Genomic DNA, 55,124 nt, shown 5'->3' on the forward strand with positions numbered 1-55,124 from the left:
GGCGGCCAGGCTGCCGGCGATGGCCAGGATCGGCAGGATGTAGCCGAAGCGACCGATCAGCAGCGCCAGGCTTAGCATCAGGTTGTGGAAGGGCGTATTGGCGCTGAAGCCGCCGAAGGCCGAGCCGTTGTTGGCCGTGGCCGAGGTGTAGGCATAGAGCAGCTGGCTGAAGCCGTGGGGTCCGCTGGCCGCGATGCCCGCTACGCCCGCCGGCAAGCTGGCGGCGATGGCTCCCAGCACCAGCACGCCGAGTGGCATCACCAGCAGGGTGGCCACCAGCAGGCGCACCTCGGGGGCCTCCAGCTTCTTGCCCAGGTACTCCGGGGTGCGGCCGACCATGAGGCCAGCGATGAACACGGCGATCAGCACGTTCAGCAGCATGCCGTAGAGGCCGGCGCCGACACCGCCGAAGATCACCTCGCCGAGCATCATGTTGAACAGGGCGATCAGACCGGTCAGCGGCGCCAGGCTATCGTGCATGGCGTTCACCGAGCCGTTGGAGGCCGCGGTGGTGACGGTCGCCCAGAGTGCCGAAGCCGTGGCGCCGAAGCGGGTCTCCAGGCCTTCCAGAGAGGCGCCCTGGGTGATCGGCAGGCTGGCCAGCGTCGGGTTGGCATGGCCCTGGGCGCCGATGGCGACCACGGCGCCGAGCACCAGCAGGCCGAACATGGCGGCGAAGATGGCCCAGCTCTGCCGGCGGTCCATCACGTAGTGGCCGAAGCTGAATACCAGTGCGGCCGGGATCAGCAGGATGGCCGACAGCTCCAACAGATCGCTCAGCGCCGTGGGGTTCTCGAAGGGATGCGCGGAGTTGACGCCGAAGAAGCCGCCGCCGTTGGTGCCGAGTTGCTTGATGGCGATCTGGCTGGCGGCCGGGCCCAGGGGCAGTGTCTGGCTGGCTCCCTGCAGCGTGGTAGCGTCCACGTAGGCGGCGAAGGTCTGGGGTACGCCCTGCCAGATCAGCAGCAGCGCCAGGGGGATGCACAGCGGCAACAGCACATAGAAGGTCGCGCGGAACAGATCGACCCAGAAATTGCCGATCTCCTTCGCACTGCGCCGGGCGATGCCGCGGGATAGCGCGGCCAGCACGGCTACGCCTACGGCGGCGCTGACGAAGTTCTGCACGCCCAGGCCGACCATCTGGCTGAAGTAGCTCAGCGAAGCTTCGCCGCTGTAGGCCTGCCAGTTGGTGTTGGTGACGAAGCTGATGGCGGTGTTCAGCGCCAGGGTCCATTCGAGCCCGGGCAGGTGCTGCGGATTGAGCGGCAGTTCGCCCTGCAGCAGCAGGATGGCGAACAGCAGGATGATCCCCAGCAGGTTGAACAGAATCAGCGCCAGAGCGTAGGTGCGCCAGTCCTGGCCGCGGTCATCGGTGCCGGCGAGCTTGAGCGTCAGGCGCTCCAGCGGCGCACCGATGAAGGTCAGCCAGGTGCGCTCGCCTTCCAGCGCGCGGTAGAAGTAGCGCCCTAGAAAGGGTGCGGGAAGAAAGGTCAGGGCCAGGAAGGCCAGGATCAGGAACGCGGCTTGGCTGTCCATGCCGCCTCCCTAGGACCGGCCGGCGCGCAGCAGCGCCGCCAGCAGATAGACGAACAGGCCGACTGCCAACAGCAGGGCCAGGATATTCCAGGGATTCATTGCGCTCTCTCCTCAAACGGCAATTGCCGCGTGGAGAAATTGTCGTGAGGAGGGCTGTAAAGAAGCGAGGCGGGGTCAGGCGAAGGGGCGTAAAGAAAGCGTTAAATCGGCCCCGCCATCCAGGGATGGCGGGGCCTGGCGGTCATTGCTGCGGTGCGCTCTGTTGCTGCTGCTCCTGCTTGGCCTTCTTGTTGGCCTCGTGGTGACCGATGGCGCAGCCGGCAGCGGCACCGGCGACGCCGTGACCACCGGCGACATGGCCGGCGGCACCCCCGACCACGGCGCCCTTGACGCAGCCGGCGGCGAAGGTGGCTTGACTGGTGCCCAGCAGCAGGGCGGAGATGGCAAGGGCAGGCAGGAGCTTCATGGTGGCGACCTCTCGTGGGTGCGAAGTAATGTCCTGTAACAATTGACCCAGACAAGCCTCGCCAGTTCTCTTGCCCTATTCATTCGTGCAGACACGCAGAGCATATCGCGGCCATGGCGGTGCGCCGTAGCGACCGCTCCTACAAAAGCATCACCCCTTGTAGGAGCGGCCGCATCGGCGGACCGTATGGCCGCGATAAACGTGGCAATCGTAGCTGCATGGAGAGCGGATGAAAGTCGTGCTACTGATGCGTCCGCAGATGCAGCACCGCCCAATAGGCCGGTTTCGGCCGCTGCTGGCGGTCGAACAACAGGGGCTGGTCGTCCCCCGGCACGCCCGGCGGGTTGTTCAGATAGCTATGGTCGTCCGCCACGCCCCACCAGGTCACGGCGGTCACCTCAGGATGGCTCAGGACCATGGCCAGCAGATCCCGGTAGCGCGCTGCCTGAAGGTCCAGGCGCTGCTGCACGCTCAGCGTAGGGTGATAGTCGTGGTGCTGGTAGAGACTCATATCCAGTTCGGTGATCTGGTTCTCCAGTCCCAGCCGGGCGAAGGTGGTGAGCGACTGGTCGATGGCCGCCAGCGACGGCCAGTAGATGCTGATATGGGTCTGGTGGCCGATGCCCTGTACCGGCACCCCCTGGGCCTGCAAGCCCTTGACCACCCGCGCCAGGCAATCGCGTTTGGCGGGCTCCTGGGTATTGAATTCGTTGATGAACAGTCGTGCCTGGGGATCGGCGGCATGGGCGGCGCGAAAGGCTTCGGCGAGGTAGTCCGGGCCGACCACCTGCAGCCAGCGGTCGTTACGCAGGCACCCCGGCTGACTGGCGTCGATCACCTCGTTGACCACATCCCAGGCGTAGACGCGACCCCGGTAGTGCCCGACCACCGTGGCGATGTGCTGGCGCAGTCGCTGCAACACCCGCTCCCGCGAGGCCGGTTGGCCGCCATCCCCCTGCCAGAACCAGTCCGGCGTATGGCTGCCCCAGAGTAAGGTATGACCACGCACCGCCATACCATGGCGCTCGGCGAAGTTGACGATGGCATCTGCCGGCCCGAAGACGTAGTGGTCCTCCTGGGGGTGGATGCGCATGGGCTTCATGGCGTTCTCCGCCACGACACTGCTGAACTGCTGCGCCAGCAAGGCGCCATCGGGTCCCTGGAGCTGATCGGGCTCGATGGCGGCGCCGATCTTCAGGCGCGGCGCATAGGCCGCGGCCAAAGAGCGATTGGCGGGTTCCACCGGCTCCGCGGCCCCGACAGCTGCAGTGGCACTGCAAAGACCGAGCGACAACAGCGTTGCAACGAGTGAGCGTGGCATCTGCATGAAGCTCCGGAAGGGGCGTGGGAATATCGCTTCGGACGTGCGGAACATCCTCAGGAGTGAGGATGCTGCTGCTCTTCCTTGGCCTTGGTGGCCAGGTGGTGGCCGATTGCGCAACCGGCTACCGCACCCGCGATGGCATGGTGTCCGGCGACATGCCCGGCCACCCCGCCTGCCACGGCGCCCTTGATGCAACCCGCCGCCAGACTCGTCTGGCTGATGCCGAGCAGGAGGGCGGTCAGGGTGATGGCAGCAAGACGTTTCATGAAAGGGACCTCGGGCTGGATGGAGAGCCAAGGGTAAGGGGCGCTGGGTTAACTAGTGCTTAAGGCCGCGTGCCTTCGTCTCGCACCGTATTGAATGCGGCTGCCATTTCCCGCCGACTGCCAGGCTCCCGTAGCGTGGAAAACGGCGCAGCCTTTTCCACTGCTTGCCACCAACGCCTCTCTCGACCTCGCAGCAGGGTGGACAAGCTTCGCGTTGTCCACCCTGCTGCGAGGTCAAAAAAAACCGCCCCGAAGGGCGGTTTTTCAGTACCGAACGCTAGCGTCAGACTTCAACGGCGGCGATGCGGGCCTTCTCGGCGCTTTCACGGAATTCGGCGATCTGGTCGAAGCTCAGGTAGCGGTAGACGTCCGCGGCCATGCTGTCGATGCTCTTCGCATATTCCATGTACTCCTCGACGGTAGGCAGCTTGCCAAGGATCGAGGCCACCGCCGCCAGTTCCGCCGACGCCAGGTAGACGTTGGCACCGTCGCCCAGGCGGTTGGGGAAGTTACGGGTGGAGGTGGAGACCACGGTGGCGTTGGCGGCCACACGGGCCTGGTTGCCCATGCACAGCGAGCAGCCCGGCATTTCCATGCGCGCGCCGGCCTTGCCGTAGATGCCGTAGTAGCCTTCCTCGGTCAGCTGGTGCTGGTCCATCTTGGTCGGCGGCGACAGCCACAGGCGGGTCGGGATCGAACCCTTGACCTTGTCCAGCAGCTTGCCGGCGGCGCGGAAGTGACCGATGTTGGTCATGCAGGAGCCGATGAACACCTCGTCGATCTTGTCGCCGGCCACCTGGGACAGCAGGCGGGCGTCGTCCGGATCGTTCGGGGCGCACAGCACCGGCTCGGTGACTTCGGCCAGGTCGATCTCGATGACTTCGCTGTATTCGGCGTCGGCATCGGCGGACAGCAGTTCCGGGTTGGCGATCCAGGCTTCCATGGCGCGCGCGCGGCGCTCCAGGGTACGCGGATCACCGTAGCCTTCCTCGATCATCCAGCGCAGCAGGGTGATATTGGACTGCAGGTACTCGGTGATGGACTCGGGCGACAGCTTGATGGTGCAACCGGCGGCGGAACGCTCGGCGGAGGCATCGGACAGCTCGAACGCCTGCTCCACGGTCAGGTCTTCCAAGCCTTCGATCTCGAGGATGCGGCCGGAGAAGATGTTCTTCTTGCCCTTCTTCTCGACGGTCAGCAGACCCTTCTGGATGGCGTAGTAGGGGATGGCATGGACCAGGTCACGCAGGGTGATCCCGGGCTGCATCTTGCCCTTGAAGCGCACCAGTACCGACTCCGGCATGTCCAGCGGCATGACGCCGGTAGCCGCGGCGAAGGCCACCAGGCCCGAACCGGCCGGGAAGGAGATACCGATCGGGAAGCGGGTGTGGGAATCGCCGCCGGTGCCGACGGTGTCGGGCAGCAGCATGCGGTTCAGCCAGCTGTGGATGATGCCGTCGCCCGGACGCAGGGAGACGCCGCCACGGGTGCGGATGAAGTCCGGCAGGGTGTGGTGGGTCTTGACGTCGATCGGCTTGGGATAGGCCGCGGTGTGGCAGAAGGACTGCATCACCAGGTCGGCGGAGAAGCCCAGGCAGGCCAGGTCCTTCAGTTCGTCACGGGTCATCGGACCGGTGGTGTCCTGGGAGCCGACGGTGGTCATCTTCGGCTCGCAGTAGGTGCCGGGGCGTACGCCCGCCACACCGCAGGCCTTGCCGACCATCTTCTGTGCCAGGGTGTAGCCCTTGCTGCTCTCGGCCGGCTGGTCCGGCTTGTTGAACAGGTCGGACGGGCCCATGCCCAGTTCGGCACGCGCCTTCTCGGTCAGGCCACGGCCGACGATCAGCGGGATACGGCCACCGGCGCGGACTTCGTCCAGCAGCACGGGGGTCTTGAGTTCGAAGGTGGCGAGCACCTCGTCGCTGCCATGGCGGGTGACCTTGCCGGCCTTCGGATAGACGTCGATGACGTCACCCATTTCCAGGGCGGACACGTCGAATTCGATCGGCAGGGCGCCGGCGTCTTCCATGGTGTTGTAGAAGATCGGGGCAATCTTGGAGCCGAAGCAGAAACCACCGGCGCGCTTGTTGGGCACATAGGGGATGTCGTCGCCGAAGAACCACAGCACCGAGTTGGTGGCGGACTTACGGGACGAGCCGGTGCCGACCACGTCACCGACGTAGGCGACCGGGAAGCCCTTGGCGCGCACTTCCTCGATCTGCTTCAGCGGACCGATGCTGCCTTGCTGCTCGGGGACGATGCCGTCGCGGGCCATCTTCAGCATGGCCAGGGCATGCAGCGGGATGTCCGGGCGCGACCAGGCGTCGGGGGCGGGGGAGAGGTCGTCGGTGTTGGTCTCGCCGGGCACCTTGAACACGGTCAGGGTGTACTTCTCGGCGATCTCCGGACGCTTCTGGTACCACTCGCCTTCGGCCCAGGACTGCATCACGGCCTTGGCGTGGGCATTGCCCGCCTTGGCTTTCTCGGCCACGTCGTGGAAGGCGTCGAACATCAGCAGGGTGTGCTTGAGTTGCTCGGCGGCAACAGCGCCCAACTCGGCGTCGTCCAGTAGCTCGACCAGGGTAGCGATGTTGTAGCCGCCCTGCATGGTGCCCAGCAGTTCGGTGGCGCGCTGCTTGGAGATCAGCGGGGACTGGGCTTCGCCCTTGGCGATGGCGGAGAGGAAACCGGCCTTCACGTAGGCGGCTTCATCGACGCCCGGCGGTACGCGATTGGTAATGAGGTCGACGAGGAATTCTTCTTCGCCGGCGGGGGGATTCTTCAGCAGTTCGACCAGACCGGCCGTTTGCTCGGCGTTCAGCGGCTGGGGCACGATGCCCTGGGCGGCACGCTCTTCTACGTGTTTACGATAGGCTTCAAGCACAGGTTGACCCTCATCAGTGGTCCAATATTGCGTCCGGGGGCTGGTGCCCCGAAATGTATCCGGCAAGAGATGACAGGGGAGGCTGCAGGCAGGACCACCGTCGCGCCGGACGCATTCCGCTAGAAGCTGTTTTCAAAGTTTTACGCCGGTTGCCAGGAAGCTGACCGGACAGCTGGGCGGTTGATGAGGCCGCCGCTGACCGGACACCGGATACTTTGCTCGTGACGCTTTGAAAACAGCTTCGTATCGGACATTGCGCCTATAAGGCTGCCTAATTCTACGCCAACCTTCTGGCGAAGTTAAGCGCGGCGTTGTCGCATCCCCGGGATGCGGCCTTAGACCTTGGCCGCATCCAGGGGTTGTATGAGCTCTAGGCGCTCGACCTGTCTAGCGGCCGAGGTGGGCGAAGCGGCCGGTGAAGGGCTTGCCGATGGGGTAGGCGAGGTCGCCATGCTTGCTGGTGCCCAGGCCCAGGTCCACCAGGGACTCGGCCAGCTTGACCGCAGCGCTGACGCCCTCGATCACCGGAATGCCGATGGCCTCGCTCAGGGCTTCGCGCAGATCGGCCATGCCGCCGCAGCCGAGGACGATGGCGCCGGCACCTTCCTCGTCCCGCGCCCGCCGACCTTCGGCGGCGATGAGTTCGATCAGGCTGTCGTCCGCCGCTTCCAGGGCCAGCACCGGCAGGTCGATGCAGCGCACCGAGGTGCACAGCTCGGCGAAGCCGTAACGCTGCAGCAGATGCTCGGCGATGATGCGGGTGCGGGTGAGGGTGGTCACCACGGCGAAGCGGGTGGCCAGCAGGCTGGCGAGGTGGAAGCCGGCCTCGGCGATGCCCAGCACCGGCCCCTTGGCCATTTCCCGGGCAGCGAGCAGTCCCGGATCGCCGAAGCAGGCGATGACGTGGGCCGCGCAACCCGCCTCGACGCCCTTGCGCATCTCCTCGATCACCCCGACCGCGGCCACCGCCTCGTCGTAATGACTCTCGATGGAGACGGGGCCGGCGTCCGGGTTGCTCGCCAGGATGGCGGTGCCCGGGCGGGCCACCGCCTGGGCGGCACGACCGATCTTGGCGGTCATGGCGGCACTGGTGTTGGGGTTGATGACCTGGATCTGCATGGCGTGCCTCAACTGCGTTTGAAGATGCTACGGAAGTCCGGCTCGGCCGCGGCGGGCCGGTCGATATGAAGGGATTCGCGGATCAGCCGCAGGTGCTGCGCCATCCAGTCGCTGGCGGCCGTGCCTTCGCCTCGCGCGAGCAGATCCAGCAGATCGCCGTGCTGGCCGCAATCGCAGCCCAGGCTATGGCGTGAGCCATAGATGGCGATGAGCAGCGAGGAACGACTGGCGAGTTGGGCGACCTGCTCGGTGAGCACCTGATTGTCGGCCAGGGCGGCCAGTTCGACATGGAAGCGGGCGGACAGCTGGATCGCCAGGCTGTGGCGCCCGCTGTGCTGTGCCTCATGCTCTTCGACGCAGAGCTGACGCAGAGGTGCCAACTGAGCGGCATCGACACGGGCGGCGACCAGGGGCATCAGCGCCGGCTCGATCAGTTGGCGCGCGGCGAGGATGTCCTGGGCTTCCTTGGCGCTGGGCTGAGCCACCTGGGCGCCGCGGTTGGCGCGCAGGGTGACCAGGCGTTCCAGGGCCAGGCGCTGGAGCACCTTGCGGATGCCGGTGCGGCTGATGCCGAAGGTTTCCGCCAGGGTGTCTTCCGGTAACCGGGTGCCGGGCGCCAGGCGATGTTCGACGATGGCTTCGAGAATGTCCTGGTAGATCCGCTCGTCCCGCGGAGAGGCGGCAACGGCGAGTGGCGAGGGTACTGCACTCATGGGCGTGCTCCAGCGATTTACCTGAATTGTATACAGGATTTCGGTCGGCGACGATGAGCAAAGGCGCGAGTGGTTGTGCGCCAAGGTAGCGCTCTGCTGGTACCGAATGCCCCAGTTGAGTGCGATAGGCAACGGCTTTACAGGGGCGGGCTAGAGCGCTCTCTGCCGAATTTTCCGTGTTCGACCAGCCAGTTAGGCCGTTTTGACACCAACTGGCACGGTCTCTGCCTGGTGGATTGTATACAAAATCAAGCAGGCGCCGTATGCAGGTGCCTGCCCACCACGGAGGCGGCGATCCATGACCCAGCAGATTCCCCCGGGCTACAGCCCACGTCTGTACAACGAAGACCTCGGCCCGGTAGCGCAGAAATGGAGCTGGTACAACATCTTCGCCTTCTGGATGAGCGACGTGCACAGCGTCGGCGGCTACGTCTTCGCCGCCAGCCTGTTCGCCCTGGGCCTGGCCAGTTGGCAGGTGCTGATCGCCCTGCTGGTGGGTATCTGCATCATCCAGGTGATCGCCAATCTGGTCGCTCGCCCCAGTCAGCAGGCCGCCGTGCCCTATCCGGTGATCTGCCGGCTGGCCTTCGGTGTCTTCGGCGCGAACATCCCGGCGGTGATCCGCGGTCTTATCGCCGTAGCCTGGTACGGTATCCAGACCTACCTGGCGTCCAGTGCCCTGGTCATTGTGGTGCTCCGATTCTTCCCGGCCCTGGCCGTCTATGGCGATACCAGCTTCCTCGGGCTCTCCTATCTTGGCTGGATGGGCTTTCTCACCCTCTGGGTGCTGCAGGCCTGCGTGTTCTGGGCGGGCATGGAATCCATCCGCCGCTTCATCGACTGGGCGGGTCCCGCCGTATACGCGGTGATGTTCGTGCTCGCCGCCTGGATCGTCTGGCGCGCCGGCTGGAGCAACATCAGCTTCACCCTGGCGGAAAAGCAGCTGAGCGGTTGGGCTGCCTTCGGTCAGGTAATCATGGCCATCGCCCTGGTGGTGTCCTACTTCTCCGGCCCGACGCTCAATTTCGGTGACTTCAGCCGCTACTGCCGTTCCATGCAGGACGTCCGCCGTGGCAACTTCTGGGGCCTGCCGATCAACTTCCTGGCCTTCTCCCTGGTCACCGTGGTGATCGTCTCCGGCACCCTGCCGGTGTTCGGCGAGATGATCCACGATCCCATCGCCACCGTAGCGCGCATCGACAACACCACCGCGGTGCTGCTGGGCGCCTTCACCTTCGTCACCGCCACCATCGGCATCAACATCGTCGCCAACTTCGTCTCGCCAGCCTTCGACTTCGCCAACGTGGCGCCGAGCAAGATCAGCTGGCGCGCCGGCGGCATGATCGCCGCGGTAGCCTCGATCTTCATCACTCCTTGGAACCTGTTCAACAACCCCGAGGTGATCCACTACACCCTGGACGTGCTGGCGGCCTGCATTGGTCCGCTGTTCGGCATCCTGCTGGTGGACTACTACCTGCTGCGCAAGGGCCAGATCGACGTCGACGCCCTGTTCGATGACACCCCCAGCGGTGCCTACTGGTACAGCGGTGGCGTGAACTGGGTGGCGGTCCAGGCGTTGGTCGCCGCGGCGCTGATCGGGCTGTGCTTCACCTTCGTGCCCTGGTTCAAGCCGATCGCCAACTTCGCCTGGTTCACCGGCTGCTTCCTCGGCGGACTGTTCTTCTATGTCCTCAGCCGTCGCAGCGTCAGTTCGCTGCCGGCCCGAGGCGCCGCCGCGGTGTGATGGATCCGCTGGCGTTTCGGGCTAGACTAGGCGTTTTGCTCCAAGGCGCTTCACCCATGTCCGCTCCTGTCATCAAGACGCCCTGCGTCGGCCTGTGCTCGACGATGTTCGGCGATCACGTCTGCCGTGGCTGCAAGAGATTCCACCACGAGGTGGTGAACTGGAATCTCTATAGCGAAGAGGAGCGCCTGGCCGTCTGGGCGCGGCTGGAGCTCCTACTGGTGCAGGTGGTGTCGGCCAAGGTCGATGTCTTCGATGCCGAGTTGCTGCGCCAGCAACTGCAGCAACGCAGCATCCGCTTCCGACCCGATCAGTCGGAGTATTGCTGGGCCTATCAACTGTTGGCCCGTGGTGCGCGCCATATCCAGCAACTGGACGCCTATGGCATTCGCCTCCTGCCGGAATTTCGTGAACGACCCCTGGCCGAGTTGCGCGATGCCATCGACCGGGAATTCTTCCTGCTCTCCGAAGCCCATTACGACCGCTACATCGCTCCGCGCTTCCTGCTCGAAGGCGTCGACAGCCGCGTCTGAACGCCAGCAGGCAGGCGGCGCTGCCCAGGCGCGTGCCTTTCTCTATAATGCGCGGCTTTTGCATGGGATTACGCTGATGTCCTTGCCCGAGATGAACGACTTCCTCGGTTGCCGCACGCCGGACGCCTGGGTCGAGGCCGCGCTGCAGGACCTGCCGACGCTGCTGCAGGACCACGCCAACAACGAGAAGAAGGCCGCCGGCGCCGCCTTCCACTATTTATTCACCTATTCCAATCGCGCCGAGCTGTCCTGGAAGATGTCGCGCATCGCCCGCGAGGAACTACGGCATTTCGAACAGGTGCTGCAGATCATGAAGCGCCGGGGCATCGAGCATCGCAATGTCAGCTCGGCGCGCTATGCCGGCGCCCTGCGCAAGCTCTGCCGCAATCACGAGCCGCTGAAGCTGACCGACAGCCTGGTGATCGGCGCCTTCATCGAATGCCGTTCCTGCGAGCGCTTCGGCGCCGTGGCGCCTCATCTGGACGAAGAGTTGGGCAAGTTCTACAGCGGCCTGCTGGCCTCCGAGGCGCGCCACTTCCAGGACTATCTAAAGCTGGCCTATCTCTATGGCGAGCGGGACGACGTGGACGCCAAGATCGCTGAGGTGCGCGCCCTGGAGGTGGAGCTGATCACCTCCGGCGACCGCGAGATGAGGTTCCACAGCGGTATCCCGCAGGTGGCCTGAGCCGCCTTACTTGCAGGCCTTGGTCTCGCCGACGTAGGGATTGCCGCGGCCCATGATGCAGGCCAGGCGCTGGTTGCGCTGGCGCTCCCAGGCTTCCGGCGGGTACTGCTTGGTCCAGGCGGTGTAGAGCTGGCGATCCTGCTTGGACAGGCGCAGGCCGTAGCGGTCGCTCATATAGAAGTAGGTGCGGGCGACCATGCCGCGGATTTCCGGGCGTGGCATGGCGGTCTTGGCCTTGAAGTCCACCACCATCTGGCAGGCGCCGTACTGGGTCGGCTTCTGCGGCAGCCAGCCGAAGGCGAAGTTGCTGCGATCGCCATTGACCTCACCGACCACCGGCACCAGGTTGAACAGATCGGCCTCGGCCTTCTGGTACACCGGGTCGTGGGCGGTGCAGTTCTTGCGGCCGCCTTTCTGCCAGCACTGGCGCTGGTGGCCGATCACCCAGGCGGGGACGATGTGTTCCCATTCGATGCGACTGGCGCGCTGGGCGCTCTTGCGCGGGACGTAGCCGCAGCTCTTGAGGTCCACGGTCTTGCCGCTGTAGTGGCAACCGCAATAGAAGTCCACCCCCTGTTGGGCATAGACCTTGGCCGCGACCTGCTTGGCTTCGCTGAAGGTGCGGGGCGGTTGAGGCGTGGCCAGGGCGCTGAGGGACGCCAGGGTCAGGCTGAGCAGCAGGGCGGGGCGCAACGACATGGAGAATCCGTCCGAAAAAGCGCGGATACTACCGACCCGTACAGGGTCGCGGTGTGACTGGGTTCACTGGAATCCGTCGCGCCCTGATGCCGCCGCTGGCGCGGAACAGATACGATATCAATGACTTAGAGGTAAGGCATGGCAGCCTGGGACATCTTCTGCACGGTGGTGGACAACTATGGCGACGCGGGCATCACCTGGCGGCTGGCCCAGCAGTTGGTCGCCGAGCATGGACAGCAGGTGCGCCTGTGGATCGATGACCTCTATCCGCTGGCGCGCATCCAGCCGGGCGTGGACGGCACTGCCGAGCAGCAATGGCATCGGGGCGTCGAGGTGCGGCTCTGGCGCGCTGGCGAGATCGAGGCAGAGCCGGGCGACGTGGTGGTGGAAGCCTTCGCCTGCCAGGTTCCGGAAGACTTCGTAGCGGCCATGGCACGCCGCGCCGAGCGGCCGCTCTGGCTAAATCTCGAGTACCTCAGTGCCGAGGAGTGGATCGAAGGCTGCCATGCCTTGCCATCGCTCCAGCCCACTGGGCTGAACAAGTATTTTTTCTTCCCCGGCTTCACGGCCAAGGTGGGAGGACTGTTGCGGGAGCAGGGTCTGCTCGCCCAGCGGGATGAATTCCTTGCGACTGCCCAGGCACGTACCGACTTTCTCGCCAGCCTCGGGGTTAAGCGGCAGTCGGACGAGCGGCTGTTCTCGCTGTTCGCCTACGAGAACCCGGCGCTGATCGACTGGCTGGACGCCCTTAGCGCGAGCGCTCGGCCCACCTGCCTGCTGGTGCCCGAGGGGCGGGTACTGGCTAACGTCGCCGCCTGGCTGGGAGTCGACTGGCTCAAGGCCGGCGACAGCCATCGCCGCGGTGCCCTGCGGGTCCAGGTGCTGCCCTTCGTCTCCCAGCAGGACTACGACCGTCTGCTCTGGTGTTGCGACTTCAACGCCATTCGTGGCGAGGACTCCTTCGTCCGCGCGCAATGGGCCGGCCATCCGTTCGTCTGGCACATCTATCCGCAAGAAGAAGACGCCCATTTCGTCAAGCTCGAAGCCTTCCTCGCGCGCTACGTCGAGACGGCTGCGCCCGTGCTGGCCCAGGCGGTCACCGGTTTTTGGCTGGCCTGGAATGGTCGCGGCGACCTGGCTGCGGCCTGGTCGGTACTCGAGGCGCAGGTCGCGGATTGGCGGTTACTGGCGAGCGATTGGAGCGAGAGAATGGCTTCCCATAGCGATCTTGCCAGTAGCCTGGTGCTTTTCCATACAGATTGGCTATCATATGGCGCCTCGAAATCCCGTTCTTCCATCCATACGGATAACCGCATGAAAACCGCACAAGAGTTCCGTGCCGGCCAAGTGGCCATGATCGACAACGCTCCCTGGGTCATCCAGAAAGCTGAATACAACAAGTCCGGCCGTAACGCTGCAGTGGTCAAGATGAAGCTGAAGAGCCTGCTCTCCGGCAGCGCGACCGAAACCGTCTTCCGCGCCGATGACAAGCTCGAGCCGGTCATCCTGGATCGCAAGGAAGTTACCTATTCCTACTTCGCCGATCCGCTGTACGTCTTCGTCGACGCCGACTACAACCAGTACGAAGTCGAGAAAGACGACCTGGGCGAAGCCATCGCCTTCATCGAAGACGGCATGACCGACGTCTGCGAAGCGGTGTTCTACAATGATCGCGTCATCTCCGTCGAGCTGCCGACCACCATCGTGCGCCAGATCGCCTACACCGAGCCGGCCGTCCGCGGTGATACCTCGGGCAAGGTCATGAAGACCGCTCGCCTGAACAACGGCTATGAGCTGAAGGTTTCCGAGTTCTGCGATATCGGTGACCACATCGAGATCGATACCCGTACCAACGAGTACAAGTCGCGCGCCAAGGTCTAAGAACCTATTCAAAGTCTGCTGCGCGTCGGCCAAACGGCGTTGAAAATGGCTTCGGAATGCTCATTTACCACTCGTAAACTCCGCTTCCTCAGCCATTTTCGCCTTGTTTGGCTCTAGCTCGCGAGACTTTGAACAGGCTCTAAATCAGGCGTCTCGATGAAAAGCCCGGCTTGCCGGGCTTTTTGCTGTCTGGGTGTCTACCGGGCCCAACCGCTGTTGCAACCCTCCTTCGCTGCTGGATAGTGCCACCGTGGAATCGCTGTTTACCTTGTTGATCGATGTCGTCCTTGGGGCGCTGCTGGGTGTCGTGGGTGGGCTGTTCGGTATCGGCGGGGGCCTGATCGCCATTCCGGTGCTGGCGCTGTTGTTCGGCCTCGACCAGCAACTGGCCCAGGGCACCGCCCTGGTGATGGTGGTGCCTAACGTGCTGCTGTCGGTCTACAAGTACAACCAGCGCAATCGCATCGACTGGCAGCGCGCCGCGTTGCTGGCGGGTGCGGGCATGGTCTCGGCCCTGGTCGGTACGGCACTGGCGGTTTCCCTCGATGCCCGCTCCATGCGCCACGGCTTCGTCGGTTTCCTGCTCGTGCTGGTGCTCTACAACCTCTGGCAATTCTATCGGCGTGGCCAGCCGCCGCTGACCACACCGAGCCGTCTGGGGCTCGGCGTACTGGGGCTGGTGGCGGGGCTGGTCGGCGGGCTGTTCGGTGTGGGCGGGGCGGTGATCGCCACGCCGATCCTGGCGGGAGTGATGGGGCTGAGCCAGGTGGCGGCCCAGGGCATGTCGCTGGCCATGGCGTTGCCCACCACCGGCGTTACCCTGGCCAGCTACGCCTGGCACGGCGAAGTGGATTGGAGCGTCGGCATTCCCCTGGCCATTGGTGGCCTGCTCAGTGTGAGCTGGGGCGTGAAGCTGGCCCACCAGCTTCCCGAGCGGCTGCTGCGTTTGCTGTTCTGCGCTTTCCTGCTGCTGTGCGCAGTGCTGCTGGCGCTGCGCTGACTATTGCCGAAAGCCTTCGGCGATATGCTCGGCGAGGGTGTCGATGATCGGCGAGGCACTTCGCGGACTGCGCAGCAGTTCGATGGAGCAGGACGGCAGGTCGGGCATGCCGTCGGCTTCGCCGAGCCGCCGCAATTCGTTCGGCAGCAGGCTTTCCAGCTGCGCGGTGACTGCCAGACCCGCTTTGACGATGCCGAGCAGGGCGGCAAGGCTCGGGCTGCTGTAGGCCAGGCGATAGCCGCGCCCGCGGTTGTCCAGGGCGCGGCGTGCCCAGTCGCTGAGGAAGCAGGAGGTGTTGAACATCGCCAGCGGCAGCGGATCGCGCTGGTGCACGTCGAAGCCAGGCGCCTCCGCCCAGACGAAGCGCTCCCGACGCAGCGGCAGGCCGATCTCGTTGCCCGGCTCGCGGGTGACGATGGTCAGGTCCAGATCCTGGCGTTGCAACAGGCCCGCGCTGGGCTCGCAATGCACGTCCACCTGCACCAGCGGATAGGCCTTGGCGAAGCCCGCCAGGATGCCGGGGATGAATCTCATGACGTAGTCATCGGGCGTGCCGATACGCACCGTCCCCACCATGTGCGGCTCGCGCAGGGTGGTCATCACCTCACCGTGCAGCTTGAGGATGCGCCGCGCGTAGCCCAGCAGAATCTGGCCCTCCGCGGTCAGTCGCACCTGGCGCCCATCCCGTTCGAACAGCCGACGTTGCAATACGTCTTCTTCCAGCTTGCGCATCTGCATGCTGACCGCCGATTGGGTACGGCTGACGACCTCTGCCGCTCGGGTGAAACCGCCGTACTCGGCGATGGCGACGAAGGTGCGCAGTAGATCCGAGTCTATGCTGGGATAATTCATTTCATCATCCAGGCGAATGCATCGCATAAGAAAGATTCGTTGGATTGATGTTAAGCCGAATCGGAGACTTGAGCTATAGCCCTCACCGAGGAACAGTGCCATGGCTCAGCTCACCTCTCGTCGCGTTGCCGCTTTCAACACCAATCGTTCACTGACGCAGCGCGTCGCCAAGGCCTTCGCCTGGCTGGCGCGTGCATTGGAACTCTCGCGTCAGCGTCGCGCCCTCTACCGACTGGACGACGCCGCCCTCGGCGATCTGGGTCTGAGCCGCGCCGATGCCTGGCAGGAGGCCGACAAGCCGTTCTGGCAACAACCGCCAGAGGAAGGCCCGCGTCGATCCTGCTAGGGTGAGGAGGACCTCCTGATCAGGAACCTGGATGGACAGTCTTTCCCTACGCGAGGCGCGTCGGCTGGTCCTGCGTGCTCAAGGATTCGGCGCCCCGCCCAAGGGTGGAGTGGGGCCGGGCGCCTTGTATCGCCAGGCCACCCGCTTGGGCGTGCTGCAAATCGACTCGGTCAATGCGCTGGTGCGCTCCCACTATCTGCCGCTGTTCAGCCGCCTAGGTTGCTATGACTTCACCGACTTCGACGTCCTCGCCTGGGGCAAGGGGCGGGCCCGTAAGCTCTATGAATGCTGGGCCCATGAGGCCTCGCTGGTACCCGCCGAGGTCTGGACCGAGTTGCACTGGCGGCGGGAGCTAGCGCGGCAGGGCGTAGGGATCTATCGGCAGTTGGCCCGCTTCGCGGTCGAGCAGCCCCAGGTGGTGGCCGAGACGCTTGCAGCCGTGGTGCAGCGTGGCCCGCTGGGTGCTGGCAGCCTGGCGCAGCGCACCGACAAGGCCGGGCCCTGGTGGGACTGGAGTCCGACCAAGCTGGCGCTGGAATGGCTGTTTGCCGCGGGTGAGGTGACGGTGGCCGGTCGCCGCGGTTTCGAGCGGCTCTACGATCTGCCCGAGCGAGTCCTGCCAGCGGCGATCCTGGCGGCTCCGGTGCCGACACCGGCCGCGGCGCGGCGAGCACTGCTGCTGCGCAGCGCGCGGGCGCTGGGCGTGGCGAGCGAGGGGCAGTTGCGCGATTATTTTCGCCTCAGCCCCGCCGACGCTCGCCAAGGCATCGCCGAGTTGCGCGAGGAGGGCAGTCTGCAGCCGATCCAGGTACAAGGCTGGTCCAAGCTCGGCTACGTCGCGGAAAGCCCCAATCCAGGACGGCCGGTACACGCGGCGGCGCTGTTGTCGCCCTTCGACTCCCTGGTCTGGGAGCGCGAGCGTACCGAGCAACTGTTCGACTTCCGCTATCGGCTGGAACTCTACATGCCAGCGCCCAAGCGGGTCTACGGTTACTACGTGCTGCCCTTTCTCTACCGGGAGCGCTTGACGGCGCGGGTGGACCTGCGCGCCGAGCGGGCACAGTCGCGGCTGGCGGTGCACGCCGTGCATCTGGAGCCGGCGGGGCTGGACGAGGAGGGTCGGGAGGCCTTGGCAGGGCAGTTGCGTGCGCTGGCCGACTGGCTGGGTCTCGCCGACCTGCAGTTGCACGGGCCGGCGGAGGTCTTGCGAGCAGCGGTGGCGCGGCACTGAATCGCGCCGCGCCCTCTGCCTAGCGGCGAATGCCCTTGAGCGTCTCGGCGATCATGAAGGCCAGTTCCAGGGACTGGTCGGCGTTCAGGCGCGGGTCGCAATGGGTGTGGTAGCGATCGGACAGGGCGTCTTCGGTGACCGGGCGAGCGCCGCCGATGCACTCGGTGACGTTCTGGCCGGTCATCTCGATGTGAATGCCACCCGCGTAGGTCCCCTCCGCCTTGTGCACGCCGAAGAACTCCTTGACCTCGCCCAGCACGCTGGCGAAATCCCGGGTCTTGTAGCCGCTGGAGGCCTTGATGGTATTGCCGTGCATGGGGTCGGAACTCCACAGCACCTGGCGACCTTCGCGCTCCACGGTCTGGATCAGCCGCGGCAGATGGTCGCCGACCTTGCCCACGCCCATGCGCACGATCAGATTCAGGCGCCCCGGATCGTTCTCGGGGTTGAGGGTATCGATCAGGCGGATCAGGTCCTCGCTGGTGGTGGAAGGACCGACCTTGACGCCGATGGGGTTGTTGACCCCGCGCAGGAATTCCACGTGGGCACCGCCCGGCTGACGGGTGCGATCGCCGATCCAGAGCATGTGCGCGGAACAGTCGTACCAGTCGCCGGTCAGGCTGTCGCGGCGGACGAAGGCTTCTTCATAGTTGAGCAGCAGCGCCTCATGGGCGGTGAAGAAGTTGGTCTCCTTGACCTGGGGCGCAGTGTCCAGGCCGCAGGCACGCATGAACGCCAGGGTCTCGTCGATACGATCCGCCAGTTGGTGATAGCGGTCGGCCAGCGCCGAGTTGGCGATGAAGTCTAGGTTCCAGCGATGCACCTGGTGCAGGTCGGCGAAACCGCCCTGGGCGAAGGCGCGCAGCAGGTTGAGCGTCGCGGTCGACTGGTTGTAGGCCTGGATCAGGCGCTGGGGGTCGGGGATACGGCTGCCTTCGGTGAAGTCGATGCCGTTGACGATGTCGCCACGGTAGGCCGGCAGGGAGACGCCGTCCTGGACTTCCTCGCCCGAGGAGCGCGGCTTGGCGAACTGGCCCGCCATACGGCCGACCTTGACCACCGGGCAGCCGGCGGCGAAGGTCATGACCACCGCCATCTGCAAGAGCACCTTGAAGGTGTCGCGAATCTTGCCGGCAGAAAATTCGAAGAAGCTTTCCGCGCAATCGCCGCCCTGCAACAGGAAGGCCCGACCCTGGGTGACCTCGGCGAACTGCCGGCGCAATTCGCGGGCTTCACCGGCGAACACCAGCGGCGGATAGCCGGCCAGGGTGCGCTCCACTTCGGCGAGGCGGGCTTGATCGGGATATTCGGGTTGTTGCTGGATGGGCAGGCCTCTCCAGCTGTTAGGGCTCCAGGGCGCGGACATGGCTCTCTCTGCAAGGGGTCGACGAAGCCGGCCATGATAACCGAAGGAGCCGGTAGCGCTCGATAGACTATGGCCATGGCGGCTACCATGGCGGTCAATAGAGGAGGGTGTGATGGCGGCTACGGAAGTCTTGCTGGAAGAGGTCGTCGATGCCTATGGGCGGATCCGGGTAGTGGAGGTAGGGCCTTATCGCTTCCTGGAGTTCGGCGAGGAGGTGGAGCAGAGCTGTGTCTTCACCCGGGACCCGGCCTGGCTGGAATACGACTATAACCGGGCCATGCTGCTGGGGGCGCTCTGTCATGCCGCGCCGCGGCGGGCACTATTCCTCGGCCTGGGCGCCGGTACCCTGACCCAGGCCTGCCTCAAGTGGTTGCCGCTGGAGGCGGTGGAAGCCCTGGAACTCCGCCCGGAGGTCCCGCGCCTGGCGCGGCAGCACCTGGGGCTAGGCGACGATCCGCGGCTCGACATCCGTATCGGCGATGCCATGGAATTGCTCGAGGCGGCGGCCCCGGCGGATCTGCTCTTCGTCGATCTCTATACCGACGTGGGCCCCTCGAGTGCCCATCTGGCCTGGCGTTTCCTGGAAAACTGCCAGGCCAAGCTCCAGCCCGGTGGTTGGCTGGTCATCAACCAGTGGAGCACGAACGACGGCAAGCCCCTGGGGGCACCCTTGCTGCGCGGATTGTTCCGCCACCACTACTGGGAATGCCCGGTAGTCGAAGGCAATGTCATTCTGCTGGTGCCGGCCAGCCTGGAGCAGGAGCTGGACGAGGCTGGAGTGCGGGCGCGGGTGCGCGACCTGACGCCGCAGGCGGGTTTCGATCTCGAGCCTTACCTGGACAACCTGAGGGCGGCGACGTGAGCGGATATCGGCTAATGTCCTCTGGAAAAATGTCCAGGGTTCGGGTATTATTCGCCCCGGTCTTTTTGACCTTCCGTTCAGGAACTGCATTTTCCCGGTCCGCCGCCATGGCCACTCCGGTCGTGCGTTCGCCCGACGGCGAACAATCCTAGACGCTTCACCCCTTTTTCATCGCTATTTCGCAAAAAGCTCACACCTTGGCTGCCTGGGCGACTTCGGTCATTCGGATAAGCGCAGCTCTTGGCTTTGGGGTCTTTGCGAAGCACACGAGGCAAGACAATGACCCAGGACACCAGCGGTTTCGCTGCGCTCAATCTCAATCCCGCCATCCTCGCCGCCATCAAGGCCGTCGGCTACGAAGAGCCGTCGCCCATCCAGTCGCAGTCCATCCCGGTGATTCTCTCCGGCCACGACATGATCGGCCAGGCCCAGACCGGTACCGGCAAGACCGCAGCCTTCGCTCTGCCGCTGCTCTCTAAGCTCGACCCGTCCCGCCGCGAACCCCAGATTCTGGTGCTGGTTCCCACCCGGGAACTGGCCCTGCAGGTGGCGACCGCCTGCGAAACCTATTCCACCGAGATGCCCGGCGTTAAGGTCGTGGCCCTCTACGGCGGCGCGCCCATGGGTCCGCAGCTGAAGTCCCTGCGCATGGGCGCCCAGGTACTGGTCGCCACCCCCGGTCGTCTGTGCGACCACTTGCGTCGCGACGACAACCTGCTGGCCACCGTCCAGCACCTGGTGCTCGACGAAGCCGACGAGATGCTCAAGCTGGGCTTCATGGATGACCTCGAATTCATCTTCGAGGCCATGCCGGAGTCCCGCCAGACCGTGCTGTTCTCGGCTACCCTGCCGCCGTCGATCCGCGCCATCGCCGAGCGTCACCTGAAGGAGCCGCAACACGTCCGCATCGCGGCCAAGACCCAGACCGTCGCCCGCATCGAGCAGGCGCATCTGATGGTCCACGCCGACCAGAAGCCGGCGTCGGTGCTGCGCCTCCTGGAAGTGGAGAACTTCGACGCCCTGATCGCCTTCGTCCGCACCAAGCAGGCGACCCTGGACCTGGCCGAGCTGCTGGAGCGCCAGGGCTATCGCGTCAGCGCCCTGAACGGCGACATGCCCCAGGCCCAGCGCGAGAAGACCATCGAGTCCCTGAAGGACGGTTCGCTGGACATCGTGGTCGCCACCGACGTCGCTGCTCGCGGTCTGGACGTGGCCCGTATCACCCACGTGCTGAACGTGGACATGCCCTACGATCCCGAGTCCTACGTCCACCGTATCGGCCGTACCGGCCGCGCCGGTCGCGAAGGTCGCGCGCTGCTGCTGGTGACTCCGCGTGAGCGCCGCATGCTACAGGTCATCGAGCGCGTCACCGGTCAGCGCGTCGGCGAGATCCGCCTGCCCGACGCCGAAGCTGTGCTGGAAGCCCGTATCTCCCGCCTGGCCGATGGCGTGGGTTCGCTGCTGGCCGATGCCGATGCCACCCACGGCGCCCTGCGTCAGGAGCTGTGCGAGCGTCTGCAGTGCGATCCTTCGACCCTGGCCGCCGCCCTGTTGGCCAAGCTGACCACTGGCCGCGCCCTGGACATCGAGTCCGTGCGTCGCGAGCAGCCGCTGACCCCCGGTGCCGGCCGCAGCGACCGTCCGCGTACCGAGCGCGGCGAGCGTGGCGACCGTCCTGAGCGTGGCGAGCGTCCGGATCGCGGCGAGCGCCGCCCGATGCAGCCGCTGCCGGAAGGTCGCGTCCGCTGCCGTACCGCCCTGGGCGCGCGCGATGGCGTCGCCGCCAAGAACCTGCTCGGTGCCATCATCAATGAAGGCGGCATGGATCGCGAGGCCATCGGCCGCATCCAGATCCGTGACTCCTTCAGCCTGGTGGAGCTGCCCGAGGAAGGCCTGGAGCGTCTGCTGACCAAGCTCAAGGACACCCGCGTCGCCGGCAAGGCCCTGCGCCTGCGTCGTTATCGCGAGGACTGATCCCGCGGTGACACGAAAAAGCCCCGGATATCCGGGGCTTTTTTCTGCCTGCCAGAACGGCGGGGTAGGTCTAGAAGATCACCTTGTCGCGCAGTTTCTCGGCGGCCAGTTGCAGGGCCTGGATGACCCGCTCCTTGTCGTAGTTCTGGATGTTGTTGGTGTCCAGGTACATGGAGAAGCCAGGCAGTTCGTGTTCGACGTAGCTGGGGGAGGCACCCAGGTCGCGGCGGAAATCCACCACCTGGTAGATCTGCACCGGCTTGCTGAAGCCCTTGACCGTGATCTGGCTCTTGTCGCGGCACATGATGGTGTCCTTGATCAGCGAGTAGGTCTCGTGGCTGATCAGGATCTCGCCGGCATCGGCGGCGTTCTCTAGCCGGCTGGCCAGGTTCACCTCGCGGCCGATGATGGTGTAGTCCATGCGCGTGCTGGAGCCGAAGTTGCCCACCGTGCAGTAGCCGGTATTGAGGCCCATGCGGATTTCCAGCGGCTTGTTGATGCCCTGGCTGCGCCATTGCTGGCGCAGCACCTTCATGTGCTTGCGCATGGCGATGGCCATGGAGACCGCCGCCACCGCATCCTTCTTGGCGCCCTGGCTGTTGGCGTCGCCGAAGAACACCATGACGCAGTCGCCGACGAACTTGTCGATGGTGCCGCCGTACTTCACGGCGATCTTCGACATCTCGTTGAGGTAGTTGTTGAGCATGTCGGTGAGGGCTTCGGCCTCGAGTTCCTCGGACAGCTCGGTGAAGCCCTTGATGTCGGAGAAGAATACCGTGAGTTTCTTGCGCTGGGTGCCCAGGGCGATGTGCTGCTTGCCGGTGAAGATGGATTCCCACACCTGGGGCGACAGGTACTTGGCCAGGTTGTGCGCCAGGATCGCCGACTTTTCCTGCTCGCGCTTGAGGTCATCGTTGATCTGGATCAGGCGCTTGCGTTGCCGGTGCAGGAAGTAGGCGGTGCCCCAGAGGTGCAGCATGGTGCCCACCACGGCGGTGACGGCCACCAGCAGCGGACTGGTCAGGTCGACTCCCTGGAAGAAGGTGGCACTGCCCAGTGCCGCGGCGCTGGTGGCGAACAGCAGGCAGAGCCCGAGCAGGCGCGGACCGCCGCGCAGCATGCTGGTATAGCCGAGCATGATCAGCAGCATCAGGGTGGGCATCAGCGGGAACCGCAACACCACCGCGGCGAGGCCGACGTGGATGGCATCGATGGCAGCGAGCAGGATGTCGGTCTGGGGGCCGCGGTCGCGCCTCAGCTTGAGGCTGATGGTCTGGGCCAGGTGCGGGTAGAGCAGGGCGTAGGGAATCAGCCACAGACCGACGGCGTTGGCCTGGGTGTAATAGCCGGCGGAGATGCTGGCGGCGGCGATCAGATAGGCGAATACCCGGGCGTAATAGACGCCCAGGCTGTCACCGGAAGCAGCGAGGAACCGGTTGAGCGCAAACTTCATCTGACGGGTCCGTTTCGAGATAGGCGATAAGTCGGTGCAACTCCGTTCGCGACGATGAAAGCGGCCGGGTTTTGAGCTGTCGCAATTTTAGCCGAGAGGCTAGAGCACGGCCAAGGATGTCACCAAATCCCCTCGTATGACATCGAATTTCAAGGAGTCGCGGTGGGTTACACTGGGTCATTTCCCCAGGAGTGAACCCATGGATGCCCTCGAAGCCCTTTGCAATCGCGCGTCGGTCGGCCGCCTCACCGAGCCCGGACCTTCCGCCGCGCAGCTCGAACTGCTCCTGCGCGCCGCGGATCGCGCGCCGGATCACAAGCTGCTGCGCCCCTGGCGACTGCTCCTGGTAGCGGGTGAAGGGCGTGAACGCCTGGGTGAGCTCTATGCCGAGGCGCTGCTGCGGCGCGAGCCCGAGGCGGACGCCGCGGCCCTGGACAAGGCCCGGCGCATGCCGTTGCGGGCGCCCCTGGTGATCGCCGTGGTTGCCTCTCCCCAGGAACACCCCAAGGTGCCGCTGCAGGAGCAGGTCATCACCGCCGGCTGCGTCGCCCACGGGTTGGTCAATGCGGCCTTCGCCCTCGGCCTGGGCGCGGTCTGGCGCTCCGGCGAGTTCAGCTACGACCCCTGGGTATTGCAGGGGCTGGGCCTCGCCGCCAACGAACAACTGGTGGGCTACATCTATCTGGGCACGCCGGAGGTGGCGCCGCGGGTGCCGGCGCCCAGGGATCTGGGACGGCAGGTCAGCCATTGGCCAGCACCGGTCGCAGCGGCAGAGTGACGCTGGCGACGAAGCCACCGTCGGGGTGATTGGCCAGTTGCAGGTCGCCGCCGTGGCGTTGTACCGCCCGGCGGGCGATGGCCAGTCCCAGGCCGTAGCCGTTGGCTTGTTGGTGATCCGCGCGAAAGAAGGGTTCGCCAAGTCGGGGTAGATCGTCGGCCCTGACACCGGGACCGTGGTCGCGGACCTGGATGCGCACCTCGCCGGCCACGACCTCCGCCGAGATGACGATAGGCCGTGTCGGCGGGTTGAATCTCAGGGCGTTGCGCAACAGGTTGTCCAGCGCGCGTTCCAGGACGTCGGGCCAGCCGTCCAGCTGCAGGGCGGGAGGCACGTCCAGTTCGACCCTTTGCTGGGGCGCGGTGAGTTGGGCGTCCTCGACCAGGCCGCTGAGCAATGGGTGCAGCTCGACTTGCTCGGGCGGACCCGGATCGGCTTCCTGGCGGGCAAGGGCGAGGATCTCACCGATCAGGGTCTCCAGGCGATCGCACTCCAGGGTTAGGCGCGGCCACATGTTGCCCAGGTCGTGCGGGTCCGAGCGTTCGGCCAGGGCCAAGGCGATGCGCAGTCGGGCCAAGGGCGAGCGCAGTTCGTGGGAGACGTCGCGCAGCAGCTGACGCTGGCTGTCGATCAGCCGCTGCAGGTGCGCACCCATGCGGTTGAAGTCACTGGCCAGCACGCCCAGTTCGTCCTTGCGGCGGGCCAGGCGGGCGAGGGTGTCCTGTTGATAGGCGGTCTGGCCAAGATCATGGACGGCACGCCGCAGGTGATTGAGCGGGCGGGTCAGGCTGAGCGTCAGCAGCAGGCTGAACAGCGTCAGTACCAGGGTGGCGATGGCCAGGGTGCCGACCGGCCAGAACAGGCTCTCACGGCGCCAGGCGCCCAGTTCCGGTGTGGGCAGATGGTAGATGAACAGGTAGTTCTGGCCGCTGGGGCTGGTGTATTCGTCGGTCAGGCGTCGCCAGGGCAGCGGTCGGTTGGGATCGCGGGCACCCGGGCCGGGGCGCTGCAGGCGCTGGGGCTGGTCGGGATCCTGGTCGAAGAGGCGCGGTGGCAGGGTGCCGCGCACCAGGGGCGAGCCGTTCTCGCCCAGCACCAGCACATCGATGCCGTAGCGGCCCTTGCGCTGTTCGAGGAGTCCCTGGGCCGCGGCGGGGCCGTCGTTTTCATAGCGTTGCACCCATTGTTCGGGCAGGTCGCGCAAGCCTGGATGCTGCGCGAGGATCCAGGAGTCCTGGTCGGCCAGGTGGCCGAGCAGCATGGTCAGGCCGACCGCGGAGAGAATGGCCAGCCAGAAGGTGGCGAAGATGCGCCAGAAGAGAGAGCGAAAAACCATGCGGTCGCCTTGCACAAACGCCGCGCCGAGGACCATCGGCGCGGCGGACGGGGGTTACGAGGATTTGTGGTCTTGTTTCCACTGCTGGAATTCGGCCCACTCCTTGGCGCGATCCTCACGCTTCTTCTCCATTTCGTCGAAGCGCTTCTGCTGGTCGGGCTTGAGTAGGGCGCGAATGGCCTGGCGGGTCTTGTCGCGATTGCCGTCGAGTTGCTCCTGCAGGGCCTTGCGCTGGTCCTCGGGGAGCTTGTCCAGGTAGCTCTTGACGATCTCACGCTGCTGGTGGCGCTCCTCACCCATCAGCTTGCCCACCTGCTCGCGCTGATCGGGGGTGAGCTTGAGACCGCGCAGCGGGCCTTCGCCGCGGTGGCCGCCATCCATCGGCTTGGCCTGGGGCGGCGGGGTGACGGCGGTGCCGTCCGGGGTGGCGGCCAGGGTGAGGGTGGGCAACAGGGCCGCGAAGAGGACGGCGGGCATGAGTTTGCGCATCGAAAAATCTCCTTGGGATGGCCGGTTGCGGTACCGGATGAGCCCAAGTCTAGGAGGCGGGGAGTCAGTGGCGGTCAGCGGGCGTAAAGGCGGGGTAAAGGCTGGAGCACCAGCGCCCCTCGCCTAGACGCTGTAGTAGTAGCCGCGGCCACGCAGGGCTAGGATGCGCGGACGACCGTCGGCATGGCTGCCGAGTTTGCGTCTCAGGTTGCTGACGTGCATATCCAGGCTGCGATCATAGAGCGTCAGCTTGCGCCCCAGCGCAGCCTGGGCCAGCGCCTGCTTTTCCAGGGGCTCGCCCGGTTGGCGCAGCAGGGCTTCGAGGATGCGGCTCTCGGTCAGCGTGAGGGTGATCTCGGTCTCGCCGATGTTGGCTACGCCGCGTGCCAGGCTCAGCGACAGGTCGCCCAGTTGCAGGCGCGCGGCGGGCTGCGCCGGATGGCTGCGCCTGAGGATGGCCCTCAGGCGTGCGGTGAGTTCACGCGGATCGCAGGGCTTGGCCAAATAGTCGTCGGCGCCCAGCTCCAGACCGAGGATGCGGTCGAGCGGCTCGCCGCGGCCGGAGAGCATCAGCACCGGCAACTGTGGATGATCGCTGCGCAGTTGCTTGAGCAGTTCCAGGCCACTGCCGTCGGGCAGCATGACGTCGAGCACCACCACGTCGGGCGTCGCCTCGCGCAGGTGATTGCGCGCATCGACGCCGGCATGGCAGGCAGTGACCTCGAAGCCTTCCTGTTTTAGCCAGGCGCTGAGCAGGTCACAGAGTTCCTGGTCGTCGTCGATCAGCAGAATCTGGCTCATGGCGCTAGTCTCGCGGTTCGTCCATGGGTTGCAGATGGCGCGCCAGATAGAGGCCCTGGCCGAGCATGAAGACCAGGGTCATCGCCAGGCTGCCGAAGACCTTGAAGTCCACCCAGATGCTCTCGAAGGTGAAGGCGACGAAGAGATTCGCGCAGCCGCAGACGATGAAGAAGATGATCCAGGCGATGTTCAGGCGCGTCCAGATCGGCGCGGGCAGCTTGACCGCGTGGCCGAGCATGCGCTGGATCAGCGGCTTGTCACCGATGAAATGGCTGCCCAGGAAGGCCAGGGCGAACAGCCAGTTCACCACCGGCGCCTTCCATTTCAGGAAGGTTTCGCTGTGGAAGGCCAGGGTCATGCCGCCGAACACCAGGCAGGCCAGCAGCGTCAGCCATTGGCTCTTCTCCAGCCGACGCTGGGCCACATAGATGGCGCCATAGACCACCAGCGAGGCAAGGATGAGCACGGCGGTGGCACTGAAGATGCCGCCCAGGGTGAAGGCATGCCCGGCGAATTCCACCGGACGCGGGTCGAGCTTGTAGACGAGGAAGAACAACAGGAGGGGGATGAAGTCGATGAATTGTTTCATTACCGCAGCCGATAACCGTGCATCACGGCATAATACCCGATGAAGCCGGAGGAGAAAGCCCATGCGTGTCGACCTGCACTGTCATACCACCGCCTCCGACGGTGCCTTCGCGCCTGCCGAGGTGGTCAGGCGCGCCCATGAGCGCGGCGTGCAGCTGCTGGCGATCACCGATCACGACACGCTGGACGGCTACGCCGAGGCGCTGGACGTCGCCCAGGGCCTGGGTATCCGGCTCCTGCCGGGGATCGAGATGTCCTGCACCTGGGGTGGTGCGACGTTGCACGTGCTTGGCTACGGCTTCGCACCCGCAGCACCGGAACTGACCGCCGCACTCGACGCCCTGCACGAGGGCCGCTGGGAACGTGCCCGGGAAATCGATCGACGGCTGGCGGCCAAGGGCATGCCGGCTACCCTGGACGGCGCCCGCGCGGTGCAGATGGCCCTGGGCGACAGCCGCAACGCCCCGGCACGGCCGCACTTCGCCGAGCATCTGGTCCAGGCGGGCTACGTCGAAGACCGCAACGACGCCTTCCGCAAGTGGCTCGGCGGCGGCAAGCTCGGCGACGTCAAGCAGCACTGGCCGACGCTGGCCGAGACGCTGGACACGCTCAAGGCGGCCAAGGCCTGGATCAGCCTGGCCCATCCGCTGGCCTATGGCTTTACCCGCACCAAGTTGCGCAAGCTGATCGGCGACTTCGTCAGCGGTGGCGGTCATGCCATCGAGGTGGTCAATGGCGTGCAGCCGGCCGAGCAGGTGGGTACCCTGGCAATTCTGGCGCGGGAATTCGGTCTGATGGTGAGCGCAGGCAGCGACTTCCATGCGCCGGCCGACTGGTCGGAACTCGGTATGTACCGACCGGTGCCCGAGGATCTGCCGCCGCTCTGGGCGCGCTTCAGTCAACCGCTGTACCCTCAGGATCGGGAACCCCAATGAGCCAGTTCATCGAGATTCATCCGCAGAATCCCCAGCCGCGGCTGATTCGTCAGGCCGTGGATATCATCCAGTCCGGTGGCGTGATCGCCTATCCGACCGATTCGTCCTATGCGCTGGGCTGCCGGATCGGCGAGAAGAGCGCGGTGGAGCGCATCCGGCGCATCCGTCAGCTCGACGACAAGCACAATTTCACCCTGGTGTGTTGCGACCTCTCCGAATTGGGCATCTATGCCAAGGTGGATACCAGCGCCTTCCGCCTGCTCAAGGCCTACACCCCCGGCCCCTACACCTTCATTCTCAACGCCACCCGCGAGGTGCCGCGCATGCTGCTGCATCCCAAGCGGCGCACCATCGGCGTGCGGGTGCCGCAACATCCCATCACCCTGGCGCTGCTGGAGGCCCTGGGCGAGCCGCTGATGAGCGTGAGCCTGATCCTACCCGGGGACGACGAGGCGCTGGGCGATGCCTGGGAGATCCGCGAGCGTCTGGAGCACTTCGTCGACCTGGTGATCGAGGGTGGGCCGGGCGGCCTGCAGCCCTCCACTGTGATCAGCCTGGCGGACGACGAACCCGAGGTCATCCGCGTCGGGGCCGGTGATCCGACGCCCTTCATGATCGAGGCATGAGCGAGGCGCTCGACACGGAACTGCTCGAACCCGAGCAGCTCCGCCTGGCGCTGGTCTACGGCGAAGCCTTCACCGAGCTGCCGCAGGATCTCTACATCCCGCCGGACGCACTGGAGGTCTTTCTCGAAGCCTTCGAGGGGCCCCTCGACCTGCTGCTCTATCTGATTCGCAAGCAGAACATCGACATCCTCGACATCCCCGTGGCCGAGATCACCCGGCAGTACATGACCTACGTCGAGCTGATGAAGGCCGTGCACCTGGAATTGGCCGCCGAATATCTGCTGATGGCCGCCATGCTGGCGGAGATCAAGTCACGCATGCTGCTGCCGCGTCCGGAAGGTCTGGAGGCGGAAGAGGAAGACCCGCGCGCCGAACTGATCCGCCGCCTGCAGGAATACGAGCGCTTCAAGAAGGCGGCCGAGGATCTCGACGAGCTGCCGCGCGAGGGGCGCGATTTCGTGGTGCCGACCTTGCCAGCCCCCGAAGCCCGGGCGCGCAAGCTGTTGCCCGAGGTGGAGCTGGGCGAGTTGCTGCTGGCCATGGGTGAGGTACTGCGACGGGCGGACCTATTCGAGAGCCACCAGGTGACCCGCGAGATCCTCTCCACCCGCGAGCGGATGAGCCAGGTGCTGGAGCGACTCAAGGATGGCGCCTTCGTGCCCTTCGTCGCCCTGTTCACGCTGGAGGAAGGGCGACTCGGGGTGGTGGTGACCTTCATGGCCATCCTCGAACTGGTCAAGGAATCCCTGGTGGAGCTGGTGCAGAACGAGCCCTTCAGCCCCATCCACGTGCGTGCCCGGGTCAGCGGCAGCGACGCGGAAGAAGAGCTTCAGGCGTAGGCCAGGGCCGCGGTGGCCGCGGCGCTCTTGCGTTTGCTCACCCGGAGCTGGGCGCCCGTGCCGGCTGCCAGCAGGGCCGCGGCTTCGGCGACGCTGGGGCTGCCGGTGTGCTGCAGCACGGCGAGGCTGGGAGACTTTACATCGCCTTGCCCCGCCAGTTGCTCTGCCGGAAAGCCCAGTAGCGGTAGCTGCCAGCGCTGGGCGAGAGCCTGCACCGCGGGTGCGTTCAGCCGGCTGGCTACGGTGGCCAGTGCCGTCAAGGTGTCCAAGGCGCAGTCCGCTTCTTCGAGCACGGCCATGGCCAGCGTGGCGAGCTCATCCGTCGAGCAGCCCTGGCGACAGCCGACGCCGAGAACTCGGGTCATCGACCTCGAGCGCCTTGGCGACGGAACAGCCAGCTGCAGGCCAGGCCCAACAGCAGCCAGAACGGCAGGTTGCTCGCCAGCACGGCGAGCTGGAAGTGCCGTTGCAGGTCTGCTGGCGCCAGGCTGGCGTGCTCGACTGGCTGCGGGGCGCCAAGCAGATGCGGTAGCACCAGCAGGCCGAGGGCGGCGAGCTTGAAGCCGGGATGCCGGGCGAAAACCAGCAGGGCCAGGGCGCCCGCGGTGGCCGCGGCGGCACCGATCCACCAGGCCTGGCGTAGGGTCAGGTCGGCGGCGGCGGTGCCCGGCAGTTCCGGTGGCAGGCCCAGGCTGGGGGCGAGGCAGAAGGTGGCATAGCCGGCCAGGCCCCATAGCAGTCCCTGGCGCAGACGGGTTGGCGGCTTCAGGTTGAACAGCCCGGCCAGCACCAGGCCGAAGCCCACGGCCACCACCAGGTTGCCGCCGAAGGTCGACAGGGTGCGCGGCCAGCCGTCTTCCGGCGACCAGGCTTCGTCGCCGTGCTCGGGGTGCTCGGCCATGGCCGGGGCTTCGGTGTGGACCTCGTAGGTTTCTGCCTGGAGGATGAGCGGCGTCATCCAGAGGCTTTGCAGGACGCTCAGCAACAGGGCGGCGAGCAGCCCGGCGACGCCGGCGCTGAAGGCGATACGCTGGAACATGGCGAACTCCTTCAGTGGCAGGGGAAGCCTTCGCTGTGGCGGGTATCGTGGGCACCGTTGTGCAGCGCCTCGATGTGCGAGAAGCCGGCCAGGAACACCAGGCCCAGGCCGAGCAGGCAGGCGAGCAGGGTGGCGGTCAGGCGCTGGGTGTGGGTAGTGGTCTGGGGCAGGGTGGCGGCGGAGCGGGAGACGGTCATGGCAAGGCCTCGGAGTCGAAGCGGCAGGGACGCGCCTAGGCAGCGAGCCGCAGGCGGCCGCCGTCCAGCACGACCGCCCACCGCGGGTTGCTTGAAAGCGACAGGCCGGTCTCCGGACTCACGAGGGTCGCATACCTATGCAACTACCAGGATCGCCTTCCCCAGACTTGCCGGCCGGGTGGCATCGTGATCCTGCGCTCGTCTACCGTTGCGGGGGCAGTGCCGGACTTGGACCGGCTTCCCGTTTCACCGCGACCCATGGCGGAGTCGCGACACCTGAAGCAACAGTGAGCAGACCACGTGTCTTGTTCGCCGGTCAAGCCTGGCGCATTGACACCCCGGCGGGGCACTCGTAGCCTGTCGCGTTCCGAGGTGCTCTTGTCGGCAAGAGCTTGAAAGGGAACGCGGTGCGACACCGCGGCTGCCCCCGCAACTGTAAGCGGCATCTTCAGCCACTCCACAAGAGCCTGTCCATAATCTGCTGCGCGTCGGCCAAACTGCGTTGAAAACGCCTTCGGAATGCTCATTTACCACGCGTAAACTGCGCTTCCTTAGGCCTTTTCGCCTTGTTTGGCTCTAGCTCGCGAAATTATGAACAGGCTCTAAGGCCACTGCTCACGCGGGAAGGCCGGAGTCAGGCGCCGCGAGCCAGGAGACCTGCCTCGCCAGTTTTCCATACGCAACCGGGCGGGGTGATCCGGGCTGCCACCAGGGCCTCGCCAGTGCGAGCGTCCGGCATGCCTGCCCGTCTTCTTTCGCTTTTTCTCTAAGGGCAGCCCATGAAAACCCTGGCCAAGACCCCCGTCACCATCGTCACCGGCTTCCTCGGTGCCGGCAAGACCACCCTGCTGCGCCATATGCTCGACCACGCCGAAGGCCGTCGCATCGCGGTGATCGTCAACGAATTCGGCGAACTGGGCATCGATGGCGAGATCCTCCGCCAGTGCAGCATTGGCTGCACCGAAGAAGAAGCCCAGGGCCGTGTCTTCGAGCTGGCCAACGGCTGCCTATGCTGCACCGTGCAAGAAGAATTCTTTCCGGTGATGAAGGAGCTGGTGGCGCGCCGCGGCGATATCGACCATATCCTCATCGAAACCAGCGGTCTGGCCCTGCCCAAGCCCCTGGTGCAGGCCTTCCAGTGGCCGGAGATCCGCAACGCCTGCACCGTGGATGCGGTGATCACCGTGGTCGACAGCCCGGCGGTGGCGGCCGGCACCTTCGCCGCCCATCCCGAGCAGGTGGACGTCCAGCGCCGCCAGGACCCTAACCTCGACCACGAGTCGCCATTGCACGAACTGTTCGAAGACCAGTTGGCCAGTGCCGACTTGGTGATCCTCAACAAGGCCGACGGCCTGGACGCCGAGGCCCTGGCTCGCGTACGCGCCGAGGTGAGCGAAGAGCTGCCGCCGGCGGTCAAGGTAGTCGAAGCCAGTCGCGGCGTGTTGCCCTTGTCGGTGCTGCTGGGCCTGCAGGCCGAGTCCGAGGCCCATATCGACAGCCGTCCGACCCACCATGACCTCGAAGGTCATGAAGACCATGATCACGACGAATTCGACTCCTTCGGCGTCGAGCTTCCGGAAGTGGCCGAGGCGACCCTGCTGGCGGCGCTGACCGAGGTGGTCAAGACCCATGGCGTGCTGCGGGTGAAGGGTTTCGCCGCCATCGCCGGCAAGCCGCTGCGCCTGCTGGTACAGGGCGTGGGCACCCGTTTCGACAAGCACTTCGATCGCGCCTGGCAAGCGGGTGAGGCCCGCAGCACCCAGCTGGTGCTGATTGGCCAGGAGCTGGACCAGGCGGCCATCACCGCCCAGCTGCGCGCTGCGGTAGCCTGAAGCTAGATGCATCTGCTGCGTACCCAGCCGGGCGGCTTCGTCCCGGACGATGGCATTGCCCATCTGGCGCAGACGCCGGGTGACATCGTCGTGCTCTGCAGCGGCGATTCGCACCTGGCGCTGTTGGCCAAGGCGACCCGCAGCCTGGACGCCGGCTATCCCAGCCTGCGCCTGGCCAATCCCATGCAGTTGCAGAACCACGCCTCGGTGGACCTCTATGTCGAGGAGGTGCTGAGCCAGGCGCGGGTGGTGTTCATCTCCCTGCATGGCGGCCAGGGCTACTGGCGCTATGGCATGGAGCGGCTGGCGGAACTGGCGGCGCGGGGGTTGACCCTGGTCGCGGTGCCCGGCTGCGACCGCCCCGATCCGGAACTGCTGGCCTTGGGTAACGTGGCGCCCGAGCTGGCGGACCGGCTGTGGCGCTATCTGCGCCAGGGCGGCCTGGCCAATGCGCGGGATTTCCTGCACTGCCTGGCCGCCGAATGCCTGGGCGCGAACTATGCCTATGAGTCGCCACGGGAGTTGCCACGGGTCGCGGTCTATCAGGTGGAGGGGCTGGGCCTCGACGGCTGGCGCGCGAAGTGGCGGCCGGACTGGCCGACGGCGGCGCTGCTGTTCTATCGCACCCATCTGCAGGCGGCCAACACCGCCTTCGTCGATGTCTTCTGCGAGCAACTACAGGCCGAGGGCCTGAATCCGTTGCCCATCGCCGTCGCCAGTCTCAAGGAGCCGGCTTGTCTGGCCGAGGTGGAGCGGCTGCTGGACGAGACCAATGCCGCCCTGATCCTCAATACCACGGGTTTCGCCCAGTCCAGTCCGGAGCGACCGAATCTTGCGCCCTTCCGCCGCCCGGTGCCGGTGCTCCAGGCCATCTGCGCCCAGGACAACCGCGAGCGCTGGCTGGAGAATTCCCAGGGCCTGGGCGCTCGCGATCTGGCCATGCATATCGCTCTGCCGGAGCTGGACGGGCGCATCATCACCCGGCCAGTGAGCTTCAAGGGCCTGGCCTGGCGCTGCGAGCGCAGCCAGAGCGACGTGGTCAACTACCAGGCCGATGGCGAGCGCATGGCCTTCGTCGCGCGTCTGGCGCGCAACTGGATCGAGCTGGCGCGGCGTCCCGCGGCGGACAAGCGCATCGCCCTGATCCTGGCCAACTATCCGACCCGCGACGGCCGCATCGGCAACGGTGTCGGTCTCGATACGCCAGCGGCGGCGCTCAAGGTGCTGCAGGCATTGCAAGCGGCAGGCTATCCAGTGGCCAATCTGCCAGAGAGCGGCACCGCCCTGATCGAGCGGCTACTCGGTGGGGTGACCAATGACAGTGCTCTGCGCGATCTGCGCCCAGCCTTGCAGAGCCTGAGCCTGGACGACTACCAGGCCTTGTTCGAACGCCTGCCGCTTGCGCTCCAGCAGGCGGTGACCGAGCGTTGGGGCGCGCCCGCGGCCGATCCCATGCACCGTCGTGGTCGGCTGATGGTGGCCGGGGTGCGCTTCGGCCTGACCTTCGTCGGCATCCAACCTGCCCGTGGCTACGACATCGATCCGGCGGCGGTCTACCACGATCCTGCGCTGGTGCCGCCCCATGGCTACCTGGCCTTCTACTTCTGGTTGCGCGAGGTCTATGGCGCTCAGGCGGTGGTCCACCTGGGCAAGCACGGCAATCTGGAGTGGCTACCGGGCAAGGGCGTGGGAATGTCCGCAGAGTGTTGGCCAGACGCCATCCTCGGACCGCTGCCCAACGTCTATCCCTTCATCGTCAACGACCCAGGCGAGGGTGCCCAGGCCAAGCGGCGGACCCAGGCGGTGATCATCGACCACCTGATGCCGCCGCTGACCCGTGCCGAGAGCTACGGCCCACTGCGCGACCTGGAGCGCCTGGCCGACGAATACTACGACGCCAGCCTGCTGGACCTGCGCCGCGCCGCCGAACTGCGTGGCGAGATCCTGCAGCTGGTGCGCGAGACCGCCCTGGATCGCGAGCTGGGGCTGGTGATCACCGATGACCCCGACAGCTGGCTGCCGCAGCTGGACGCCTATCTGTGCGATCTCAAGGAATCCCAGATCCGCGATGGTCTGCACGTGTTCGGCGAGTCGCCGACCGGCCAGTTGCGTCGCGACACCCTGGTGGCCCTGCTGCGCATCCCGCGTGGCGATGCCCAGGGCGCCAATGCCAGCCTGTTGCGAGCGCTGGCCAAGGATCTGCAACTGGACTTCGATCCCCTGGCCGCCGACCTGGGCGAGCCCTGGCTGGGTGAGCGCCCGGATAGCTTGGCGGCGCTGTCCGCCGAACCCTGGCGCACCCTGGGCGATACCCGGGAGCGCCTGGAGTTGCTGGCTCTGGCGCTGGTTGCCGCGATGATCGATGCCGAGCCCCTGCCATTGGCGCTGGACGAACTGCCGGCGACGCGTCTGGTACTGGAACACCTGGTCACCCAGGTAGCCCCAGCCCTGGACGGCTGTGGTCCCGCCGAGATCGGCGGCCTGCTGGCGGCCCTGGATGGGCGCTTCGTTCCCGCCGGACCCAGCGGCGCGCCCAGTCGCGGCCGGCTGGACGTGCTGCCCACCGGGCGTAACTTCTTTTCCGTGGATGTGCGCAACCTACCGAGCATGACCGCCTGGCGCCTGGGTTGGCAGTCGGCCAATCTGCTGCTGGAACGCCATCTCCAGGAGGAGGGCGATCACCTGCGCCAACTGGGCCTGTCGGTCTGGGGCACCGCCACCATGAGGACCGGCGGCGATGACATTGCCCAGGCCATGGCGCTGCTAGGCGTGCGGCCCGTATGGCAGACCGGCAGCGCCCGGGTCGAGGACTTCGAGATTCTGCCGTTGTCGCTGCTGGACCGGCCGCGGGTGGATGTCACTCTGCGTATCTCCGGCTTCTTCCGCGATGCCTTCGGTGGTCTGGTGCGGTTGTTCGATGCCGCCGTCCAGGCGGTGGCCGCGCTGGACGAGCCGGATGACCTCAATCCCCTGGCCGCCCAGGTGCGCCGCGAGCGCGCCGCCCTGGAGGCCGCCGGTGCCGATGCCAATCTCGCCCGGCGCCAGGCCGGTTGGCGCATCTTCGGTGCTCAGCCCGGCGCCTACGGCGCCGGCGTCCAGGGCGCGGTGGAAGAGCGTCAGTGGCAGGATCGCAGCGAGCTGGCCACCGCCTACCTCAACTGGGGCGGCTACGCCTATGGCGCCGAGGATGAGGGCACCGCCGCGCGTGACGACTTCTCCCGCCGCCTCGGTCGTCTGCAGGCGGTGCTGCAGAACCAGGACAATCGCGAGCACGATCTGCTCGATTCCAACGACTACTACCAGTTTCAGGGCGGCATGCTGGCGGCAGCTGAGACGCTGAGCGGCGAGCGTCGCGCTAGCTACTTTGGCGACCATGCCCAGGCCGATTTGCCCAAGATCCGTACCCTGAAGGAAGAGCTGGGCCGCGTCGTCCGTTCGCGCGCCGCCAATCCCAAGTGGATCGCCGGCATGAAGCGCCATGGCTACAAAGGCGCCTTCGAGATGGCCGCTACCGTGGACTACCTGTTCGGCTTCGGTGCCACCACCGAGCTGGTGGAGGATCACCAGTACCGGCAACTGGCCGATGCCTATCTGCTGGATGCCGATACCCGTGACTTCGTCGAAAGACACAACCCCGAGGCGCTGCGCGACATGACCGAGCGCCTGCTGGAAGCTCAGCAGCGTGGCCTTTGGCAGGAACCGGGCGACTACCGTGAAGCCCTCGAACAACTGCTCATGGATATGGATGAAGCCTGAATGACCGCTCCCGTCTTTCCTCTGGCCGCCGTGGTCGGCGCGGACGCGCTGAAGCTGGCGTTGTGCTTGAACGCCATCGACCCGCGTATCGGCGGCGTGCTGATCGAGGGGCCGCGCGGCATGGCCAAATCCACCCTGGCCCGGGGCCTGGCCGACCTGCTCGGCGGCGGTTCTTTCGTCACCTTGCCGCTGGGGGCGAGTGAAGAACGCATCGTCGGCACCCTGGATCTGGACGCTGCCCTCGGTGAAGGCCGGGCGCGCTTCGCGCCGGGAGTCCTGGCGGCGGCCGACGGCGGGGTGCTCTATGTCGACGAGGTCAACCTCTTGCCGGATCACCTGGTGGACCTGCTGCTGGACGTCGCCGCCAGCGGCATCAACCGGGTGGAGCGCGACGGTATCTCCCATGAGCACGCTGCGCGCTTCCTGCTGGTCGGCACCATGAATCCGGAGGAGGGCGAGCTGCGTCCCCAGTTGCTCGACCGCTTTGGCTTCGCGCTGGCTTTGGACTCTCGCCCGGCACCGCACGAACGGGCCGAGATCCTGCGCCGGCGCCTGGCCTTCGATAACGATCCATCAACCTTCATTGCCCAATGGGAACCGGTACAGGCAAAACTGCGGCAGCGATGCGCCGCGGCCCGCGCGCAGTTGGCTGACATCCCGCTAGACGATGCAGCCTTGGAAGCCATCACTGCCGGCTGCCACCTGGCCGGTGTCGACGGCCTGCGTGCTGACCTGGTCTGGCTGCGTGCCGCTCGTGCCCATGCGGCCTGGCGCGGTGCCACAGCGATCGAAAGCACCGATATCACCGCCGTGGCCGAATTCGCCTTGCGCCATCGGCGTCGCGAGTTGGCGGATGATCCTGAAATAATACCACCCCTAAAGAACGATTCACCTTCCCTAACCCCGGAGCAAGATCCTGGCGATCAACAAGGACAAGGGGATGCCGAGCCTGCGGGAGGTGAGGGCGATGCCTGGGGCGCTCTGGCACCGGAGCCGACGGTGACCGGCCCTAGACGCCGGCTGGATGGGGCAAAAAAGCCCTAGGCATCCGATCTCCTCGCACCGCGGATCGTGATGCCCGAACCGGAGTGGGCAAGGCTGCGGATGGCCGCCAAGGGGCTCGTGCACCAGGTGCTGCAGGGGCCATTGCCTGGGTGCCGACGCTGCTGCGTGGTCGCCCGCAGCGGGTGGGTGATCTCGTACGCCAGCCGCGCAGCCGCCGTGCCGCCCAACTCTGGTTGGTGATCCTCGATCATTCCGCCTCTACCCGTCGTCATGGCGCGCTGGCCCAGGCCAAGGGCCTGCTGGCCGACTGGTTCGAGCAGGCCTATCGTCAGCGGGTCAGGGTGGCGGTGCTACAGACGGCAGGGGAGCGACCCGAGTGGTCCTTCCAGGGACAGCGTAGTGGCCGGGCGCTACAGGCCTGGCTGGATACCCTGGGCGCGGGGGGCGGGACGCCGTTACTGGCCGGGCTGGCGGAAGCCAGGGCTTGGCTCGAGCGGCGTCGCCGCCTCTATCCTGGGGAGGAAAGGCAGCTATTGCTGGTCACCGATGGTCGGCTGAGGGAGCTGACGGGACTGGTGGTGCCCACGTGCCGAACCCTGGTACTGGATATCGAGCTGGGACCGCTTCGGCTGGGTCGGGCTACGGAGCTCGCCCGACGTCTGGGGGCAGAGTACCGGCATCTGGATGAGGTGCCGGAGATCTAGTGGGACTTGGCAACGCTCAATCCGACCTGCGAATGGCGGGGCCGGGGAGATTAGGGTGAGCGCAGCCAAGCCCAATAACGGCATCACCAGACTGCAGGTGTAAAAAAGCCGACCGTCGCGAGACGGTCGGCTTTGGTTTCAGGGCCATCGCGGTCCGCCGATGCGGCCGCTCCTGCAAGGGGTGATGCTTTTGTAGGAGCGGCCCATGGCCGCGATACGGGACAGTGGCTCCTGCGACATCTGCTCGTTGGGTTGGACCTTGCTACGCCAAACCCAAGCTGTCCGTCGCGCTAGCAGCGGGGTGTCAATGCCCCGCCTTCATCGCCTTGACCAGGGTATCCACGTTGTAGCGGAACATGGCGGCGTAGGTGGGTGCCGGGCCGTCCGCCGGGGACAGGGACTCGACATACAGCTCACCACCTGGTTGAGCACCACTGGCCTTGGCGATCTGCTGGACCAGGCGCGGATCGTTGGAGTTCTCGAAGAAGTAGGCCGCCACGTGCTCCTGCTTGATCTGGCGGATCAGCTTGCCCACGTCCTGGGCCGAGGCCTCGGCTTCCGTCGACAGGCCCAGCGGCGAGATGAAGGTCACGCCATAGGCATCGGCGAAGTAGCCGAAGGCGTCGTGGGAGGTCAGCACCTTGCGGCGCGCCTGGGGAATCTGGCCGATCTGCTCGCGCGCGTAGCGGTCCAGCGCCTCCAGCTGGGCGATGTAGCGATCACCGTTGGCCTTGAACAAGGCGGCATCCGCCGGATCGACATCGGACAGCGCCTTGACCACGTTGCGGGTGTAGACGACCACGTTGAGCGGATTGTTCCAGACATGGGGGTCGAGACCGCCATGGTCGTGATCATGGTCGTCGTGGCCGTGCTCGTCTTCCTCTTCGGCCATCTCGCGGGTCTTGACCCCTTCGCTGAGCACCACCGGCGGTCGCGCCTGGCCGGAGGCCTTGATCAGCCGATCCATCCAGCCCTCCAGGTGCAGGCCGCTCATGAATACCACGTCGGCCTGCTTGAGCGCCTGAGCATCGGCGGGGGTGGGTTCGTAGGCGTGGGGATCGCCGTTGGGGCCGACCAGGGAGGTGACCTGCACGTGATCGCCGCCGACCTGCTTGACCACATCGGCGATCACGGTGAAGGTGGCCACCGCCTTGACTGGCGCGGCCTGGGCCTGACCGGCCAACACGAACAACAGGGCGGCGCCCAGCGAGAACAGGGATTTCATGACGACTCCTTTCAGTGAGAGAGATGAGGGCGCGGACGTAGTCGCCGATACAGGCCGAGACGACCGAACACCAGGGAGAAGAGGTAGCAAGCGCCGGCGGTGAGGACGATGGCCGGCCCCGAGGCGTAACCGAGGTGGTAGGACAGCACCAGACCGACCAGTCCACTCAGGCTGGCGATCAGGCTGGCTACCGCCATCAGCCCCGGCAGGCTGTGGGCCCAGAAGCGCGCGGCGGTGGCCGGGAGCATCATCAGGCCAACGGCCATCAGGGTCCCCAGGGCCTGAAAGCCGGCCACCAGATTGAGCACCACCAGCAGCAGGAACAGCAGGTGATAGAGCGAGCCGCGACCGCCCACGGCGCGCAGGAAGCCGGGATCGAAGCATTCCAGTGCCAGGGGCCGATAGATCACCGACAGGACCACCAACGACAGGCTGGCGATGCCGGCGACCAGGTACAGCGCCGTGGCGTCGATGGCCAGGATGGTGCCGAACAGCACGTGCAGCAGGTCCACGCTGGAGCCATGGGCCGAGACGATCAGGACGCCGGCGGCCAGGGAGATCAGGTAGAAGCTGGCGAAGCTGGCGTCCTCGCGCTGGCTGGTGAACCGGCTGACCAGTCCGGCAAGGCCGGCCACCAGCAGGCCGGCGAGCATGCCGCCGATGCCCATGGCCGGCAGCGACAGGCCCGCTACCATGAAGCCCAGTGCGGCGCCCGGCAAGACGGCATGGCTCATGGCGTCGCCCACCAGGCTCATGCGCCGCAGCATCAGCAGCACCCCCACCGGACCGGCGCCCAGGGCCAGGGCCAGGCAGGCGACCAGCGCGCGGCGCATGAAGCCGAATTCGACGAAGGGTTCGAGCAGCAGTTGATAGAGCGTCATGCGCGCTCACACACCGCCGCATTGGCGTCCCAGTGCTCGGCCAGATTGCGCGCCTTGGCCAGGTTGTCGGGGACCAGCACCTGGTGGGTCTCGCCCCAGGCGATGGCCTCGCGCGCCAGCAGCAGTGTTTCGGGGAAGTGCTCGCGGACCTGCTCCAGGTCGTGCAGCACGGCGATCACCGTGCGGCCCTGGCCATGCCAGCGGCGGACGATGGTCAGCAGGTCGGCGGTGGTACGAGCATCAATGGCGGTGAAGGGCTCGTCCAGCAGCAGCACGGGGGCGTCCTGCAGCAGCAGCCGAGCGAACAGCACGCGCTGGAATTGCCCGGACGAGAGCGTTCCCACCAGCCGTTCCTCCAGGCCTTCGAGGCCTACCGCCTGCAGTGCCTCCCGCGCTTCCTGGTATTGGGCGGCGGTGACGCCACGCCAGAGCCCCAGCCCACGCCAGGCACCCAGCACCACGGTTTCCAGCACGCTCAGGGGAAAGCTACGGTCGATCTCCGCCGCCTGGGGGAGATAGCCGAGGCGGCGCTGCGGTACGGCGCGATCGACCCGGCCACTGACCGGGCGCAGGGTGCCGGCGATGGCCTTGAGCAGCGTCGACTTGCCGGCGCCGTTTGGGCCGACGATGGCCGTCAGACTGCCGGCGGCGAAGCGACCGTTCAAATGATGGATAGCGGGATGGCGTTGGTAGGCCAGGGTCAGGTCCCGCAACTCTATGGCGGCGCTCACGGCAGGGCGACCGCCCAGCGCACGGCTAGCCACAGCGCTGCCAGGGGCAGGCAGGCCAGCAGCAGGCGGGTGGGAACGGAAAGCAGCAGTAGGGAGGAACGCTTGGCGGACATCGGGTAGGCCTTGGTTAGCTCGCAAAAGTTATAACATAACGTTTACATGCTGTCATCCGGCCAGTCGAGGTCGATGGCGTGGACTCGCCACCAGCGGAACGTTGCTGACTTGCCGGAAACCGGCAGGGCGGCGGGCGCCGCCCACCATCGTCAGGCCGCTTGGGTTTCCGCGACGCGCTGCTCCAACCGTTGCAGGAAATTGAGCAGCAGCACCTCTTCCTCCTTCAACCCCTTGCGCTTGCGCGGACGGGGCAGGGTGCAGAGATCGCCAGCGAGGAAGGCGTCCAGCACGCCGGGATGGATGTAGCACTTGCGGCAGACGGCCGGGGTATTGCCCAGGGTCCGCGACACCGCCTTGACCATGTCCACCAGCTCCTTCTTGGCTTCGGTCTGGGTTTCGCAGCGCAGCTCGCGTAGGGCCTCCAGGGCCAGGGCACTGCCGGCCCAGGTGCGGTAGTCCTTGGCGGTGAAGTCCGCGCCGGTCAGCTCATGCAGGTAGGCGTTGACGTCGGAAGAGGTCACCGTGTGCCGCTCGCCCTCGGCGTCCACGTACTGAAACAGATGCTGACCTGGCAGCTCCAGGCATTTCTTCACGGTCCGCGCCAGGCGCGGATCGCTGACCTTGACGTCATGCTCCACACCGCTCTTGCCGCGGAAATGGAAGGCGATGGTATTGCCGTGCACCTCGGCATGGCGGTTGCGCAAGGTGGTCAGTCCGTAGGACTTGTTGCTCTTGGCATACTGGGCATTGCCGACACGGATAAGGGTGGCATCCAACAGGCTGATCACCGTGGCCATGACCTTCTCGCGACACAGGCCGCGCCGATTGAGGTCCTCTTCCACCCGCTGGCGCAGCTTGGGCAGCGCCTGGCCGAAGGCGAGCATCCGCTCGTACTTGTCGGTATCGCGAATCTCGCGCCAGCGCGGATGGTAACGATACTGCTTGCGTCCCCGGGCATCGCGGCCGGTCGCTTGCAAATGGCCGTTCGGATCCGCGCAGATCCAGACGTCGGTATAGGCCGGCGGAATCGCCAGCTTGTTGATGCGCTCGACTTCCGCCTGATCGCGGATGCGTTCGCCGTCCGGCGTGAAATAGGCCCATTTACCGCGCAGCTTGCGCCGGCTGAGGCCGGGCTGGGCATCGTCGACGTAGTTGAGGTCCGGCGGCAGCGGTGTGCAGAGGGCGGTGCCGGTATCGTCACGCTCATCGGCGGGGATGGGCAGATCGGTCTGGGCGAGGCGTTGCACGATTTTTGCGGCTTTCGAGCGAGAGGTCATGACTGCACCGACGATTTCCTGGTCGAAACGGTGGACTCCAGGAGACAGGACCGGGTTCTCATGACCGCGCTCAAGCCGACCGACGCACAGTTACGCCTAGCCTTGCTGGCCAAGGCCCAGGCGCGTCGCCCGGGTACCACCTTCTGCCCATCGGAGGTGGCCCGCGAACTGGCGGCGGACTGGCGCCCGCTGATGGAGCCGCTGCGCCAGGTCGCCCGCGAGTTGGCGCGCGAGGGTCGGCTCAAGGTGACCCAGCAGGGTCGAGCCTTGAGCCCGGATGGCCCCTGGCAGGGCCCGATCCGATTAAGCTTGGTTTAAGCGGCGTTTCAGTTTCGATTAATGGCGCATCGCTACTCTGGACCCAGAACGAACCGCAACCAGAGAGAGAATCACCATGAACAAGCTGACCGCCTTTGCGACTGCCGCCCTCCTGCTCACCGGCGTGGGCGTGGCCCAGGCCCGCGACCTCGGCCCCGACGAAGCCCTGAAGCTGCGTGACAGCGGCAAGATAAAGAGCTTCGAGGTACTGAACCAGGCCGCCGTCGCCACGCATCCGGGTTCCACCACCCACGACACGGAACTGGAAGAGCAGTACGGCCGCTACATCTATCAACTGGAATTGCGTGACCCCAAAGGTGTGAAATGGGATCTGGAACTCGACGCCACCACTGGCGAAGTCCTGAAGAACGAGCGCGACAACTAGGTCTCGTGCTGGCTGGGCTGATCCTGCTCGGCGCCGCCCCCCTGGTCCAGGCCCGCGATCTGGACCAGGACGAGGCCCTCAAGCTGCGCAAGGAGGGGGTGATCCGGCCCCTGGAAACCCTGATGCAGCGCGTCAACGAACGCTATCCGAACGCCCGGCTGCTGGAGGCCGAGCTGGAAGAGGAAGATGGCCAGTACCGCTACGAGATCGAGATTCTCGTCGGCGACGGGGTCCGCGAACTGGAGATCAGTGCCATGGACGGTGCCATCATGAAGGACGAGGTAGACGACTAGATGCGCCTGTTGTTGGTAGAAGACGATGTAGCCCTGGCTGACGAGATCTCGGCCTTCCTGACCCGCCAGGGCTACGCCATCGACTGGCTCGCGGACGGCCGCGACGCCGCCTGGCAGGGCGCCCAGGAGCCCTATGACCTCATCGTGCTCGACCTCGGCCTGCCGGGGCGCCCAGGCCTCGAGGTGCTGGGCGAGTGGCGTGCCGCTGCCCTGGCGACGCCTGTGCTCATCCTCACTGCCCGCGACAGCTGGGCGGAACGCATCGAAGGACTCAAGGCGGGCGCCGACGACTACCTGACCAAGCCTTTCCATCCGGAGGAGCTGGGGCTACGCATCGCCGCCCTGTTGCGGCGGGTGCGCGGCCTGGCCAACCAGCCGTTGCTGCAGGCGGCCGGGCTGGCGCTGGACGAAGCGCGCCAGTGCGTGGTTCGCGGCGACGAGACCATCGTCCTCAGCGCCGCGGAGTTCCGCCTGCTGCGCTGCTTCCTGCTGCACCCGGGACAGATCCTGTCCAAGACCCGGCTGAACGATCACCTTTACGATGGTGAAAGCGAACGCGACTCCAACGTCATCGAGGTGCACATCAACCACTTGCGGCGCAAGCTCGGGCGGGACGTCATCGAGACCCGCCGCGGCCAGGGCTATCGCCTGGGCGGTGTCGATTGAGGTCCATCCAGACCCGCCTGCGGGTCGGCCTGGTGGTCGTCCTGCTGGTCGCCGGTCTGGTGTTGGTGCTGGGCGGCGCCTGGTTGGTGGACCACGCCCTGCGTCGCTACCTGGAAACCGGCCTGCGCAGTGAGACGGAAAATCTGCTCGCCGCGCTGGTGCGCGGACCCCATGGCCTGCAACTGGACGAAGGTCGGCTGGGCAGTCTCTATACCCGGCCCCTGTCGGGCCGCTATTTTCTGATCGAGATTCCCGCGCTGGACATCCGCTGGCGCTCGCGCTCCCTGTGGGATGCCCAACTCGAGGCGCCGCCTGCTGCCGGGCTCAGCGACGCCCTGGTCGAGGGACCCAGCGGTCAGCATCTGCTCACCTACCGCGCCGATTACCAGCGCTATGGGCAGCAGGTGAGGGTGACGGTAGCCGACGACTACAATCCGCTGCTGACGAGCCTCACTCGCATCCTCGGTTTGGGCGCCGCGCTGGGACTGGCGATCCTGGTGCTGCTGCTCCTGCTGCAGCGCCTGATCGTGCGCCGCGCGCTGCGGCCCTTGGAGCAGGTGCGCGAACAGATCGCCCAGTTGCACCAGGGCCGACGCTCGGCGCTGGACGCCACGGTGCCCGCCGAGCTCGCGCCGCTGGTGGCGGAGATGAACGCCCTGTTGCGCCACACCGAAGAGGGTCTGAAGCGCGCACGCCATGGTATAGGCAACCTGGGCCACGCCTTGAAGACGCCGCTGGCGGTGCTCACCAGTCTGGCCGAGCGACCCGAACTGCAAGCTCTGCCTGAGCAGCGCGACACCCTGCGCGAGCAACTGGCGCGCATCCGTGAACGGCTGGAGCGGGAACTGCGCCGGGCGCGGCTGGCCGGCGAGGCCCTGCCCGGGGCACACCTGGACGTAGCGGAGTTGCGCGAGCTCTGCGTCCTGCTCCAGCGCCTGCATGGCGAGCATTTGGTGTTCGATTGCCAGCTTCCCGAGGGCCTGCGCCTGCCATGGGACCGCGAGGATCTGCTGGAACTGTTCGGCACCTTGCTGGACAACGCCGGCAAGTGGGCCCATCGGCGGGTGCACCTGGAAATCGCCCAACGAGCCGAGGGCTATGTCATCCGCATCGAGGACGATGGACCGGGCGTGCCGGAAGGCGAGCGCCAAGCCATCCTGAGTCGAGGAACCCGCCTGGACGAAGGCGTCGCTGGCCACGGTCTCGGCCTGGGCATCGCTAGGGATATCGTCGACAGCTGCGGTGGCACCCTGGCGCTGGAGCCTTCGGCCCTGGGCGGGCTCGCCGTGGTTATCCAACTGCCTTCGCCACCGGGAGGCAGGCAACACCAGTCTGTCGTGTGACTTCTTGGTCAAGTTCGACCTTGCGCAGCCGATAACCGCACAGCTCTTGCTGCCAAGGAGAACCCATGAGCCTGAAATTGAAAGTCACCCTGTTGGCGATCCTGCCTGTCTGCCTCTTCACCATCGTCCTGGGTGGCTTGTCCTACTGGGTGCTGCACGAGCAGGCGGCCAAGGACGTCAGCGAAGCCCGCGAACGGCTGATGGCGCAGAGCCGCGGCGCTCTGCAGAACACCGTCGAAGCGGCCATGACCGTGGTCAAGCCGCTGTACGACAGCGCCGCCCCGGGCGATTCCGCGGCGCGCAAGGAAGCCATTCGCCTATTGTCGGCCATCGCCTACGGCAAGGATGGCTACATCTTCGGCTACGATTCCAACGTGGTCCGCCTGTTCAAAGGCAACGATCCGGCCGGTATCGGCAAGAGCTTCAAGGACAATCGCGATCCCAATGGCGTCTACCTGAACCAAGAACTGGTCCGGGTCGGCAAGGATGGCTCGCACTTCAGTCGCTACAGTTCGTCGCTACCAGGCAACAAGGACGTACTGGTGCCCAAGCTCGCCTACACCGACTATCTGCCCAAATGGGACCTGGTGATCGGCTCCGCGGTGAACCTGGACGGTGTGGAGGCCGAGGTCGCTGCCGTAGCCGATCAGGTCGCCCAGCGGACCCGCAGCCAGCTTTGGCTGATCCTCGGCGTCGCCGGGGTGCTGCTGGTGGTGATCGGCATCGCCGCGCAACTCTTCGCGGTTCGGACGCTGCGGCCGCTGGCCCAGATCCGGGCCAATCTCGACGACATCGCTGCCGGGGAGGGCGATCTGACTCGCCGTCTTCCCGTCACCGGTCGCGACGAGATCGGTGAACTTGCCGCCTCCTTCAACCGCTTCGTCGATCGTATCCAGGGCACCATCGTCCAGGTCGTCGACATCACCCGCCAACTCACCGGCCTGCTCGACGACGTCGCCCAGCAGGCCCAGCGCACCGATCGCGACATGCAGCGCCAGCGCAGCGAGACCGACCAGGTAGCGACCGCCATCAACGAGATGTCCGCCGCAGCCCAGGAAGTGGCGCGCAGTGCCCTGCAGGCCTCCGAGGCCACCCGCCAGACCGAGGCGCAGGGCCGCATGGCTCGCGAGGTGGTCGCCTCCAGCGTCACTCGCATCCATGACCTGGTCGAGGAGGTGCGCCAGAGCGGTGTCTCCCTGGACGGCCTGAAGCAGGACGTCGGCGCCATCGTCGGCGTGCTCGACGTGATCCGTGCCATCGCCGAGCAGACCAACCTGCTGGCGCTCAATGCCGCCATCGAAGCCGCCCGGGCGGGCGAGGCGGGACGCGGTTTCGCCGTGGTGGCCGACGAAGTCCGCGCCCTGGCCAGCCGCACCCAGCAGAGCACCCAGGAGATCCAGGGCATGATCGACCGCCTGCAGCAGGCGACCGGTCGCGCGGTAGGCGCCATGGAGCGTTCCAGTGGCATGGGCGAGGCCACCACCGCCCAGGCCGAGCAGGCCGGCGCGGCGCTGGCGTCGATCAGCGAACTGATCGCCACCATCAACGCCATGAACACCCAGATCGCCAGCGCCGCCGAGGAGCAGACGGCGGTGGCCGAGGAAATCAATCGCAGCGTCCACACCATCGCCGGGGCCGTCGACAGCATGGCCCAGGGCGCCCAACAGGGCGCCGCCAGTACTGCCGGCATGGTCGGCCTGGGCGAGCGTCTGGGCGGGCTGGTGCGACAGTTCCGTGTATGATCAGCGGCGCGCCGGGGTCTCCGGCGCGCCTCTTCGGGTCGAGTTGGGGGCGCTCATGGGAACCCAACGGCTTCCGAGGCTCTAAGCAAGGCCCGTCATCCTTGTTTGGAATCGCGAAAGCCAATGAAAAGTGCTCGGCTGGAAAACAAAACGTTCCTGATCCTGCTGGTGGTGGTCTCGCTCGCCTTCATCTGGATCCTCACCCCCTTCCTGGGGGCGGTCTTCTGGGGCGCCATCCTCGCCATCCTGTTCGCGCCGCTGCAGCGCTGGTTCGTCCGCCGCTTCAACAACAGGCGCAACCTGGGCGCGCTCTGCACGCTGTTCGTGATCCTACTCATCGTCATCCTGCCGGTGGTGTTCATCGCCGTCTCCCTGGTGCAGGAAGGCTCGCTGCTCTACCAACAGGTCAGCAGCGGTCAGCTTAACTTCGGCCAGTACTACCAGCAGATCTGGGGCGCCTTGCCGGATTCGGTGCGCAGCGTGCTGGAGCGTTTCGGCGCCGGTGACCTCGAGGGCATTCGCCAAAAGCTCTCCGAAGGCGCGATGCAGGGCAGCCAGTTCGTCGCCACCCAGGCTTTCAGCTTCGGTCAGGGAACCTTCCAGTTCCTGATCGGCTTCGGCGTGATGCTCTATCTGCTGTTCTTCCTGCTGCGCGACGGTTCGCAGCTGGTGGCGCTGATCCGCAAGGCCATTCCGCTGAGCGACATGCACAAGCGCAGCCTGATGGCCAAGTTCACCGCCGTGGTACGTGCCACGGTCAAGGGCAACATCATCGTCGCGGTGGTGCAGGGCGCTCTGGGCGGCTTCATCCTCGGCGTGCTGGGAGTCCAGGGCGCGGTGCTCTGGGGCACCCTGATGGCCTTCCTGTCGCTGCTGCCGGCGGTGGGTTCGGCGCTGATCTGGGTGCCGGTGGCAATCTACTTCCTGGCCACCGGTTCGGTCATCAAGGGCGTGATCCTGATCGTCTTCGCCGTGGTGGTGATCGGCCTGGTGGACAACCTGCTACGCCCCATCCTGGTCGGCAAGGACACCAAGATGCCCGACTACGTGGTGCTGATCTCCACCATCGGCGGCATGTCGCTGTTCGGCCTGAACGGCTTCGTCATCGGCCCGCTGATCGCCGCACTGTTCATGTCCACCTGGGATCTGTTCAGCCACCGCGACGACATCTAAAAACCTGCTTACGATCTGCTGCGCGTCGGCCAAACCGCGTTGAAATCGCCCTGGAAGGCCAGCCCCGTCGGAATGCTCATTTACTCTATGTAAACTCCGCTTCCTCAGGCGCTTTCGCCTTGTTTGGCTCTAGCTCGCGAGATCGTAAGCACGTTTTGCACATCGGGCAGGGCGCTTAGCCCTGGTCGGGCTCCGAGGGATAGCGGGTCGCCACCAGGCTTTCCTTGACCTTGCGCAGGTGCGGCTGGAAGTCCACGCCGCGCTTCAGGGTCACCCCGGTCGCCAGGATGTCCAGCACGGTGAGCTGGATAATCCGCGAAGTCATCGGCATGTAGATGTCGGTGTCTTCCGGCAGCGGGATGTCCAGGCTATGGGTGCAAACCTTGGCCAGCGGGGTGTTGCTGGCGGTGAGGCCGAGCACCGAGGCGCCGTTGTCCCGCGCCAGCTTGGCCACGTCCACCAGCTCGCGGGTGCGGCCGGTGTAGGAGATGATCACGAACAGTTCGCCGGTCCGCGCGATGGACGCGAGCATCCGTTGCATCAGCACGTCCGAGTGCGCCGAGACCGCCATGTTGAAGCGGAAGAACTTGTGCTGGGCATCCAGGGCCACCGGTGCCGAAGCGCCCAGGCCGAAGAAATGGATCTGCCGCGCCTGGATCATCAGGTCGACCGCGCGATCCACCGTGCGGGCGTCCAGCCGCTGGCGGGCGCTGTCCAGCGAGGCGATGGTGCTGCTGAAGATCTTCTCGGCATAGGCCTCGGGTTCGTCGTTGGCCTCCACCGCCTGGCTGACGTAGACGGCGCCGCTGGCGATGCTCTGGGCCAGCTGGATCTTCATCTCCGGATAGCCGCTCACCCCCAGCGACCGACAGAAGCGGTTCACCGTGGGTTCACTGACCTGGGCCGCCTGGGCCAGGGCCGCGATGGTGTAGCGGGTGGCCTGCCGGGGATTCTGCAGAATGACTTCAGCGACCTTGCGTTCGGCACGGTTGAGTTCGCCAACGCGCGTCTGGATGGTTTGCAGCAGGGTGCTGGCACGATCCATGAGAACTCCTAGTGGTTGTTGTGCCTCTATCCTAAGGCTATAAAAGGGTTGGGCCGATGCCGTCGGGCCGCATTTTTTTGATATTAAGACTACGCGAATCGCGCCGCGTCCCCTATGATGGGATCGGAATATCTCAAACTTTAAGTAAAAGAACGAATATTTATGGCTGGCGTCCGAGTTCTACCCTGTACCCTGGCAATCTTCGGCGCGTTGGGCGACCTGGCCCTGCGTAAACTTTTCCCTGCCTTGTATCAGCTGGATCGTGAAGGCCTGCTGCACGACGACACCCGGATCATGGCGCTGGCGCGCGATCAGGGCGACGGCGTCAAGCAGCTCGAGCACATCGAGGAACGGCTGCGCCACTATGTGCCGAAGGCGGACTGGGACGAAGCGGTCTTCGCGCGGATGCGGGCCCGACTGGGCTATCGCGCCATCGACTTCCGCAACCGCGAAGACTATACGGGACTCGCCGAGGATGTGGGTGATACCGAGACGCTGATCGCCTATTTTGCCACGCCAGCCCTGGTCTACAGTGCCATCTGCGAGAACCTGGCCGCCGTCGGTCTGTGCGAACGCACCCGGGTGGTGATGGAAAAGCCCATCGGCTACGACCTGGAGTCGTCCAAGGTGGTGAACGACGCCGTGGCGCGCTTCTTCCCGGAAGACCGCGTCTATCGCATCGACCACTATCTGGGCAAGGAGACGGTGCAGAACCTCATCGCGCTGCGCTTCGCCAACAGCCTGTTTGAGACCCAGTGGAACCAGAACTACATCTCCCACGTGGAGATCACCGTGGCCGAGAAGGTCGGCATCGAGGGGCGCTGGGGCTACTTCGACCAGGCCGGCCAGCTGCGCGACATGGTGCAGAACCACCTGCTGCAACTGCTCTGCCTGACCGCCATGGACCCGCCGGCGGACCTGTCGGCCGACAGCATCCGTGACGAGAAGGTCAAGGTGCTCAAGGCCCTGGAACCCATCACCGCCGACCAGCTCGCCAGCCGCGTGGTGCTCGGTCAGTACACCTCGGGCTACAGCGACGGCAAGCCGGTGCCGGGCTATCTCGAAGAGCCCAACTCCAACACCGAGAGCCGCACCGAGACCTTCGTCGCCATCCGCGCGGACATCCGCAACTGGCGCTGGTCCGGTGTGCCTTTCTATCTGCGTACCGGCAAGCGCATGCCGCAGAAGTTGTCGCAGATCGTCATTCACTTCAAGGAACCCCCGCACTACATCTTCGCCCCCGAGCAGCGCAGCCTGATCAGCAACCGCCTGATCATCCGCATCCAGCCGGACGAGGGCATCTCGCTGCAGGTGATGAGCAAGGACCAGGGTCTGCGCAAGGGCATGCAACTGCGCAGCGGTCCGCTGCAACTGAATTTCTCCGAGACCTTCAAACACCTGCGCACCCCGGACGCCTACGAGCGGTTGCTGCTGGAAGTCATGCAGGGCAACCAATCGCTGTTCGTCCGCAAGGACGAGATCGAGGCGGCCTGGAAATGGTGCGACCAGTTGCTGGCCGGCTGGTCGAAGATGGGCGACTCGCCCAAGTCCTATGCCGCGGGTAGCTGGGGTCCGCTGACCTCCATCGCGCTGATCGCACGAGACGGGAGATCCTGGTATGGCGACATCTGATCTGGGGCAGGGCGTGACCCTGCGCGAATTGCCCGACCGCGAGGCCCATGCCGCGGCGCTGGCCGAGGCGGTCAGCACCGCGTTGCGCGAGGCCCTGGCCGCGCGTGGCGAAGCCTTGCTGATCGTCTCCGGCGGCCGCAGTCCGGTGCCCTTCCTGGAGCGGCTGGCCAAGGCCGAGCTGGACTGGGCCAAGGTCGTGGTCACCCTGGCGGATGAACGCTGGGTCCCCATCGACGATCCGGACAGCAACGCCGGCCTGCTGCGCAAGCATCTCTTCCAGGGGCCTGCCGCAGCGGCGCAGTTCGTCGACCTGTACAGCCCGGCGAATACGCCGGAAGAGGGCCTGGCCCTCACCGAAGCGCGCTTGCGCGACGCCCTGGGGACGCCCGACGTCCTGGTGCTGGGCATGGGCGACGATGCCCATACCGCCTCGCTGTTCCCCGGCAGTCCCGGCCTGGAAGAGGCTCTGGACCCGGCCAGCGAGCGCCTGAGCTTCCCGGGGCTTGCGCCCTCGGCGCCGCAGCGTCGCGTCACCCTGAGTCGTGCCTACCTGAGCCGGGCGCGGCAGCAGATCCTCGCCATCCAGGGCGCAGGCAAGCGGCAGGTACTGGAAACCGCTCTGGCCGAGGGCGACGAGTTGGCCACTCCGATCAAGGCGTTCCTGCGCGAACCCCTGGTCGTCTATTGGTGCCCCTGACGAGGAGTTAGTTTGTGGACATGCAGAACAAGATCGCGACCCTAGATGCTCTGTGCGCGCGTGCCCGGATCCTGCCGGTGATCGTGATCAATGATCCTGCCGACGTGTTGCCGTTCGCCGACGCCATGGCGGCCGGCGGCCTCACCGCGCTGGAGATCACCCTCAGATCCGCTCACGGACTGGATGCGGTGCGTCTGCTGCGCCAGGAGCGGCCGAATCTAGACGTCGGCGTCGGCACCGTGCTCAACGTACGGATGTTCGATGCCGCGGTCGAGGCCGGCGCCCAGTTCATCGTCACCCCGGGTACCACCGAGGAAATTCTCCAGGCGGGGGTATCCGCGCCCATTCCGCTGCTGCCTGGGATCGCCACTCCGTCGGAGATCATGCAGGCCTATCGCCTGGGTTATCGCCGCTTCAAGCTGTTTCCGGCCAACGTCTATGGCGGCGTGGATGCGCTCAAGGCCTTCGCCGGTCCCTTCGCCGAACTCAAGTTCTGCCCCACCGGTGGCGTCAACCCCGGCAACGTGAAGAACTACTTCCAGCAATCAAACCTGCTCTGCGTGGGTGGCAGCTGGATGCTGCCCAACGACGTGGTGAAGGCCAAGGACTGGAACCGCGTCGAGCAGCTGTGCCGCGAGGCCCTGGCTGCGCTGGACTGAGGCTGCGGCCATCCGTCACCCGCTAGACGAGCTAGGCTGGCGGGAGGAGGGGCGCTATCATGCGCCCCTTGTTCTTTTCCTGGCGCCCGTTCCGTGGCGCCCTCGTCGTCCACTACACCGGGAGGTGCCAGATGACCCTCGATAGAAACCCCGATAAAGAATCCCTTGACGAAGCCGCACCCGCCCCGGCGGGCGAGAAGCTGCAGAAGGTCCTTTCACGCCTGGGCGTCGGCTCGCGCCGTGACGTCGAAGCCTGGATCGGCGAAGGCCGCATCAAGGTCAACGGGGTGGTCGCCACCCTGGGCCTGCGGGTGATGCCCAACGACGCCATCGCGGTCGACGGTCGCCTGCTCAAGCGCGACCAGGCCGAAGAAGTGGTGCGCCGCGTCCTGATCTACAACAAGCCCGAAGGCGAGATCTGCACCCGCGACGATCCCGAAGGCCGGCCGACTGTGTTCGATCGCCTGCCCAAGCCTAAGCAGGGGCGCTGGATCAACGTCGGTCGCCTGGACATCAATACCACTGGCCTGCTGCTGTTCACCACCGATGGCGAACTGGCCAACCGGCTGATGCACCCGTCCTACCAGATGGACCGCGAATACGCGGTACGGGTACGCGGTGAGGTGACCGAGGAGATGCTGCTGCGCCTGAAAAATGGCGTGATTCTCGAAGACGGTCCGGCACGCTTCACCGACGTCCAGCAGGCGCCGGAAGGCGACGGCTTCAACCACTGGTTCCATTGCGTGGTGATGGAAGGCCGTAATCGCGAAGTGCGTCGGCTGTGGGAATCCCAGGGCCTCCTGGTGAGTCGCCTGAAGCGAGTGCGCTTCGGTCCGGTGTTCATGACCAGCGATCTGCCGGTCGGGCGCTGGCGCGAAATGACCCAGTCGGAAGTGGACATCCTCGCCGCCGAGGTAGGGCTACCACCGGTGGCCCTGCCGGCCATGGACGGCAAGACCAAGGAAAAACTGGAGCGTCAGCAGCGCAAGACTGCCCGTCCCATCGATGCGGGCCGCGGCTCGCGTAACAAGACCGCCAAGGGTACCAAGACACAGGGTTCGGCCGTGGCCGAGCGTCCCAGCGAAGTCGGCCGCAAACCGGTGAGCAAGGGACGCACCTCCCCGGGTATCGCGCCGCGTCGCGGCCCGAGTGGCGGTGGTACCGGTAAGGGCGGCCGCCGCTAGAAGATGAGGACGCCTGCCCGGCAGGCGACCTTCAGGCCAGGCTGCACAGGCGATTGCGGCCGCCGGCCTTGGCCTGGTAGAGGGCGCTGTCGGCGCGCTGCAGCAGGCAGCGCGGCGATTCCACGTCGCGCAGCGTCGCCAGGCCAATGCTCAGGGTGACCGACAGCGGTATGGCGCCCTCGCGCGAGGCCTGGGTCTCGACCGCCGCTCTCAGACGCTCCGCCACCGTGTGGGCCGCCTCGTGGGAGGTGGCCGACAACAGCACGCAGAATTCCTCGCCGCCGAAGCGGAACACCATGTCCATGCTGCGCAGGCAACTGGCGATGGTCTGGGCGGTCTGTCGCAGCACATCGTCACCCACGCCGTGGCCGAAGCGATCGTTGATGCGCTTGAAGTGGTCCAGGTCGAGCATCAGCAGCGACAGCGGCTGTTGCGTCCGGCGGGCCAGTTCCAGTTCGCGTACCAGGGCGCGATCCAGAGCGTTGCGGTTGCCTACGCCAGTAAGGGCATCACGCAGTGCATTGTTCAGCGCCTCGCGGTAGAGCAGGGCGTTGCGCAGGGGAAACATCAGGCTGCCGAGCAGCAATTCCAGCGCCATGAGCTCGCTCTCTTGGAAGCGCTCGCTGCGGCACACGCTCAAATCACCCAGTGGAATGTCGCCCTGGCTCAGGTGATAGTGCACCTGGTGGCCGGTTGCCTGTCCCAGGCTGATGTCGATGCCCTCCCGCGCATGGCGATAGCACAGGCCGGGCAGGTCCACCAGCGCGCTGACTTCCTGCTGGAAGAGCTGCAGCACCCGCTCCAGATCCAGCGACGCCTGCAGTACCGCTGTTAGGCGCTGGCGTAGCGCGCCCAGAACCTCAGGATCGCTTTCGCGAGTGACGGACGCTGGGCTCGCATTACGCTGCTGGCGGGCGAGATCGAAATCGATGGTGTTGGATGAGGGCGGGACCATGCCGGATTCTCCTTGGCCGATGATCCCTCCACAGCGAGAACTGTGCCAACTCCGTTATGCCATATAAATCAACGGTTTGCGAAAGTGATGGCCAATCGCCGCTGGTAAGTTGACTCTCGAACAGCGAGACGGCAGGTCTTTCGTCGGATCCGCGACGACTTTCCGACGCCCGGTTCGTGGGTACTGTTTCAAGAGTTAACCAGTAACTCTGGGAACACCGCGCTAGACCTTCAGCACCAGCTTGCCGAAGTTCTCACCGGAGAACAGCTTCATCAGTGTCTGTGGGAAGGTATCCAGGCCTTCCACCACATGTTCACGGGACTTGAGCTGGCCGTCTGCCAGCCAGGTCGCCAGTTGTTGCTGGGCTTCGGCGTAGCGTGCGGCATGATCGAGCACGATGAAGCCTTCCATGCGCGCGCGATTGCTGAGCAGCGCCAGGTAGTTCTGCGGACCCTGGACCTTGTCGCTGTTGTATTGGCTGATGGCGCCACAGAGCACTACCCGGGCACGGAAGTTGATCTGGGCGAGCACTGCGTCCAGCGTCGAGCCGCCGACGTTGTCGAAGTAGATGTCGATGCCATTAGGACATTCCCGGCGCAGGGCCGCGGCCAGGTCCGGCTCGGCCTTGTAGTCGATGGCGGCATCGAAGCCCAGCTCTTCGATCAGGTAGCGGCATTTCTCGGCGCCGCCAGCGATACCCACCACATGGCAGGCCTGAAGCTTGCCGATCTGGCCGACCATGCTGCCGACCGCGCCAGCAGCGCCGGACACCACGAGGGTCTCGCCGGCCTTGGGCGCGCCCACTTCCAGCAGGCCGAAGTAGGCGGTCAGGCCGGTCATGCCCAGCACCGAGAGGTATTGCGGCAGGCTGGCCTTGTTGGGGTCCACCTTGTAGAAGCCCTGGGGCTCGCCCAGGTAGTAATCCTGGATGCCGAGCATGCCGTT

The 55,124-nt window shown here is 65.9% G+C and carries 54 protein-coding genes, 1 pseudogene and 2 riboswitches (2 of these 57 running past the window's edge); of the genes and pseudogenes, 29 read left to right on the plus strand and 26 right to left on the minus strand.

All coding sequences use genetic code 11. From position 1 onward, the window contains the following. From kdpA to QZ471_RS19485, 8 genes are all read right to left on the minus strand, one after another. Positions 1-1,536, minus strand: the 5' portion of a protein-coding gene (gene kdpA / locus QZ471_RS19450) for a potassium-transporting ATPase subunit KdpA (RefSeq protein WP_295466885.1). It extends 162 nt beyond the left edge of the window; the window shows 1,536 of its 1,698 coding nt (coding positions 1-1,536); its start codon is at positions 1,534-1,536; its stop codon lies off the left edge, out of view. Between the two features lie 9 nt (positions 1,537-1,545). After that, positions 1,546-1,635: a K(+)-transporting ATPase subunit F gene (kdpF, locus tag QZ471_RS19455; protein WP_065242538.1), complete on the minus strand. Its 90-nt coding sequence runs from the start codon at positions 1,633-1,635 to the stop codon at positions 1,546-1,548. Between the two features lie 142 nt (positions 1,636-1,777). After that, entirely contained in the window at positions 1,778-2,002 is a 225-nt protein-coding gene (locus tag QZ471_RS19460) for a hypothetical protein (RefSeq protein WP_295466888.1), read from the minus strand. 241 nt (positions 2,003-2,243) lie between these two features. Then, complete coding sequence (locus QZ471_RS19465; protein WP_295466890.1) at positions 2,244-3,323, minus strand: endo-1,4-beta-xylanase; 1,080 nt, start codon at positions 3,321-3,323, stop codon at positions 2,244-2,246. A 56-nt stretch (positions 3,324-3,379) separates the two neighbouring features. After that, the gene (locus tag QZ471_RS19470; RefSeq protein ID WP_295466892.1) at positions 3,380-3,592 is read right to left on the minus strand and encodes a hypothetical protein; all 213 of its coding nucleotides are present in this window, start codon (positions 3,590-3,592) and stop codon (positions 3,380-3,382) included. Between the two features lie 283 nt (positions 3,593-3,875). Then, complete coding sequence (gene acnB / locus QZ471_RS19475) at positions 3,876-6,476, minus strand: bifunctional aconitate hydratase 2/2-methylisocitrate dehydratase (protein WP_058778135.1); 2,601 nt, start codon at positions 6,474-6,476, stop codon at positions 3,876-3,878. A gap of 387 nt (positions 6,477-6,863) precedes the next feature. Continuing rightward, positions 6,864-7,595, minus strand: coding sequence for an aspartate/glutamate racemase family protein (locus QZ471_RS19480; RefSeq protein ID WP_295466894.1), 732 nt, complete (start codon positions 7,593-7,595; stop codon positions 6,864-6,866). 8 nt (positions 7,596-7,603) lie between these two features. Further along, on the minus strand, positions 7,604-8,308 hold the full coding sequence (locus QZ471_RS19485) for a GntR family transcriptional regulator (protein ID WP_295466896.1): 705 nt from the start codon (positions 8,306-8,308) through the stop codon (positions 7,604-7,606). 298 nt (positions 8,309-8,606) lie between these two features. Here QZ471_RS19485 and QZ471_RS19490 point away from each other — a divergent pair, with 298 nt between their 5' ends. From QZ471_RS19490 to miaE, 3 genes are all read left to right on the plus strand, one after another. After that, positions 8,607-10,052: an NCS1 family nucleobase:cation symporter-1 gene (locus tag QZ471_RS19490; protein ID WP_295466898.1), complete on the plus strand. Its 1,446-nt coding sequence runs from the start codon at positions 8,607-8,609 to the stop codon at positions 10,050-10,052. A gap of 56 nt (positions 10,053-10,108) precedes the next feature. Beyond that, on the plus strand, positions 10,109-10,585 hold the full coding sequence (locus QZ471_RS19495; RefSeq protein WP_295466899.1) for a DUF1289 domain-containing protein: 477 nt from the start codon (positions 10,109-10,111) through the stop codon (positions 10,583-10,585). A gap of 73 nt (positions 10,586-10,658) precedes the next feature. Then, positions 10,659-11,270 carry a tRNA isopentenyl-2-thiomethyl-A-37 hydroxylase MiaE gene (gene miaE / locus QZ471_RS19500; protein WP_295467296.1) on the plus strand — a complete coding sequence of 204 codons (612 nt, stop codon included), beginning with the start codon at positions 10,659-10,661 and terminating at the stop codon, positions 11,268-11,270. A 6-nt stretch (positions 11,271-11,276) separates the two neighbouring features. On the opposite strand, the gene QZ471_RS19505 is transcribed toward miaE, so the two are convergent. After that, entirely contained in the window at positions 11,277-11,969 is a 693-nt protein-coding gene (locus QZ471_RS19505) for an endonuclease I family protein (RefSeq protein ID WP_295466901.1), read from the minus strand. A 138-nt stretch (positions 11,970-12,107) separates the two neighbouring features. Here QZ471_RS19505 and earP point away from each other — a divergent pair. From earP to QZ471_RS19520, 3 genes and pseudogenes are all read left to right on the plus strand, one after another. Further along, a pseudogene (gene earP, locus QZ471_RS19510) lies at positions 12,108-13,235 on the plus strand (elongation factor P maturation arginine rhamnosyltransferase EarP); the annotation flags it as partial. Positions 13,236-13,283: 48 nt separating this feature from the next. Then, on the plus strand, positions 13,284-13,850 hold the full coding sequence (gene efp / locus QZ471_RS19515) for an elongation factor P (RefSeq protein WP_295467298.1): 567 nt from the start codon (positions 13,284-13,286) through the stop codon (positions 13,848-13,850). A gap of 259 nt (positions 13,851-14,109) precedes the next feature. Further along, positions 14,110-14,850 (plus strand): sulfite exporter TauE/SafE family protein, encoded by a 741-nt coding sequence (locus QZ471_RS19520; protein ID WP_295467300.1) that lies wholly within the window; start codon positions 14,110-14,112, stop codon positions 14,848-14,850. On the opposite strand, the gene QZ471_RS19525 is transcribed toward QZ471_RS19520, so the two are convergent. Further along, positions 14,851-15,702 (minus strand): LysR substrate-binding domain-containing protein, encoded by an 852-nt coding sequence (locus QZ471_RS19525; protein ID WP_295466903.1) that lies wholly within the window; start codon positions 15,700-15,702, stop codon positions 14,851-14,853. Positions 15,703-15,802: 100 nt separating this feature from the next. On the opposite strand from QZ471_RS19525, the gene QZ471_RS19530 reads away from it, so the two are divergent. Beyond that, the gene (locus QZ471_RS19530) at positions 15,803-16,048 is read left to right on the plus strand and encodes a DUF1127 domain-containing protein (RefSeq protein WP_295466905.1); all 246 of its coding nucleotides are present in this window, start codon (positions 15,803-15,805) and stop codon (positions 16,046-16,048) included. 31 nt (positions 16,049-16,079) lie between these two features. Next, the gene (locus tag QZ471_RS19535) at positions 16,080-17,279 is read left to right on the plus strand and encodes a crosslink repair DNA glycosylase YcaQ family protein (RefSeq protein ID WP_295466907.1); all 1,200 of its coding nucleotides are present in this window, start codon (positions 16,080-16,082) and stop codon (positions 17,277-17,279) included. Between the two features lie 19 nt (positions 17,280-17,298). Here the strand turns inward: QZ471_RS19535 and QZ471_RS19540 are convergent, their stop codons facing one another. After that, the gene (locus tag QZ471_RS19540; RefSeq protein ID WP_295466909.1) at positions 17,299-18,645 is read right to left on the minus strand and encodes a class II 3-deoxy-7-phosphoheptulonate synthase; all 1,347 of its coding nucleotides are present in this window, start codon (positions 18,643-18,645) and stop codon (positions 17,299-17,301) included. Between the two features lie 112 nt (positions 18,646-18,757). Here QZ471_RS19540 and QZ471_RS19545 point away from each other — a divergent pair, with 112 nt between their 5' ends. Both QZ471_RS19545 and QZ471_RS19550 read left to right on the plus strand, forming a co-directional pair. Continuing rightward, positions 18,758-19,507, plus strand: coding sequence for a spermidine synthase (locus QZ471_RS19545; protein WP_295466911.1), 750 nt, complete (start codon positions 18,758-18,760; stop codon positions 19,505-19,507). A 279-nt stretch (positions 19,508-19,786) separates the two neighbouring features. After that, positions 19,787-21,481 carry a DEAD/DEAH box helicase gene (locus QZ471_RS19550; RefSeq protein ID WP_295466913.1) on the plus strand — a complete coding sequence of 565 codons (1,695 nt, stop codon included), beginning with the start codon at positions 19,787-19,789 and terminating at the stop codon, positions 21,479-21,481. Positions 21,482-21,551: 70 nt separating this feature from the next. On the opposite strand, the gene QZ471_RS19555 is transcribed toward QZ471_RS19550, so the two are convergent. Then, positions 21,552-22,934: an adenylate/guanylate cyclase domain-containing protein gene (locus QZ471_RS19555; protein WP_295466915.1), complete on the minus strand. Its 1,383-nt coding sequence runs from the start codon at positions 22,932-22,934 to the stop codon at positions 21,552-21,554. A 199-nt stretch (positions 22,935-23,133) separates the two neighbouring features. On the opposite strand from QZ471_RS19555, the gene QZ471_RS19560 reads away from it, so the two are divergent. Continuing rightward, complete coding sequence (locus tag QZ471_RS19560) at positions 23,134-23,712, plus strand: nitroreductase family protein (RefSeq protein WP_295466917.1); 579 nt, start codon at positions 23,134-23,136, stop codon at positions 23,710-23,712. On the opposite strand, the gene QZ471_RS19565 is transcribed toward QZ471_RS19560, so the two are convergent. From QZ471_RS19565 to QZ471_RS19580, 4 genes are all read right to left on the minus strand, one after another. Then, complete coding sequence (locus QZ471_RS19565; protein WP_295466919.1) at positions 23,675-25,048, minus strand: HAMP domain-containing sensor histidine kinase; 1,374 nt, start codon at positions 25,046-25,048, stop codon at positions 23,675-23,677. The two genes, QZ471_RS19560 and QZ471_RS19565, sit on opposite strands and share 38 nt — an antisense overlap. Before the next feature lie 54 nt (positions 25,049-25,102). Continuing rightward, positions 25,103-25,537 (minus strand): Spy/CpxP family protein refolding chaperone, encoded by a 435-nt coding sequence (locus QZ471_RS19570; protein ID WP_295466921.1) that lies wholly within the window; start codon positions 25,535-25,537, stop codon positions 25,103-25,105. Positions 25,538-25,660: 123 nt separating this feature from the next. Continuing rightward, positions 25,661-26,338 carry a response regulator transcription factor gene (locus tag QZ471_RS19575; RefSeq protein WP_295466923.1) on the minus strand — a complete coding sequence of 226 codons (678 nt, stop codon included), beginning with the start codon at positions 26,336-26,338 and terminating at the stop codon, positions 25,661-25,663. 4 nt (positions 26,339-26,342) lie between these two features. Next, positions 26,343-26,927 carry a septation protein A gene (locus QZ471_RS19580; RefSeq protein ID WP_295466925.1) on the minus strand — a complete coding sequence of 195 codons (585 nt, stop codon included), beginning with the start codon at positions 26,925-26,927 and terminating at the stop codon, positions 26,343-26,345. Between the two features lie 61 nt (positions 26,928-26,988). Here QZ471_RS19580 and QZ471_RS19585 point away from each other — a divergent pair, with 61 nt between their 5' ends. The 3 genes from QZ471_RS19585 to QZ471_RS19595 all read left to right on the plus strand — a co-directional run bounded on the left by QZ471_RS19585 (position 26,989) and on the right by QZ471_RS19595 (position 29,326). Then, positions 26,989-27,861, plus strand: coding sequence for a PHP domain-containing protein (locus QZ471_RS19585; protein WP_295466927.1), 873 nt, complete (start codon positions 26,989-26,991; stop codon positions 27,859-27,861). Beyond that, positions 27,858-28,487, plus strand: a complete 630-nt coding sequence (locus tag QZ471_RS19590; protein ID WP_059229581.1) for an L-threonylcarbamoyladenylate synthase — start codon at positions 27,858-27,860, stop codon at positions 28,485-28,487. Before QZ471_RS19585 ends, QZ471_RS19590 begins: the two co-directional genes overlap by 4 nt. A gap of 110 nt (positions 28,488-28,597) precedes the next feature. Beyond that, positions 28,598-29,326, plus strand: a complete 729-nt coding sequence (locus QZ471_RS19595; RefSeq protein WP_295467302.1) for a ScpA family protein — start codon at positions 28,598-28,600, stop codon at positions 29,324-29,326. On the opposite strand, the gene QZ471_RS19600 is transcribed toward QZ471_RS19595, so the two are convergent. Genes QZ471_RS19600 through QZ471_RS19610 form a run of 3 tightly spaced genes read right to left on the minus strand, consistent with a single transcriptional unit; the run spans position 29,317 to position 30,562 of the window. Then, positions 29,317-29,691: a cobalamin biosynthesis protein gene (locus QZ471_RS19600; protein WP_295466930.1), complete on the minus strand. Its 375-nt coding sequence runs from the start codon at positions 29,689-29,691 to the stop codon at positions 29,317-29,319. The genes QZ471_RS19595 and QZ471_RS19600 overlap by 10 nt on opposite strands. Further along, entirely contained in the window at positions 29,688-30,365 is a 678-nt protein-coding gene (locus tag QZ471_RS19605; protein WP_295466932.1) for a CbtA family protein, read from the minus strand. Before QZ471_RS19605 ends, QZ471_RS19600 begins: the two co-directional genes overlap by 4 nt. A gap of 11 nt (positions 30,366-30,376) precedes the next feature. After that, the gene (locus tag QZ471_RS19610) at positions 30,377-30,562 is read right to left on the minus strand and encodes a CbtB domain-containing protein (protein ID WP_295466934.1); all 186 of its coding nucleotides are present in this window, start codon (positions 30,560-30,562) and stop codon (positions 30,377-30,379) included. A gap of 85 nt (positions 30,563-30,647) precedes the next feature. After that, positions 30,648-30,857, minus strand: a riboswitch (cobalamin riboswitch). Positions 30,858-30,915: 58 nt separating this feature from the next. Beyond that, a riboswitch (cobalamin riboswitch) is annotated at positions 30,916-31,242 on the plus strand. Positions 31,243-31,341: 99 nt separating this feature from the next. On the opposite strand from QZ471_RS19610, the gene cobW reads away from it, so the two are divergent. From cobW to QZ471_RS19630, 4 genes are all read left to right on the plus strand, one after another. Further along, entirely contained in the window at positions 31,342-32,394 is a 1,053-nt protein-coding gene (cobW, locus tag QZ471_RS19615) for a cobalamin biosynthesis protein CobW (protein ID WP_295466935.1), read from the plus strand. 6 nt (positions 32,395-32,400) lie between these two features. After that, entirely contained in the window at positions 32,401-36,150 is a 3,750-nt protein-coding gene (cobN, locus tag QZ471_RS19620) for a cobaltochelatase subunit CobN (protein WP_295466937.1), read from the plus strand. After that, on the plus strand, positions 36,151-37,194 hold the full coding sequence (locus QZ471_RS19625) for an AAA family ATPase (RefSeq protein ID WP_295466939.1): 1,044 nt from the start codon (positions 36,151-36,153) through the stop codon (positions 37,192-37,194). 110 nt (positions 37,195-37,304) lie between these two features. Further along, positions 37,305-37,859, plus strand: a complete 555-nt coding sequence (locus tag QZ471_RS19630) for a VWA domain-containing protein (protein WP_295466941.1) — start codon at positions 37,305-37,307, stop codon at positions 37,857-37,859. A 304-nt stretch (positions 37,860-38,163) separates the two neighbouring features. Here QZ471_RS19630 and QZ471_RS19635 read toward each other — a convergent pair whose 3' ends face one another. The 4 genes from QZ471_RS19635 to QZ471_RS19650 all read right to left on the minus strand — a co-directional run bounded on the left by QZ471_RS19635 (position 38,164) and on the right by QZ471_RS19650 (position 42,087). Next, the gene (locus tag QZ471_RS19635; RefSeq protein ID WP_295466943.1) at positions 38,164-39,084 is read right to left on the minus strand and encodes a metal ABC transporter substrate-binding protein; all 921 of its coding nucleotides are present in this window, start codon (positions 39,082-39,084) and stop codon (positions 38,164-38,166) included. Positions 39,085-39,095: 11 nt separating this feature from the next. Next, positions 39,096-39,965: a metal ABC transporter permease gene (locus QZ471_RS19640; protein WP_295466945.1), complete on the minus strand. Its 870-nt coding sequence runs from the start codon at positions 39,963-39,965 to the stop codon at positions 39,096-39,098. Further along, complete coding sequence (aztA, locus tag QZ471_RS19645; protein WP_295466947.1) at positions 39,962-40,696, minus strand: zinc ABC transporter ATP-binding protein AztA; 735 nt, start codon at positions 40,694-40,696, stop codon at positions 39,962-39,964. Before aztA ends, QZ471_RS19640 begins: the two co-directional genes overlap by 4 nt. Positions 40,697-40,959: 263 nt before the next feature. Beyond that, a complete protein-coding gene (locus QZ471_RS19650; RefSeq protein ID WP_295466949.1) occupies positions 40,960-42,087 on the minus strand; it encodes a DNA topoisomerase IB in 1,128 nt (375 codons plus the stop codon). Between the two features lie 60 nt (positions 42,088-42,147). Here QZ471_RS19650 and QZ471_RS19655 point away from each other — a divergent pair, with 60 nt between their 5' ends. From QZ471_RS19655 to QZ471_RS19685, 7 genes are all read left to right on the plus strand, one after another. Further along, positions 42,148-42,405: a DUF3253 domain-containing protein gene (locus QZ471_RS19655; RefSeq protein WP_295466951.1), complete on the plus strand. Its 258-nt coding sequence runs from the start codon at positions 42,148-42,150 to the stop codon at positions 42,403-42,405. A 76-nt stretch (positions 42,406-42,481) separates the two neighbouring features. Then, positions 42,482-42,790 carry a PepSY domain-containing protein gene (locus QZ471_RS19660; protein ID WP_295466952.1) on the plus strand — a complete coding sequence of 103 codons (309 nt, stop codon included), beginning with the start codon at positions 42,482-42,484 and terminating at the stop codon, positions 42,788-42,790. Between the two features lie 5 nt (positions 42,791-42,795). Further along, positions 42,796-43,083, plus strand: a complete 288-nt coding sequence (locus QZ471_RS19665; protein ID WP_295466954.1) for a PepSY domain-containing protein — start codon at positions 42,796-42,798, stop codon at positions 43,081-43,083. Beyond that, a complete protein-coding gene (locus QZ471_RS19670) occupies positions 43,084-43,749 on the plus strand; it encodes a response regulator transcription factor (protein WP_295466956.1) in 666 nt (221 codons plus the stop codon). Further along, positions 43,746-45,092 carry an ATP-binding protein gene (locus QZ471_RS19675; RefSeq protein ID WP_295466958.1) on the plus strand — a complete coding sequence of 449 codons (1,347 nt, stop codon included), beginning with the start codon at positions 43,746-43,748 and terminating at the stop codon, positions 45,090-45,092. Before QZ471_RS19670 ends, QZ471_RS19675 begins: the two co-directional genes overlap by 4 nt. A 65-nt stretch (positions 45,093-45,157) precedes the next feature. Beyond that, a complete protein-coding gene (locus QZ471_RS19680) occupies positions 45,158-46,834 on the plus strand; it encodes a methyl-accepting chemotaxis protein (RefSeq protein ID WP_295466960.1) in 1,677 nt (558 codons plus the stop codon). Between the two features lie 123 nt (positions 46,835-46,957). Continuing rightward, positions 46,958-48,007, plus strand: coding sequence for an AI-2E family transporter (locus QZ471_RS19685; RefSeq protein WP_295466962.1), 1,050 nt, complete (start codon positions 46,958-46,960; stop codon positions 48,005-48,007). A gap of 175 nt (positions 48,008-48,182) precedes the next feature. Here the strand turns inward: QZ471_RS19685 and QZ471_RS19690 are convergent, their stop codons facing one another. Continuing rightward, positions 48,183-49,052: a MurR/RpiR family transcriptional regulator gene (locus QZ471_RS19690; protein WP_059229546.1), complete on the minus strand. Its 870-nt coding sequence runs from the start codon at positions 49,050-49,052 to the stop codon at positions 48,183-48,185. A 162-nt stretch (positions 49,053-49,214) separates the two neighbouring features. Between QZ471_RS19690 and zwf the strand changes: the two genes are divergently transcribed. From zwf to rluB, 4 genes are all read left to right on the plus strand, one after another. Then, on the plus strand, positions 49,215-50,684 hold the full coding sequence (gene zwf / locus QZ471_RS19695; RefSeq protein WP_295466965.1) for a glucose-6-phosphate dehydrogenase: 1,470 nt from the start codon (positions 49,215-49,217) through the stop codon (positions 50,682-50,684). Beyond that, on the plus strand, positions 50,671-51,381 hold the full coding sequence (pgl, locus tag QZ471_RS19700; RefSeq protein ID WP_295466968.1) for a 6-phosphogluconolactonase: 711 nt from the start codon (positions 50,671-50,673) through the stop codon (positions 51,379-51,381). Before zwf ends, pgl begins: the two co-directional genes overlap by 14 nt. 20 nt (positions 51,382-51,401) lie before the next feature. After that, positions 51,402-52,040 carry a bifunctional 4-hydroxy-2-oxoglutarate aldolase/2-dehydro-3-deoxy-phosphogluconate aldolase gene (locus tag QZ471_RS19705; protein ID WP_295466970.1) on the plus strand — a complete coding sequence of 213 codons (639 nt, stop codon included), beginning with the start codon at positions 51,402-51,404 and terminating at the stop codon, positions 52,038-52,040. Positions 52,041-52,171: 131 nt separating this feature from the next. Beyond that, a complete protein-coding gene (rluB, locus tag QZ471_RS19710; RefSeq protein ID WP_295466972.1) occupies positions 52,172-53,224 on the plus strand; it encodes a 23S rRNA pseudouridine(2605) synthase RluB in 1,053 nt (350 codons plus the stop codon). 31 nt (positions 53,225-53,255) lie between these two features. On the opposite strand, the gene QZ471_RS19715 is transcribed toward rluB, so the two are convergent. Both QZ471_RS19715 and QZ471_RS19720 read right to left on the minus strand, forming a co-directional pair. Next, positions 53,256-54,179: a GGDEF domain-containing protein gene (locus QZ471_RS19715; RefSeq protein ID WP_295466974.1), complete on the minus strand. Its 924-nt coding sequence runs from the start codon at positions 54,177-54,179 to the stop codon at positions 53,256-53,258. Positions 54,180-54,401: 222 nt separating this feature from the next. Further along, on the minus strand, positions 54,402-55,124 hold the 3' portion of the coding sequence (locus QZ471_RS19720; RefSeq protein ID WP_295466976.1) for an NADP-dependent oxidoreductase. 279 nt of this gene lie beyond the right edge of the window; 723 of the gene's 1,002 nt are visible here — the last part of the coding sequence; its start codon lies beyond the right edge, outside the window — the gene reads right to left on this strand; its stop codon occupies positions 54,402-54,404.

This window comes from uncultured Pseudomonas sp., assembly GCF_913774235.1.
Classification (GTDB): Bacteria; Pseudomonadota; Gammaproteobacteria; order Pseudomonadales; family Pseudomonadaceae; genus Chryseomonas.

What these genes read in the sequence shown, in the direction of transcription:
- QZ471_RS19625 (WP_295466939.1), top strand. Translation starts at nt 36,151, where the DNA reads ATGACCGCTCCCGTCTTTCCTCTGGCCGCCGTGGTCGGCGCGGACGCG.
- QZ471_RS19605 (WP_295466932.1), bottom strand. Translation starts at nt 30,365, where the DNA reads ATGTTCCAGCGTATCGCCTTCAGCGCCGGCGTCGCCGGGCTGCTCGCC.
- QZ471_RS19540 (WP_295466909.1), bottom strand. Translation starts at nt 18,645, where the DNA reads ATGTCCGCGCCCTGGAGCCCTAACAGCTGGAGAGGCCTGCCCATCCAG.
- QZ471_RS19460 (WP_295466888.1), bottom strand. Translation starts at nt 2,002, where the DNA reads ATGAAGCTCCTGCCTGCCCTTGCCATCTCCGCCCTGCTGCTGGGCACC.
- QZ471_RS19600 (WP_295466930.1), bottom strand. Translation starts at nt 29,691, where the DNA reads ATGACCCGAGTTCTCGGCGTCGGCTGTCGCCAGGGCTGCTCGACGGAT.
- QZ471_RS19470 (WP_295466892.1), bottom strand. Translation starts at nt 3,592, where the DNA reads ATGAAACGTCTTGCTGCCATCACCCTGACCGCCCTCCTGCTCGGCATC.
- QZ471_RS19550 (WP_295466913.1), top strand. Translation starts at nt 19,787, where the DNA reads ATGACCCAGGACACCAGCGGTTTCGCTGCGCTCAATCTCAATCCCGCC.
- QZ471_RS19635 (WP_295466943.1), bottom strand. Translation starts at nt 39,084, where the DNA reads ATGAAATCCCTGTTCTCGCTGGGCGCCGCCCTGTTGTTCGTGTTGGCC.
- QZ471_RS19530 (WP_295466905.1), top strand. Translation starts at nt 15,803, where the DNA reads ATGGCTCAGCTCACCTCTCGTCGCGTTGCCGCTTTCAACACCAATCGT.
- QZ471_RS19570 (WP_295466921.1), bottom strand. Translation starts at nt 25,537, where the DNA reads ATGCGCAAACTCATGCCCGCCGTCCTCTTCGCGGCCCTGTTGCCCACC.
- QZ471_RS19490 (WP_295466898.1), top strand. Translation starts at nt 8,607, where the DNA reads ATGACCCAGCAGATTCCCCCGGGCTACAGCCCACGTCTGTACAACGAA.
- QZ471_RS19685 (WP_295466962.1), top strand. Translation starts at nt 46,958, where the DNA reads ATGAAAAGTGCTCGGCTGGAAAACAAAACGTTCCTGATCCTGCTGGTG.
- rluB (WP_295466972.1), top strand. Translation starts at nt 52,172, where the DNA reads ATGACCCTCGATAGAAACCCCGATAAAGAATCCCTTGACGAAGCCGCA.
- QZ471_RS19565 (WP_295466919.1), bottom strand. Translation starts at nt 25,048, where the DNA reads ATGGTTTTTCGCTCTCTCTTCTGGCGCATCTTCGCCACCTTCTGGCTG.
- QZ471_RS19690 (WP_059229546.1), bottom strand. Translation starts at nt 49,052, where the DNA reads ATGGATCGTGCCAGCACCCTGCTGCAAACCATCCAGACGCGCGTTGGC.
- kdpF (WP_065242538.1), bottom strand. Translation starts at nt 1,635, where the DNA reads ATGAATCCCTGGAATATCCTGGCCCTGCTGTTGGCAGTCGGCCTGTTC.
- QZ471_RS19705 (WP_295466970.1), top strand. Translation starts at nt 51,402, where the DNA reads ATGCAGAACAAGATCGCGACCCTAGATGCTCTGTGCGCGCGTGCCCGG.
- QZ471_RS19670 (WP_295466956.1), top strand. Translation starts at nt 43,084, where the DNA reads ATGCGCCTGTTGTTGGTAGAAGACGATGTAGCCCTGGCTGACGAGATC.
- QZ471_RS19555 (WP_295466915.1), bottom strand. Translation starts at nt 22,934, where the DNA reads ATGAAGTTTGCGCTCAACCGGTTCCTCGCTGCTTCCGGTGACAGCCTG.
- QZ471_RS19575 (WP_295466923.1), bottom strand. Translation starts at nt 26,338, where the DNA reads ATGAGCCAGATTCTGCTGATCGACGACGACCAGGAACTCTGTGACCTG.
- efp (WP_295467298.1), top strand. Translation starts at nt 13,284, where the DNA reads ATGAAAACCGCACAAGAGTTCCGTGCCGGCCAAGTGGCCATGATCGAC.
- QZ471_RS19560 (WP_295466917.1), top strand. Translation starts at nt 23,134, where the DNA reads ATGGATGCCCTCGAAGCCCTTTGCAATCGCGCGTCGGTCGGCCGCCTC.
- pgl (WP_295466968.1), top strand. Translation starts at nt 50,671, where the DNA reads ATGGCGACATCTGATCTGGGGCAGGGCGTGACCCTGCGCGAATTGCCC.
- QZ471_RS19660 (WP_295466952.1), top strand. Translation starts at nt 42,482, where the DNA reads ATGAACAAGCTGACCGCCTTTGCGACTGCCGCCCTCCTGCTCACCGGC.
- QZ471_RS19680 (WP_295466960.1), top strand. Translation starts at nt 45,158, where the DNA reads ATGAGCCTGAAATTGAAAGTCACCCTGTTGGCGATCCTGCCTGTCTGC.
- QZ471_RS19590 (WP_059229581.1), top strand. Translation starts at nt 27,858, where the DNA reads ATGAGCCAGTTCATCGAGATTCATCCGCAGAATCCCCAGCCGCGGCTG.
- QZ471_RS19505 (WP_295466901.1), bottom strand. Translation starts at nt 11,969, where the DNA reads ATGTCGTTGCGCCCCGCCCTGCTGCTCAGCCTGACCCTGGCGTCCCTC.
- QZ471_RS19485 (WP_295466896.1), bottom strand. Translation starts at nt 8,308, where the DNA reads ATGAGTGCAGTACCCTCGCCACTCGCCGTTGCCGCCTCTCCGCGGGAC.
- QZ471_RS19545 (WP_295466911.1), top strand. Translation starts at nt 18,758, where the DNA reads ATGGCGGCTACGGAAGTCTTGCTGGAAGAGGTCGTCGATGCCTATGGG.
- cobW (WP_295466935.1), top strand. Translation starts at nt 31,342, where the DNA reads ATGAAAACCCTGGCCAAGACCCCCGTCACCATCGTCACCGGCTTCCTC.
- QZ471_RS19465 (WP_295466890.1), bottom strand. Translation starts at nt 3,323, where the DNA reads ATGCCACGCTCACTCGTTGCAACGCTGTTGTCGCTCGGTCTTTGCAGT.
- QZ471_RS19480 (WP_295466894.1), bottom strand. Translation starts at nt 7,595, where the DNA reads ATGCAGATCCAGGTCATCAACCCCAACACCAGTGCCGCCATGACCGCC.
- QZ471_RS19715 (WP_295466974.1), bottom strand. Translation starts at nt 54,179, where the DNA reads ATGGTCCCGCCCTCATCCAACACCATCGATTTCGATCTCGCCCGCCAG.
- zwf (WP_295466965.1), top strand. Translation starts at nt 49,215, where the DNA reads ATGGCTGGCGTCCGAGTTCTACCCTGTACCCTGGCAATCTTCGGCGCG.
- QZ471_RS19650 (WP_295466949.1), bottom strand. Translation starts at nt 42,087, where the DNA reads ATGACCTCTCGCTCGAAAGCCGCAAAAATCGTGCAACGCCTCGCCCAG.
- QZ471_RS19640 (WP_295466945.1), bottom strand. Translation starts at nt 39,965, where the DNA reads ATGACGCTCTATCAACTGCTGCTCGAACCCTTCGTCGAATTCGGCTTC.
- QZ471_RS19495 (WP_295466899.1), top strand. Translation starts at nt 10,109, where the DNA reads ATGTCCGCTCCTGTCATCAAGACGCCCTGCGTCGGCCTGTGCTCGACG.
- QZ471_RS19585 (WP_295466927.1), top strand. Translation starts at nt 26,989, where the DNA reads ATGCGTGTCGACCTGCACTGTCATACCACCGCCTCCGACGGTGCCTTC.
- QZ471_RS19535 (WP_295466907.1), top strand. Translation starts at nt 16,080, where the DNA reads ATGGACAGTCTTTCCCTACGCGAGGCGCGTCGGCTGGTCCTGCGTGCT.
- QZ471_RS19525 (WP_295466903.1), bottom strand. Translation starts at nt 15,702, where the DNA reads ATGAATTATCCCAGCATAGACTCGGATCTACTGCGCACCTTCGTCGCC.
- QZ471_RS19610 (WP_295466934.1), bottom strand. Translation starts at nt 30,562, where the DNA reads ATGACCGTCTCCCGCTCCGCCGCCACCCTGCCCCAGACCACTACCCAC.
- QZ471_RS19580 (WP_295466925.1), bottom strand. Translation starts at nt 26,927, where the DNA reads ATGAAACAATTCATCGACTTCATCCCCCTCCTGTTGTTCTTCCTCGTC.
- cobN (WP_295466937.1), top strand. Translation starts at nt 32,401, where the DNA reads ATGCATCTGCTGCGTACCCAGCCGGGCGGCTTCGTCCCGGACGATGGC.
- QZ471_RS19655 (WP_295466951.1), top strand. Translation starts at nt 42,148, where the DNA reads ATGACCGCGCTCAAGCCGACCGACGCACAGTTACGCCTAGCCTTGCTG.